The 54,755-nt window shown below is 74.7% G+C and carries 60 protein-coding genes and 1 pseudogene (1 of these 61 only partly in view); 33 read left to right on the forward strand and 28 right to left on the reverse strand.

Annotation, left to right across the window (positions count from 1 at the left end; genetic code table 11):
- Nucleotides 1-606, forward strand: the 3' portion of a protein-coding gene (locus tag ND486_RS20015; protein WP_251785736.1) for an ABC transporter permease. 324 nt of this gene lie to the left of the window's left edge; the window shows 606 of its 930 coding nt (coding positions 325-930); the start codon falls outside the window, past its left edge; its stop codon occupies nucleotides 604-606.
- Nucleotides 607-711: 105 nt separating this feature from the next.
- Nucleotides 712-1,011, forward strand: coding sequence for a 4a-hydroxytetrahydrobiopterin dehydratase (locus ND486_RS20020; protein ID WP_062400425.1), 300 nt, complete (start codon nucleotides 712-714; stop codon nucleotides 1,009-1,011).
- A 67-nt stretch (nucleotides 1,012-1,078) separates the two neighbouring features.
- Here ND486_RS20020 and ND486_RS20025 read toward each other — a convergent pair whose 3' ends face one another.
- Complete coding sequence (locus tag ND486_RS20025; protein ID WP_251785737.1) at nucleotides 1,079-1,876, reverse strand: carbon-nitrogen hydrolase family protein; 798 nt, start codon at nucleotides 1,874-1,876, stop codon at nucleotides 1,079-1,081.
- Between the two features lie 200 nt (nucleotides 1,877-2,076).
- Between ND486_RS20025 and ND486_RS20030 the strand changes: the two genes are divergently transcribed.
- Nucleotides 2,077-3,147: a 3-deoxy-7-phosphoheptulonate synthase gene (locus ND486_RS20030; protein ID WP_251785739.1), complete on the forward strand. Its 1,071-nt coding sequence runs from the start codon at nucleotides 2,077-2,079 to the stop codon at nucleotides 3,145-3,147.
- Nucleotides 3,148-3,158: 11 nt separating this feature from the next.
- Here ND486_RS20030 and ND486_RS20035 read toward each other — a convergent pair whose 3' ends face one another.
- From ND486_RS20035 to ND486_RS20045, 3 genes are read right to left on the reverse strand one after another with little or no spacing between them, the layout of a single operon-like run.
- Nucleotides 3,159-3,578 carry a hypothetical protein gene (locus ND486_RS20035; protein WP_083474545.1) on the reverse strand — a complete coding sequence of 140 codons (420 nt, stop codon included), beginning with the start codon at nucleotides 3,576-3,578 and terminating at the stop codon, nucleotides 3,159-3,161.
- A gap of 47 nt (nucleotides 3,579-3,625) precedes the next feature.
- On the reverse strand, nucleotides 3,626-4,114 hold the full coding sequence (locus tag ND486_RS20040; RefSeq protein WP_251785740.1) for a GNAT family N-acetyltransferase: 489 nt from the start codon (nucleotides 4,112-4,114) through the stop codon (nucleotides 3,626-3,628).
- Nucleotides 4,108-4,599, reverse strand: a complete 492-nt coding sequence (locus ND486_RS20045; RefSeq protein WP_251785742.1) for a GNAT family N-acetyltransferase — start codon at nucleotides 4,597-4,599, stop codon at nucleotides 4,108-4,110. The genes ND486_RS20040 and ND486_RS20045 overlap by 7 nt, the downstream gene beginning before the upstream one ends.
- Before the next feature lie 140 nt (nucleotides 4,600-4,739).
- On the opposite strand from ND486_RS20045, the gene ND486_RS20050 reads away from it, so the two are divergent.
- The 3 genes from ND486_RS20050 (at nucleotide 4,740) to ND486_RS20060 (ending at nucleotide 6,165) form a co-directional block, all read left to right on the forward strand.
- Complete coding sequence (locus ND486_RS20050) at nucleotides 4,740-4,895, forward strand: hypothetical protein (protein WP_168172178.1); 156 nt, start codon at nucleotides 4,740-4,742, stop codon at nucleotides 4,893-4,895.
- 48 nt (nucleotides 4,896-4,943) lie between these two features.
- Nucleotides 4,944-5,546, forward strand: a complete 603-nt coding sequence (locus tag ND486_RS20055) for a thermonuclease family protein (protein ID WP_251785744.1) — start codon at nucleotides 4,944-4,946, stop codon at nucleotides 5,544-5,546.
- 61 nt (nucleotides 5,547-5,607) lie between these two features.
- The gene (locus ND486_RS20060; RefSeq protein WP_208819352.1) at nucleotides 5,608-6,165 is read left to right on the forward strand and encodes a TetR/AcrR family transcriptional regulator; all 558 of its coding nucleotides are present in this window, start codon (nucleotides 5,608-5,610) and stop codon (nucleotides 6,163-6,165) included.
- Nucleotides 6,166-6,253: 88 nt separating this feature from the next.
- Here the strand turns inward: ND486_RS20060 and ND486_RS20065 are convergent, their stop codons facing one another.
- The gene (locus tag ND486_RS20065; protein WP_251785745.1) at nucleotides 6,254-6,883 is read right to left on the reverse strand and encodes a hypothetical protein; all 630 of its coding nucleotides are present in this window, start codon (nucleotides 6,881-6,883) and stop codon (nucleotides 6,254-6,256) included.
- 743 nt (nucleotides 6,884-7,626) lie between these two features.
- Here ND486_RS20065 and ND486_RS30070 point away from each other — a divergent pair.
- From ND486_RS30070 to ND486_RS20075, 3 genes and pseudogenes are all read left to right on the forward strand, one after another.
- A pseudogene (locus ND486_RS30070) lies at nucleotides 7,627-7,827 on the forward strand (GNAT family N-acetyltransferase); the annotation flags it as partial.
- Nucleotides 7,828-8,021: 194 nt separating this feature from the next.
- On the forward strand, nucleotides 8,022-8,894 hold the full coding sequence (locus ND486_RS20070) for a chromosome condensation regulator (protein ID WP_251785747.1): 873 nt from the start codon (nucleotides 8,022-8,024) through the stop codon (nucleotides 8,892-8,894).
- Nucleotides 8,895-9,130: 236 nt separating this feature from the next.
- Entirely contained in the window at nucleotides 9,131-9,964 is an 834-nt protein-coding gene (locus ND486_RS20075) for a MarR family transcriptional regulator (RefSeq protein ID WP_251785749.1), read from the forward strand.
- A 7-nt stretch (nucleotides 9,965-9,971) separates the two neighbouring features.
- Here ND486_RS20075 and ND486_RS20080 read toward each other — a convergent pair whose 3' ends face one another.
- Nucleotides 9,972-10,532 carry a TetR/AcrR family transcriptional regulator gene (locus ND486_RS20080; protein WP_251785750.1) on the reverse strand — a complete coding sequence of 187 codons (561 nt, stop codon included), beginning with the start codon at nucleotides 10,530-10,532 and terminating at the stop codon, nucleotides 9,972-9,974.
- A 90-nt stretch (nucleotides 10,533-10,622) separates the two neighbouring features.
- On the opposite strand from ND486_RS20080, the gene ND486_RS20085 reads away from it, so the two are divergent.
- The gene (locus ND486_RS20085; RefSeq protein WP_251785752.1) at nucleotides 10,623-11,084 is read left to right on the forward strand and encodes a nuclear transport factor 2 family protein; all 462 of its coding nucleotides are present in this window, start codon (nucleotides 10,623-10,625) and stop codon (nucleotides 11,082-11,084) included.
- 6 nt (nucleotides 11,085-11,090) lie between these two features.
- Here ND486_RS20085 and ND486_RS20090 read toward each other — a convergent pair whose 3' ends face one another.
- The 5 genes from ND486_RS20090 to ND486_RS20110 form a co-directional block, all read right to left on the reverse strand.
- A complete protein-coding gene (locus ND486_RS20090) occupies nucleotides 11,091-11,528 on the reverse strand; it encodes a BLUF domain-containing protein (RefSeq protein WP_208819359.1) in 438 nt (145 codons plus the stop codon).
- A 302-nt stretch (nucleotides 11,529-11,830) separates the two neighbouring features.
- Nucleotides 11,831-12,280 carry a hypothetical protein gene (locus ND486_RS20095; protein WP_251785755.1) on the reverse strand — a complete coding sequence of 150 codons (450 nt, stop codon included), beginning with the start codon at nucleotides 12,278-12,280 and terminating at the stop codon, nucleotides 11,831-11,833.
- 143 nt (nucleotides 12,281-12,423) lie between these two features.
- Nucleotides 12,424-13,497: a redox-regulated ATPase YchF gene (ychF, locus tag ND486_RS20100; protein WP_251785763.1), complete on the reverse strand. Its 1,074-nt coding sequence runs from the start codon at nucleotides 13,495-13,497 to the stop codon at nucleotides 12,424-12,426.
- Between the two features lie 25 nt (nucleotides 13,498-13,522).
- The gene (locus tag ND486_RS20105; RefSeq protein ID WP_251785765.1) at nucleotides 13,523-14,194 is read right to left on the reverse strand and encodes a response regulator transcription factor; all 672 of its coding nucleotides are present in this window, start codon (nucleotides 14,192-14,194) and stop codon (nucleotides 13,523-13,525) included.
- Nucleotides 14,191-15,705 (reverse strand): ATP-binding protein, encoded by a 1,515-nt coding sequence (locus tag ND486_RS20110; RefSeq protein ID WP_251785767.1) that lies wholly within the window; start codon nucleotides 15,703-15,705, stop codon nucleotides 14,191-14,193. The genes ND486_RS20105 and ND486_RS20110 overlap by 4 nt, the downstream gene beginning before the upstream one ends.
- A gap of 180 nt (nucleotides 15,706-15,885) precedes the next feature.
- Between ND486_RS20110 and ND486_RS20115 the strand changes: the two genes are divergently transcribed.
- The 3 genes from ND486_RS20115 (at nucleotide 15,886) to ND486_RS20125 (ending at nucleotide 18,383) form a co-directional block, all read left to right on the forward strand.
- Nucleotides 15,886-16,323 carry a hypothetical protein gene (locus ND486_RS20115; RefSeq protein ID WP_251785769.1) on the forward strand — a complete coding sequence of 146 codons (438 nt, stop codon included), beginning with the start codon at nucleotides 15,886-15,888 and terminating at the stop codon, nucleotides 16,321-16,323.
- A 69-nt stretch (nucleotides 16,324-16,392) separates the two neighbouring features.
- Nucleotides 16,393-17,889, forward strand: coding sequence for an AlkA N-terminal domain-containing protein (locus ND486_RS20120; RefSeq protein WP_251785770.1), 1,497 nt, complete (start codon nucleotides 16,393-16,395; stop codon nucleotides 17,887-17,889).
- Nucleotides 17,886-18,383: a methylated-DNA--[protein]-cysteine S-methyltransferase gene (locus tag ND486_RS20125; RefSeq protein WP_251785772.1), complete on the forward strand. Its 498-nt coding sequence runs from the start codon at nucleotides 17,886-17,888 to the stop codon at nucleotides 18,381-18,383. Before ND486_RS20120 ends, ND486_RS20125 begins: the two co-directional genes overlap by 4 nt.
- A 71-nt stretch (nucleotides 18,384-18,454) precedes the next feature.
- Here the strand turns inward: ND486_RS20125 and ND486_RS20130 are convergent, their stop codons facing one another.
- Nucleotides 18,455-18,994 (reverse strand): hypothetical protein, encoded by a 540-nt coding sequence (locus ND486_RS20130; RefSeq protein WP_251785775.1) that lies wholly within the window; start codon nucleotides 18,992-18,994, stop codon nucleotides 18,455-18,457.
- Nucleotides 18,995-19,243: 249 nt separating this feature from the next.
- On the opposite strand from ND486_RS20130, the gene ND486_RS20135 reads away from it, so the two are divergent.
- The 3 genes from ND486_RS20135 to ND486_RS20145 all read left to right on the forward strand — a co-directional run bounded on the left by ND486_RS20135 (nucleotide 19,244) and on the right by ND486_RS20145 (nucleotide 22,436).
- Entirely contained in the window at nucleotides 19,244-20,839 is a 1,596-nt protein-coding gene (locus ND486_RS20135) for a DNA recombination protein RmuC (protein ID WP_251785776.1), read from the forward strand.
- A gap of 76 nt (nucleotides 20,840-20,915) precedes the next feature.
- On the forward strand, nucleotides 20,916-21,695 hold the full coding sequence (locus ND486_RS20140) for a DUF6542 domain-containing protein (RefSeq protein ID WP_251785779.1): 780 nt from the start codon (nucleotides 20,916-20,918) through the stop codon (nucleotides 21,693-21,695).
- Between the two features lie 192 nt (nucleotides 21,696-21,887).
- Nucleotides 21,888-22,436, forward strand: coding sequence for a L,D-transpeptidase (locus tag ND486_RS20145; protein ID WP_062400384.1), 549 nt, complete (start codon nucleotides 21,888-21,890; stop codon nucleotides 22,434-22,436).
- A 69-nt stretch (nucleotides 22,437-22,505) separates the two neighbouring features.
- Here the strand turns inward: ND486_RS20145 and ND486_RS20150 are convergent, their stop codons facing one another.
- Nucleotides 22,506-23,483 carry a 4-hydroxy-3-methylbut-2-enyl diphosphate reductase gene (locus ND486_RS20150; protein ID WP_208818834.1) on the reverse strand — a complete coding sequence of 326 codons (978 nt, stop codon included), beginning with the start codon at nucleotides 23,481-23,483 and terminating at the stop codon, nucleotides 22,506-22,508.
- A 113-nt stretch (nucleotides 23,484-23,596) separates the two neighbouring features.
- On the opposite strand from ND486_RS20150, the gene ND486_RS20155 reads away from it, so the two are divergent.
- From ND486_RS20155 to ND486_RS20170, 4 genes are all read left to right on the forward strand, one after another.
- Nucleotides 23,597-24,211: a lipid droplet-associated protein gene (locus ND486_RS20155; RefSeq protein WP_062400380.1), complete on the forward strand. Its 615-nt coding sequence runs from the start codon at nucleotides 23,597-23,599 to the stop codon at nucleotides 24,209-24,211.
- Entirely contained in the window at nucleotides 24,208-25,449 is a 1,242-nt protein-coding gene (gene xseA / locus ND486_RS20160; RefSeq protein ID WP_251785780.1) for an exodeoxyribonuclease VII large subunit, read from the forward strand. The genes ND486_RS20155 and xseA overlap by 4 nt, the downstream gene beginning before the upstream one ends.
- Entirely contained in the window at nucleotides 25,449-25,673 is a 225-nt protein-coding gene (locus tag ND486_RS20165) for an exodeoxyribonuclease VII small subunit (RefSeq protein WP_251785782.1), read from the forward strand. The genes xseA and ND486_RS20165 overlap by 1 nt, the downstream gene beginning before the upstream one ends.
- Nucleotides 25,674-25,896: 223 nt before the next feature.
- On the forward strand, nucleotides 25,897-27,066 hold the full coding sequence (locus ND486_RS20170) for a S9 family peptidase (RefSeq protein ID WP_251785784.1): 1,170 nt from the start codon (nucleotides 25,897-25,899) through the stop codon (nucleotides 27,064-27,066).
- A 103-nt stretch (nucleotides 27,067-27,169) separates the two neighbouring features.
- Here the strand turns inward: ND486_RS20170 and ND486_RS20175 are convergent, their stop codons facing one another.
- Nucleotides 27,170-28,015, reverse strand: a complete 846-nt coding sequence (locus ND486_RS20175) for a DUF4245 domain-containing protein (protein ID WP_251785786.1) — start codon at nucleotides 28,013-28,015, stop codon at nucleotides 27,170-27,172.
- Between the two features lie 217 nt (nucleotides 28,016-28,232).
- On the opposite strand from ND486_RS20175, the gene glpX reads away from it, so the two are divergent.
- From glpX to ND486_RS20195, 4 genes are all read left to right on the forward strand, one after another.
- Nucleotides 28,233-29,219: a class II fructose-bisphosphatase gene (glpX, locus tag ND486_RS20180; RefSeq protein ID WP_251785949.1), complete on the forward strand. Its 987-nt coding sequence runs from the start codon at nucleotides 28,233-28,235 to the stop codon at nucleotides 29,217-29,219.
- 54 nt (nucleotides 29,220-29,273) lie between these two features.
- Nucleotides 29,274-30,674 carry a class II fumarate hydratase gene (locus tag ND486_RS20185; RefSeq protein ID WP_251785788.1) on the forward strand — a complete coding sequence of 467 codons (1,401 nt, stop codon included), beginning with the start codon at nucleotides 29,274-29,276 and terminating at the stop codon, nucleotides 30,672-30,674.
- Between the two features lie 138 nt (nucleotides 30,675-30,812).
- Entirely contained in the window at nucleotides 30,813-32,102 is a 1,290-nt protein-coding gene (locus ND486_RS20190) for an EAL domain-containing protein (RefSeq protein ID WP_251785789.1), read from the forward strand.
- Between the two features lie 45 nt (nucleotides 32,103-32,147).
- Complete coding sequence (locus ND486_RS20195; RefSeq protein WP_251785791.1) at nucleotides 32,148-33,677, forward strand: ATP-dependent DNA ligase; 1,530 nt, start codon at nucleotides 32,148-32,150, stop codon at nucleotides 33,675-33,677.
- Here ND486_RS20195 and ND486_RS20200 read toward each other — a convergent pair.
- Complete coding sequence (locus ND486_RS20200) at nucleotides 33,608-34,384, reverse strand: UTRA domain-containing protein (RefSeq protein ID WP_251785793.1); 777 nt, start codon at nucleotides 34,382-34,384, stop codon at nucleotides 33,608-33,610. The genes ND486_RS20195 and ND486_RS20200 overlap by 70 nt on opposite strands.
- Before the next feature lie 92 nt (nucleotides 34,385-34,476).
- On the opposite strand from ND486_RS20200, the gene ND486_RS20205 reads away from it, so the two are divergent.
- Nucleotides 34,477-35,922, forward strand: coding sequence for a GuaB1 family IMP dehydrogenase-related protein (locus tag ND486_RS20205; protein ID WP_208818826.1), 1,446 nt, complete (start codon nucleotides 34,477-34,479; stop codon nucleotides 35,920-35,922).
- Between the two features lie 43 nt (nucleotides 35,923-35,965).
- The gene (locus tag ND486_RS20210) at nucleotides 35,966-36,790 is read left to right on the forward strand and encodes a class II aldolase/adducin family protein (RefSeq protein ID WP_251785795.1); all 825 of its coding nucleotides are present in this window, start codon (nucleotides 35,966-35,968) and stop codon (nucleotides 36,788-36,790) included.
- 48 nt (nucleotides 36,791-36,838) lie between these two features.
- Here ND486_RS20210 and ND486_RS20215 read toward each other — a convergent pair whose 3' ends face one another.
- Nucleotides 36,839-38,119: a PhoH family protein gene (locus tag ND486_RS20215; protein WP_062400360.1), complete on the reverse strand. Its 1,281-nt coding sequence runs from the start codon at nucleotides 38,117-38,119 to the stop codon at nucleotides 36,839-36,841.
- Between the two features lie 454 nt (nucleotides 38,120-38,573).
- On the reverse strand, nucleotides 38,574-39,827 hold the full coding sequence (locus ND486_RS20220) for a DUF885 domain-containing protein (RefSeq protein WP_251785798.1): 1,254 nt from the start codon (nucleotides 39,825-39,827) through the stop codon (nucleotides 38,574-38,576).
- Between the two features lie 310 nt (nucleotides 39,828-40,137).
- Here ND486_RS20220 and ND486_RS20225 point away from each other — a divergent pair, with 310 nt between their 5' ends.
- Both ND486_RS20225 and ND486_RS20230 read left to right on the forward strand, forming a co-directional pair.
- Entirely contained in the window at nucleotides 40,138-40,527 is a 390-nt protein-coding gene (locus ND486_RS20225) for a hypothetical protein (RefSeq protein ID WP_083474542.1), read from the forward strand.
- 959 nt (nucleotides 40,528-41,486) lie between these two features.
- Nucleotides 41,487-41,918 (forward strand): hypothetical protein, encoded by a 432-nt coding sequence (locus tag ND486_RS20230; RefSeq protein ID WP_062400354.1) that lies wholly within the window; start codon nucleotides 41,487-41,489, stop codon nucleotides 41,916-41,918.
- Nucleotides 41,919-42,052: 134 nt separating this feature from the next.
- Here ND486_RS20230 and ND486_RS20235 read toward each other — a convergent pair whose 3' ends face one another.
- Nucleotides 42,053-42,823, reverse strand: a complete 771-nt coding sequence (locus ND486_RS20235) for an isoprenyl transferase (RefSeq protein ID WP_208818822.1) — start codon at nucleotides 42,821-42,823, stop codon at nucleotides 42,053-42,055.
- Between the two features lie 80 nt (nucleotides 42,824-42,903).
- On the opposite strand from ND486_RS20235, the gene ND486_RS20240 reads away from it, so the two are divergent.
- Nucleotides 42,904-43,566, forward strand: a complete 663-nt coding sequence (locus ND486_RS20240) for a hemolysin III family protein (protein ID WP_208818821.1) — start codon at nucleotides 42,904-42,906, stop codon at nucleotides 43,564-43,566.
- A gap of 25 nt (nucleotides 43,567-43,591) precedes the next feature.
- On the opposite strand, the gene ND486_RS20245 is transcribed toward ND486_RS20240, so the two are convergent.
- A complete protein-coding gene (locus ND486_RS20245) occupies nucleotides 43,592-43,903 on the reverse strand; it encodes a hypothetical protein (RefSeq protein WP_251785800.1) in 312 nt (103 codons plus the stop codon).
- A gap of 92 nt (nucleotides 43,904-43,995) precedes the next feature.
- Nucleotides 43,996-44,946: a mycothiol conjugate amidase Mca gene (gene mca / locus ND486_RS20250; protein ID WP_373324079.1), complete on the reverse strand. Its 951-nt coding sequence runs from the start codon at nucleotides 44,944-44,946 to the stop codon at nucleotides 43,996-43,998.
- A 473-nt stretch (nucleotides 44,947-45,419) separates the two neighbouring features.
- Here mca and greA point away from each other — a divergent pair, with 473 nt between their 5' ends.
- Nucleotides 45,420-45,908 carry a transcription elongation factor GreA gene (gene greA, locus ND486_RS20255; protein WP_174525543.1) on the forward strand — a complete coding sequence of 163 codons (489 nt, stop codon included), beginning with the start codon at nucleotides 45,420-45,422 and terminating at the stop codon, nucleotides 45,906-45,908.
- Nucleotides 45,909-45,991: 83 nt separating this feature from the next.
- Here greA and ilvA read toward each other — a convergent pair whose 3' ends face one another.
- A complete protein-coding gene (ilvA, locus tag ND486_RS20260; RefSeq protein WP_251785802.1) occupies nucleotides 45,992-47,215 on the reverse strand; it encodes a threonine ammonia-lyase in 1,224 nt (407 codons plus the stop codon).
- A gap of 91 nt (nucleotides 47,216-47,306) precedes the next feature.
- On the opposite strand from ilvA, the gene ND486_RS20265 reads away from it, so the two are divergent.
- The gene (locus ND486_RS20265; RefSeq protein WP_073577681.1) at nucleotides 47,307-47,534 is read left to right on the forward strand and encodes a hypothetical protein; all 228 of its coding nucleotides are present in this window, start codon (nucleotides 47,307-47,309) and stop codon (nucleotides 47,532-47,534) included.
- A 14-nt stretch (nucleotides 47,535-47,548) separates the two neighbouring features.
- Here ND486_RS20265 and ND486_RS20270 read toward each other — a convergent pair whose 3' ends face one another.
- Genes ND486_RS20270 through ND486_RS20280 form a run of 3 tightly spaced genes read right to left on the reverse strand, consistent with a single transcriptional unit; the run spans nucleotide 47,549 to nucleotide 50,584 of the window.
- Complete coding sequence (locus tag ND486_RS20270) at nucleotides 47,549-48,694, reverse strand: cystathionine gamma-synthase (protein ID WP_251785810.1); 1,146 nt, start codon at nucleotides 48,692-48,694, stop codon at nucleotides 47,549-47,551.
- A gap of 38 nt (nucleotides 48,695-48,732) precedes the next feature.
- Nucleotides 48,733-50,103, reverse strand: coding sequence for a cystathionine beta-synthase (locus ND486_RS20275; protein ID WP_251785811.1), 1,371 nt, complete (start codon nucleotides 50,101-50,103; stop codon nucleotides 48,733-48,735).
- A 19-nt stretch (nucleotides 50,104-50,122) separates the two neighbouring features.
- On the reverse strand, nucleotides 50,123-50,584 hold the full coding sequence (locus ND486_RS20280) for a pyridoxamine 5'-phosphate oxidase family protein (protein ID WP_208818818.1): 462 nt from the start codon (nucleotides 50,582-50,584) through the stop codon (nucleotides 50,123-50,125).
- A gap of 112 nt (nucleotides 50,585-50,696) precedes the next feature.
- Here ND486_RS20280 and ND486_RS20285 point away from each other — a divergent pair, with 112 nt between their 5' ends.
- Entirely contained in the window at nucleotides 50,697-51,917 is a 1,221-nt protein-coding gene (locus ND486_RS20285) for an acetyl-CoA C-acetyltransferase (RefSeq protein WP_208818817.1), read from the forward strand.
- A gap of 64 nt (nucleotides 51,918-51,981) precedes the next feature.
- Here ND486_RS20285 and ND486_RS20290 read toward each other — a convergent pair whose 3' ends face one another.
- From ND486_RS20290 to ND486_RS20300, 3 genes are all read right to left on the reverse strand, one after another.
- The gene (locus tag ND486_RS20290; RefSeq protein ID WP_251785813.1) at nucleotides 51,982-52,425 is read right to left on the reverse strand and encodes a hypothetical protein; all 444 of its coding nucleotides are present in this window, start codon (nucleotides 52,423-52,425) and stop codon (nucleotides 51,982-51,984) included.
- Between the two features lie 146 nt (nucleotides 52,426-52,571).
- A complete protein-coding gene (locus ND486_RS20295; protein WP_224403511.1) occupies nucleotides 52,572-53,387 on the reverse strand; it encodes a Bax inhibitor-1/YccA family protein in 816 nt (271 codons plus the stop codon).
- Between the two features lie 156 nt (nucleotides 53,388-53,543).
- Nucleotides 53,544-53,846 carry a hypothetical protein gene (locus ND486_RS20300; RefSeq protein ID WP_251785815.1) on the reverse strand — a complete coding sequence of 101 codons (303 nt, stop codon included), beginning with the start codon at nucleotides 53,844-53,846 and terminating at the stop codon, nucleotides 53,544-53,546.
- Between the two features lie 190 nt (nucleotides 53,847-54,036).
- Between ND486_RS20300 and ND486_RS20305 the strand changes: the two genes are divergently transcribed.
- Complete coding sequence (locus tag ND486_RS20305; RefSeq protein ID WP_062400338.1) at nucleotides 54,037-54,261, forward strand: hypothetical protein; 225 nt, start codon at nucleotides 54,037-54,039, stop codon at nucleotides 54,259-54,261.
- A gap of 26 nt (nucleotides 54,262-54,287) precedes the next feature.
- Here ND486_RS20305 and ND486_RS20310 read toward each other — a convergent pair whose 3' ends face one another.
- Nucleotides 54,288-54,503, reverse strand: a complete 216-nt coding sequence (locus ND486_RS20310; RefSeq protein ID WP_251785817.1) for a hypothetical protein — start codon at nucleotides 54,501-54,503, stop codon at nucleotides 54,288-54,290.
- Between the last annotated feature and the right edge of the window lie 252 nt (nucleotides 54,504-54,755).

Below are 54,755 nucleotides of genomic sequence, written 5' to 3' on the forward strand. Positions count from 1 at the left end.
GCACTCGGGACCCTGACGGTCGCCCTGTCCGAACCCGCGGCGTTCGCGCTCGGGATGCCCGTCGTGCTCGTGGCGGCCGACGCGTTCGCCGCGGAGCGGGCCCGCGGGACCCTCGACGCGTTGCGGCTGTCCCCCGTCGGCCCGGGACGACTGCTCGGGCTCAAGGCCGCCGCGGTCGCGGTGACCTCGCTGCTCGCCGCGGCGACGACGGTCGTCTCCGCCCTGGTCTGCGGCGGCCTCGCCCTGGGTTCCGGCCCGTTCGGGGCGGGCGCCACCGTGGCCCGGGCCCTGGTGCTCACCGGCTGGGCCGCGGTGCAGCTGTGCGGGCTGGGGATGCTGCTGCTGGCGATGTCGGCGCTGGTCCGGCGCCCCGCCGGGGTGGTCGCGACCGGTCTGGCCGCGCTGACCGGCGCGCCCCTGGCGACCGTGCTGTGGGAGCCGATCGCGCCGGTCCTGCCGTCCGGGCACTGGCACGAGGTCCTGGCCGGGATCCTCGCGGTGCCCGCCGACCCGTCGGCCCTGTGGGCGACCACGGCGCGGGCGGCCGGCTTCGCCGTCGCCGGGGCGGGTGCCGTGGTCTTCGCCCTGACCCGCCGCGACGGCTGAGCGCTCCCGGCCGGCCGCCGCTCCACCGGGAGCGGGCTGCTCCACCGGGAGGATTCGGACACCCTCCACCGCGACGGGGTGCGCCGTCTGCGCCACGATGGGGCGATGCCCACCCCGACGCTGACCGACGCCGAGATCGCCGACGCCCTGCAGAAGCTGCCCGGTTGGGACCGCGACGGCGACTCCATCGTCCGCACCGCCACCCTGCCCGACTTCGAGGCCGCGATCGCGGTGGTGGACCGGGTCGCCGAGGACGCCGAGGCCGCCGACCACCACCCGGACATCGACATCCGCTACGCCACGCTGACGTTCCGGCTGTCCACGCACTCCGAGGGCGGACTGACCGCGAAGGACGTCGACCTCGCCGCGCAGATCTCCGACCGCCTCAGCACCGCGGGCGGCTGAGCCGCCCCGGGCGGCCGCCGCACCGCCGAACGGCCGGACGCGGCTCAGACGAACGGCCGGACGCGGCTCAGAACCGCCGGTTGGCCAGCACCGGGATCTGCTCGCGCACGGCCGTGGCCGCCGCCGGGTCCACGTCGACCACGAGCAGCCCGGGCTCGGCGCCGAGTGCGTCGACGACCTCGCCGCGCGGGCCGGCGACCAGGCTGTACCCGATCCCGGTCGGCGCCTTGCCGTGCTCGCGGCCGACCGTCGTCGGGTCGGCCTGGTCGCACGCGACGACGAACGAACCGGTGTCCAGCGCACGGGCCCGCACCAGCAGCTCCCACTGCTCGCGCTTGCCCGGTCCCGTGCCCCAGGACGCGGGGACCAGCAGCACGGTGGCGCCGTCGTCGGCGAGGCGCTGGTACAGGCCGGGGAAGCGCACGTCGTAGCAGGTGGACAGGCCGACCGTGACCGGCTCGTCACCGCCCACCCCGACCACGACCGGCTCGGTGCCGGGCTCGACGGTGTCGGACTCGGCGAAGCCGAACGCGTCGAACATGTGGATCTTGTCGTAGTGGGTGTCGACGCCGCCGCCGGTGGCGAGCAGCGTGTTGCGGACCCGGCCGTCCCCGGACGGGGTGAACATCCCCGCGACGACGGTGGTCCCGGCCGCCGCGGCGACCTCGCGGACCCGCGTCGCCCACGGTCCGTCCAGCGGCTGCGCGACCGGGCCGAGCGCGACCCCGAAGCAGCACATGGTGGCCTCGGGGAACAGCACGAGCTGCGCGCCGGCGTCGGCGGCCGCGCGGGTGCGGCGCTCCACCTCGGCGAGGTTCTCCTCGGGATCCGGGGTGGACACGATCTGGGCGAGGGCGATCCGCATGTGCCGGTGGTACCACGCCTGCCGTCGGCGTGGGGTACGGTCGCCACGTGCTGAACGCGTACTACTGGTTTCGCCGGCCGGCCCGGGATGGGCTGGCAGGTGCCGTAGCGCGCTGACCTCCATCCCCTCGAGCCGGCATTCCAGACCGGCTCGGTCGAGGTGATCCGGGGCGGTCCGCCGGGTAAGGACCACCGTCTCCGATGAGTGCGAGCACCACCCCCCTGCAGGTCGCCCCGACCGACGACCGCCGCATCGAGCGGATCAGCCCGCTGATCTCGCCCGCACTGCTGCGGCACGACCTGCCCTGCGACCCCCGGGTCGCCGAGACCGTCACCCGCGGCCGCGCCGCGGTCACCGACGTCCTCGACGGCGACGACGACCGGCTGCTCGTCGTCGTCGGGCCGTGCTCGGTGCACGACCCGGACGCCGCCCTGGACTACGCCCACCGCCTCGCCGCCCGGGCCGGGGAGCTGTCCGGCGAGCTGTGCGTGGTCATGCGCACCTACTTCGAGAAGCCGCGCACGACCGTCGGCTGGAAGGGCCTGATCAACGACCCGGGCCTGGACGGCACCTTCGACGTGAACCGCGGGCTGCGCACCGCGCGCAAGCTGCTGCTCGACATCTCCGCGCTCGGGCTGCCGGTCGGCTGCGAGTTCCTCGACCCGATCACCCCGCAGTACATCGCCGACGTGGTCACCTGGGGCTCGATCGGCGCCCGCACCGCGGAGAGCCAGGTGCACCGCCAGCTGGTCAGCGGCCTGTCGATGCCGGTCGGGATCAAGAACGCCACCGACGGCGACATCCGCGCCGCGATCGACGGGATGCGCGCGGCCGCGGCGTCGCACGTGTTCATGGGGGTGAACGCCGACGGGCTCGCCGGCCTGGTCACCACCACCGGCAACCCGGACACCCACGTCATCCTGCGCGGCGGGGCCACCCCCAACCACTCGGCCGCCGACGTCGCCGCGACCGCCGACGGGCTGCGTGCGGCGGGTCTGCCGGAGCGGGTCGTCGTCGACGCCAGCCACGGCAACAGCGGCAAGGACCACGTGCGGCAGGCCGGCGTCGTCGCGGAGCTGGCCGAGCGGATCGCGGGCGGCGAGCGGGCCGTCACCGGGCTGATGATGGAGAGCTTCCTGGAGGCGGGACGCCAGGAGCTGGGGCCGGACATGGTCCGCGGCCGCTCGGTGACCGACGCCTGCATGTCCTGGGGCACCACCGACGAGCTGCTGGGCACGCTCGCCGACGCCGTGCGCCGCGGCCGCCGCTGAGCCCGGGCCGCTCACCCCGGGCCGTCCAGCCGGTCGAGGACCCGCCGGCGCAGCAGCTCGTACTGCGCGCGGCAGCGCCGCGGCGGGCCCTCCGGGCGCACGACCACCCGGGGCGGGTGGACCGTCTCCCCCGGGCCGAACTGGTCCCGGGTGAGGTCCACCTCGGCGCCGCCGGGCAGCCGGTTCCACCAGTGGTAGCCCTGCAGCCGGCCGTCGGCCTGCCACACCTCGGCCAGCAGCAGGTCACCGCCGAACAGGTCGTGCAGGACCAGTGCCGTCGCCCCGCACTGGCCCCGCGACGGACGGTCCGGGGTCCAGCCGGTGACGTCCGCGACATCGCAGGTGTCGCGGCCCCAGGAGGCGCGCAGCGCGGCGGCCACCCGGGCCGGGACGGGTGGCGAGGCCGGGGGCGACGGCAGGGCGCTGGTCATGGCTTCGACGCTACGACCGACCCCCGACAGTTCCGCGTCGCCGCAGGTCAGCCGACCGGCGGAGCGAGGTGCCTGGCCATCAGGACGTCGTCGACGGCGACCCCGTCGATCACGAACTCGGCGCGCAGCACGCCCTCCTCGACGAACCCGCAGCGGCGGTACAGCTCGCGGGCCCGGGTGTTCGGGCCGAGGACCCGCAGCCTGACCTTGCGGCCGCCGCTGTCGCGGGCGCGGGCCACCGCGGCGTCGACCAGCGCGCGGCCGACGCCGCGGCCGGTGTGCCCGGGGTGCACCGCCAGCCCGCCGATGCAGCGGACGTGGTCGTGCGCCGGGACCGCGGGCGGAGCGGCCCCGACGATCACGTAGCCGGCCACGGCGCCGTCGTCGTCGGCGACGAGCACGTCCCCGACCGGGGTCCGGTCGAGGAACGGCTCGGGCCGCGGCGGGGCCGGGCTGACCTCCGCGGTCCAGGTCAGGGCGTCGATCCGGGTCAGCCCGGGGTCGTCGGAGGGTGCCGCGGGCCGGACGGTCAGCACCGCGGGGCCGGACGGCCGACGGGCCGGTCCATCCGGGTCTCGCTGATGCCGTCGGGCCGCTCGACGACACCCCGGTCGACGAACCCGAGCCGCCGGTAGAACGCCGTGGCGCGGTCGTTGCCGATCACCACGTGCAGTGCCAGCGTCCGGGCGCCCCATGCGGCGGCGCGGTCGAGGACCGCGTCGACGAGCGCGGTCGCGGCGTCGCCTCCGCGCGCGTGCGGGGCGACCCACAGGGCGATGAGGTCGGCGACGCCGTCGCCGTCCGGCGGGACGGCCACGACCTGCCCGGCGGGGCGGCCGCCGACCTCGACCACCAGGTACCGGCCGGGCGCGGCCAGCCGGTCGCGCCACTCCCGCTCCCCCGCGCCGAGCCAGTCGGTGAGCCGGCTGTGGAACGCGTCGGGGGCCTCGGCCAGGGCGGCGAGGCGCAGGTCGCGCCAGGTCTCCCAGTCGTCGGGTCCCAGCTCCCGGACGGTGATCACGCATGGCCTCCCGGACGGACGGAGGCGCCGAACCTAGCAGCGCCCCGGAGCGGTCCCGCCGCGTGTCCGGCGATCGACAATCCTGATGAGGTTGGTCCGGACGGCGCAACATCGGCCCGCTGTCCGGCGAGAGGACCGGCATGACCGCGCCGCGCCGCCGCACCCGTCCCACCGGACCCCGCCTGCTGCTGGCCGGCGCCGTCCTCGCGCTCGCCCTGTTCGGGACCGGGGTCGCCGGGCCCGCCTCCGCGGGCACCGGTTGTTCCGCGGCCTGGACCGCGGCCGGATGTCCCTGATCCCGCCCGACAGGCAACCGGACGCCCGATTCGGTACGAACTCCAGTCATGCTGCCCGAACCGCGCCACCGCGCCCGGACACTCCAGTCCGCCTGGTCCACCGGCCCACGCCGCATGATCGCGATGCTGACCGTGCTGGCGCTGGTCGCCCTCGGAATCGTCGGGGGGCTGACGATCGGCCGGATGTCCGACGGCCCGGCCCTGGCCGGCGAACCGGCGGGGACGGCCGCGCTCGGCCCGCTCACCGGCCCGCCGACGTTGTACGGGCGGGTGCAGCGGGTCGTGGACCCGGCGACGGTCGTGGTGGACGTCGGGGGCCGTCCGGTGACGGTGTCGGTGATCGGTGTGGACACCGCGTCGACGCCGCCGTGCGCGCGGGCCGACGCGCAGCGGTTCGCCCAGGGCTTCCTCGACGGTCAGGAGGTCACGCTGGTGCCGGACCCGACGCTGCCCGCTCCGGCGGCGGACGCCCCGACCTGGCCCGCGTACCTCGTGGTCGGGACGCAGCAGTCCTACACCGACGCGGCGCTCGTCGCGGGCTGGGTGGGCCCGGGGCAGGGCCGCTACCGGCCGGGCTTCGAGGCCGGGCAGCGCATCGCGCAGGACCGGCGGGCCGGCATGTGGGGGCCGCCGTGCAACCGGACGTCCTGACCGGACGGCGACGCGGTGGGTCGTCGCAACCGGGTGTCACCCGTTCGGCAGAATGCTGAGCGTGGATCCCCGGGCGGTGCGCACACGACGACGTCTCCAGGACGCGCTGCTCGCGCTGGCCAGGGAGCGCACCCTCGAGTCGATCACGATCGCCGACGTCGCGGAGCACGCGTCGGTGAACCGCAGCAGCTTCTACCAGCACTACACCGACAAGGAGATGCTGCTGGCCGACGCGCTCGCCAACCGGGCGGCGGACGCCGGGGCGGACCTGTCGGACCTGTCGATGGACGACATCGGGCCCGAACCGCCCGCGGCGCTGCTGCGCTGGTTCATCCATCTGGCCGAGCACGCCCCGCTGTACCGGCAGGCGCTCGGCGGTGCCGCGGCGCCGGACGCGGCAGCCGGGATGCGCCGGCGGATGCAGTCGGTCGTCGCCGACACGACGGTGCGGCTGGGTGTCTCCGAGGACGCGTTCGGCATGCCGCTGGACGTGTTCGCCGCCGGCCTGACCTGGACACTGCTCGGGGTCGCGGCCAGCTGGCTGGAACGCGACCCGCTGCCCCCACCCGACGTCGCGGCCGGGTGGGCGTGGCGGATGCTGGTCCGCCGGGACTTCTGAGCTCCGCTCGGAGGGACCGGTCGGCCGTACCGCCCGGGCCGGGTCAAGCGGCCCGGGCGGTACGCGCCTCGCGGTTGTCCCGCGGAGTTCAGCCCTGGACGATGCCGGAGTTGCCCTGGTCGACCGTGGTGGTGGACTGCGACACCGGGCCGCCGGACAGCAGGCCGCCGATGTTGATCGACGGGTTGACGGTGGCCGCGACGTCGATCAGGCCGCCGCGCTGCGAGGCGTGCCCGCCGCCGCCGTGCGTGCCGCCGGACTGCAGGATCCCGCTGTTGGAGTCGTCGACGGTGGTGGTCGACTGCTGCACCGGGCCGGAGTTCAGGATGCCGCCGATGTTGGCCGACGGGCTGACGTCCAGTCCCAGCCCGACCAGGTCGTCGACCTGCACGGCGTCGCCCGCGCCGCAGCCGCTCTGCACGATGCCGGAGTTGGACCGGTCGAGCTTCGTTGTGTGCTGGGAGACCGCACCCTGGTTCAGGATGCCGCCGACGTTCAGCTGCGGGTCGACGGCCGCGTCGAGGCCGAGCAGGCCACCCTTCTGCGAGGCGGACGACGGCGCGCAGTCGCGGCCCTTGTCGTGGTGCTTGCCGCCGTCGCCGTAGTCACCGGCGAAGGCAATTCCGGCCGAGCCCAGGACCAGCGGGACGGACAGGACGCCGGCGGTGGCGATCCGCCGGGCGTTACGACGGGCGGGGGTCGTCTCGGGGGCGTTCATGGCACTCCTTCTGTGGCGATGTGATCCGGCCGTCGTACTGACACTCCGTCACTGGCCGGTGCCGCAGAACGTACGGACGCCGATCACCGAAGCGAGAGCACCCCCTCGTTCGGGCGGCGTTATGCCTGTTTCCGTTCCCCCGGACCGACCGTTCGCCGCTGATCAACTACACACAGTGCTATCCGTCAGGTGTCGTTTAGCTACTCTCCGTAGAAGATCGACAGCTCGCCGATCGTTACAGAAAGGCACTGAGAAGTGGGATGGATCACATCGGCGCAACGACGGGACGGAACGGGCGTCTCTAGCTCCCGGAGTCACCGCCGGACCCGCCCGGTAGCCCTCCGACACCCGCGACCACCTGCGGGAATGGGCCGTACGGCGCGACCGGACTCGACCGTTCGTCGCGCGGGGCGCGGCCGTCGGGTGTGTATCGATCGCCGAACGGCGGCACGGGACGGGGCTGGACAGCCTTTCGCACCAGACTGTCGCAGGTCGGCGCGGTCCCTCACGATGGTCAACGACGTGGTCCGTCCGGAGTAACGCTGTCGGTGCAGATCACTCCTCCGCCGGGTCATCCCGCCGCGCGCGGGCCGCGACGGCGCCCGCCGGCCGGAAACCCGGTGACGCACCGGACGGGTGACCGCGATCCTGGGCGGGTGCACATCGGGCTGAGGCGCCTCGACGAGTCCCTGCTGGCGGCGTTGTGCGACACGGCAGCGGCCGGGGCGGACCCGCTCGAGGTGATGCCCCCGGTGCCCGGCCCACCCGGCTGGACGACGCCGCGGCGCGCGGCGTTCGTCGCGTTCCACCGGGAGCGGTCGGTCGCGGCGCAGGTGCCGGTGGAGCGGACCTGGGCCGTCGTCGTCGACGGGGAGGTGGCCGGCGCGGCGCGGCTCGAACCGGTCGAGGGCGGCGAGGAGGCCGGGATCTGGCTGGCCCGGCCGTGGCGGGGCCGCGGGGTCGGCGGGGCGGTGCTCCGCATGCTCGTGGCACGCGCCGACGGCCCGGTCGTCGCGGAGACGACCCCCGGCGAACGCCGCGGCGGTCGCGGTGCTGCGCGGACTGGGCGCGGACGTGACCGTCGACGACGACGCCGTGCACGGCCGGCTGGGCTGAGCCGGCCGTGCATCCTGGCGACATGGGCGTCCTCGCCGCGGGCCGGCGGCACTCGGCCGGGCTGCGGGCGGACGGGACCGTCGTCGCGGTCGGGGACGGCCGCGCCGGGGAGTGCGCCGTCGACGGCTGGACCGGCGTCGTCGCCGTCGCGGTGGGGAACGTCCACACCGCCCGCAACACCGGCCGCACGCACACCGTCGGGCTGCGCGCCGACGGCACGGTCCTGGCCACCGGCCGCGACGACGACGGCGAGTGCGCCGTCGCCGGCTGGCGCGGGGTCGTCGCGGTCGCCGCGGGGTGGCGCCGCACGCTGGGGCTGCGCGCCGACGGCACCGTGCTCGCCGCGGGCCGCGCCGCCGAGGGCGCGTGCGCGGTCGGCGGATGGCGCGGGGTCCGGGGCCTGAGCTGCGGCGACTGGCACTCCGTCGGGCTGTGCGAGGACGGCACCGCGGTCGCCACCGGCAACGACCGGTACGGCCAGTGCGCGGTCGGCGGATGGCACGACCTGGTCGCGGTGTCCGCCGGGTACCTGCACACCGTGGGGCTGCGGGCCGACGGCACGGTCGTGACCACCGGGCGGGGTGGCGGCGACGTCGCGGGATGGCACGACGTCGTCGCCGTGTCCGCGGGCAGCGGACACACGGTGGGGCTGCGCGCGGACGGGACGGCCGTCGCCGCCGGGGACGACGACCTCGGGCAGTGCGCCGTCGGGACCTGGCGGGACGTGGTCGCGGTCGCCGCCGGGTCGGCGCACACGATCGGCCTGCGGGCCGACGGGACCGTCGTCGCTGCGGGCGAGGGCTCCGACGGCCGCTGCGACGTCGACGGCTGGACCCTCGCCGTCACCGCGCCGGGCGGATCCTCGGGTGCGCGATCGTCCCGTCGGGGCGGGTGAGGCCGCACGCGAGCCGGACCGGGCCGTCCGGGGGTCCCCGGCGACGTCGGCCGCCCGGGGCGCCCATCCGACCGGGCACGGGCCGCGCGTCGACGGACCGGTGCACGAGGCCTGCCTCGCCGAGCCCCGCCCTACCGGCGACGCCGCCACGGGGTGCACCGGGACCGGCCGGCCGGTGTCCACCGCCCGGCCCGGGTGGCCGATCAGTTCCGCACGCCCGCCCGGTCGTACCGGTCATGTCCTCCGCACACACCGCACGCCGTATGTTCGGGCTGACCGAGCCGATCTGCCTGGCCACCTATCTCGCCGACGAGCCGAACGAGGAGCTGGCCGCGCTCGGCCACCGCACCTACTGGGACGGCTACTTCGCGAGCCGGGCCGCGCCGCTCGGCCGGGTCCCGGCCGAGGTCGTGCACGCGGCGTTCTACAGCTTCGCCGACGGCGAGGCCGCCCGGCACATCCCGAGCGCCTGGGTGACGGTCCCGCCGGAGGAGTCCTTCGCCGCGTGGCGACGGGGCAGCGTCGCGGCACTGCGCCGGATCCTCGGCGCCGAGCTGTCCGGGTCGCCCGGCGTGACCCGGGCCGCCGACCTGCTCACCACCGCCGCGACGAGCGCCCCCACCGAGGGCCGGGTGATGTACGCGGGGATGCGCACCCTGGAGGTCCCCGGCGACCCGCTGACCCGGCTGTGGCAGTCCGCGACGACGCTGCGCGAGCACCGCGGCGACGGGCACGTCACCGCCCTGCTCGCCGCGCGGGTCGGCGGCACCGAGGCCCACCTGCTGTCCGCGCTGGACATGGGCATCCACCCGCCGGAGACGTTCGGGCGCGTGCACCACCTGCCGGCGGCCCGGCTGGCCGATGTCATGTCCGGGCTGCGGCGACGCGGCCTGGTCGAAGACGACGGACGGCTCACCGACGCGGGCCGGGACGTCAAGGCGCGCGTGGAGGCGCTGACCGACGAGCTCGCCGCGCCGCCGTACGCGGCCCTGTCCGACGCGGAGCTCGACGAGCTGGTCGCGGAGCTGGAGCCGCTGTCCGCGGTGATGTCGGCGGCCTGGTCGCAGTGACCGCCGGTCAGGGCAGCAGCGCCGCCACCGCCGCGCGCGCCTGCCGCGCCGGCTCCGGGCTCCCGCCGATCGCCGCGGTCACCATCGCCCCCTCCGCGAGCAGGCAGACCGGCTCGACGGGATCCACCCCGGCCGCCGACGCCCACTCCCCGAGCTGCCGGTGGAACAGCTCCTTGTGGCTGCGCACCTCGCGCAGCACCGGCTCCGAGGTGCTGCCGAGCTCGCCGTAGGCGTTGATCCACGCGCAGCCGCGGAACCCGGGCCGGGCGAACCACTCCCCCAGCCAGTCGAAGACGGCGAGCAGCCGCCGCTGCGGGTCCCCGACCCGGGTCACGTACGCCGCCAGGTCGCCCCGCCAGCGCTCGTCGCGCCGACGGAGCACCGCGACGACGAGGTCCTCCTTGGTCGCGAAGTCCCGGTAGATCCGCGTGAGCGGGAGCCCCGACGCCGACCTGACCCGGTCCATCCCGACGGCTCGGATGCCGCGCTCGTAGAACAGCAGCTCCGCTGCGTCCAGCAGGCCGTCCCGGTCGAGACGGGCCTGTTCCTCGGTGATGGCCGCGGGCACCGATGACCTCCTTGACATCGAGAACGATCGTTCCCTACGTTACCGGAGCAGATCGAGAACGCTCGTTCTCGACTGACCGAGGAGACAGTCGTGGCCGATGGCCGTCCGCCCTACCCGCCGTTCACCGCGGAGACCGCACGCCAGAAGGTGCAGGCCGCCGAGGACGCCTGGAACACCCGGGACCCCGAGCGCGTCGCGGGCGCGTACACACCGGACTCGGTGTGGCGCAACCGCGACACCTTCGCCACCGGCCGGCAGGAGATCGTCGAGCTGCTGACGGCGAAGTGGCAGCGCGAGCAGGACTACGCGCTGCGCAAGAGCCTGTGGGCGTTCGACGACAACCGCATCGCCGTCCGGTTCCAGTACGAGTCCCGCGACGCCGACGGCCGGTGGTGGCGCAGCTACGGCAACGAGCTGTGGGAGTTCGACGAGCTGGGACTCATGCGGCGGCGCGAGGCCAGCATCAACGACGTCCCGATCACCGAGGCGGAGCGGCGGATCCACGGTCCGCGCCCCGAGTCCGAGCGGGGTGTCGACATCCCGCTGCAGTGAGCCGGGTCAGACCGAGTCCGCCCCGATGGTGTTCCGCATCCGCGTGAGCAGCTCCTGCTGCTCACGCCCGGGCTGGTCCGGTGCGGCGGGCCGGATGCGGCCGTCGACGTCGTGCAGCGGGATGTCCGAGCGCCCGATCACCGAGATGCGGGCCATCGACCAGCGGGAGAACACCCGGGCCTGGGCCGTCGTCGACTCGACGACCGACACATCGGTGTGCCGGTCGTCCTCCCGGATCTTCTCGAACAGCCCGGTGACGACCGTCTCGTCGCCCTCCAGGGTCTGGACGAACCAGTTGTCGGAGATCAGCAGCGCACCGGTGACACCGGCCTTCTTGTTCTTCGACCGGGCCACGTCGAAGATCTCGGCGAGGACCTCGTCGCGGCGCTCGCGCGGCACGGTGCTGTGACTGCGGTAGATCAACCGGTGGACCTGCTCGGCCATGTGGCTTCCCCCGTGTCGGTCGGGCCGCGCCACCGGGTCGGGCGCGGAACCGTCACGAGCCCGGATCCCGGGTGATCGTCACGGATGATCCGACGGTAGTGGCGTGGGACACACTGCGGCGTCGCGATATGAGACAACCTGTCGGAAGACCGACCGTCAGCGGGTCCCGTCGAACCGGACGTCCACCCGGGCCCGCCGTCCGTCCCGCACCGCCACACCGTGGCCCGGCCGTTCCGCGCCGTCGACCCGGCCCCGCGGCGGCGCGCCCGCGCCGGTGTCGTCGCGCCGTGCGCCGCGACGGGTCAGCAGTCGCTCCGGGGCACCAGGCCCCGCGCGCACAGGTACCGCATCTGGGTCTCGCCGCTGGTCGGCGCCCGGCCCGCGGCCGTGCCCGGGTCGAGGTACCCCTGGTAGGCCGAGCACGACGGGTCGAACCGGCCGGCCGCCATCGCCCGTGCCGCGCAGTCGTCACCGGACGTCCTCGCCCGGCTCTCCTCCGCCGCCCGCGCCTCGGCGGCCGCGGCCCGGTCCATCACCCGGCGGGCCGCGACGATCGCGTCGTCCACCGCCGCACCCGGCACGGACGAGCCCACCCCGGCCCGGGGCAGCACCCCGGCGGCGGGTGCGGACGGCGCGGACACCGAGACGGCCGCGGGTGCCGGAGTGGTGGCCCGCTCGGCGCCCGACGCGGCGGCGCACGCGCTGGTGGCGAACACGGCGGCGACGACGGCCGCCACGGCGAAGCGGCCCATGCCCATCGTCGTTCCCCCAGCCGGTCACGCCGGCCCCGCCCCGGGGCCCGGCCCACAGTGTCGTGGGTGGCGCGACGACGGTCAGCGTGTACGCCGGATCGTCACCCCTTCTGATGAGGGACGACGGGCGGGACCGCCGCGGGTCAGACGTTGAAGCGGAACTCGACCACGTCGCCGTCGTGCATGACGTAGTCCTTCCCCTCCATCCGCACCTTGCCCGCGGCCTTCGCGGCGTTCATCGACCCCGCGGCGACCAGGTCGTCGAAGGAGACGATCTCGGCCTTGATGAAGCCCCGCTCGAAGTCGGTGTGGATGACCCCGGCCGCCTGCGGCGCGGTGGCGCCCTGCGGGATCGTCCAGGCGCGCGACTCCTTGGGCCCGGCGGTCAGGTAGGTCTGCAGCCCGAGGGTGGAGAACCCGGCCCGGGCGAGCTGGGCCAGGCCCGGCTCGTCCTGCCCGATGGACTCCAGCAGCTCGGCGGCGGAGGAGTCGTCGAGCTCCAGCAGCTCGGCCTCGACCTTGGCGTCGAGGAAGACCGCCTGGGCGGGGGCGACGAGCTCGGTGAGCTCCTTGCGCCGGGCGTCGTCGGTGAGGACGGCCTCGTCGGCGTTGAAGACGTAGAGGAACGGCTTCGTGGTGAGCAGGGTCAGCTCGCGCAGCAGCTCGGTGTCGGCGTCGGCCTGGAACAGCGTCCGGCCCTCGTTGAGGATCGCGACGGCGGCGTGCGCGGCGTCCAGGACCGGCTTGCGGTCCTTCTGGGTGCGGGCCTCCTTCTCCAGCCGCGGGATCGCCTTCTCCAGCGTCTGCAGGTCGGCCAGGACCAGCTCCGTCGCGATCGTCTCGATGTCGCTCGCGGCGTCGATGCGGCCGTCGACGTGCACCACGTCCGGGTCGTCGAAGACGCGCACGACCTGGCAGATCGCGTCGGACTCACGGATGTTCGCGAGGAACTTGTTGCCCAGGCCCGCGCCCTCGGACGCGCCCTTGACGATGCCGGCGATGTCGACGAAGGACACCGACGCCGGGATGATCTTCTCCGACGAGAAGATCTCGGCCAGCGTCCCCAGGCGCGCGTCGGGGAGCGGGACGACGCCGACGTTGGGCTCGATCGTCGCGAACGGGTAGTTCGCGGCGAGCACGTCGTTGCGGGTCAGCGCGTTGAACAGGGTCGACTTGCCGACGTTGGGCAGGCCGACGATGCCGAGGGTGAGGGACACGGACGACCAGGGTAGTCGGCCCTGCTCAGCCCGGTTCGAGCCGGTAGCCCGCGCCGCGCACGGTCGCGATCCACTGCGGCCCGAGCTTGCGGCGCAGGTAGCGGACGTAGACGTCCACGACGTTGGACGACGCCCCCGACTCGGCGGGCCCCCACACCAGCCGGAGCAGCTGGTCGCGGGACAGCACCTGGCCCGGGTGACGCAGGAACGTCTCGGCCAGCGCGCACTCGCGCGCCGACAGCTCGACGGTGCGGCCGTGCACGCTCACGTGCCGGGTACGGGGGTCGAGCTCGAGCCCGTGGAAGGTCAGCACGTCCGGGTCCGGGACGGGGCGGGCGCGCTCCAGCCGCAGCCGGATCCGGGCCACCAGCTCCTCGAACCGGAACGGCTTGGCCATGTAGTCGTCGGCGCCGCCGGTCAGCCCGGCGACGGTGTCGTGCACGCTGTCGCGCGCGGTCAGGATGATCACCGGGACGGCGCTGCCCGCCGCCCGCAGCCGGCGCAGGACCTCGAAGCCGTCCATCCCGGGCAGCCCGATGTCGAGCACCAGCAGGTCGAACCCACCGGTCACGGCGTGGTCGTGCACACCGGCCCCGTCGGCGACGACCGTGACCTCGAACCCGGCCCCGACCAGGCCCTTCTTCACGAACGACGCGATGCGCGGCTCGTCCTCGGCCACCAGGATCCGGCTGCTCACGTCTCGCTCCTCGGCAGGTCCAGCGTGAAGGTCGCCCCGTGCCCGGGTGTGCTCTCGAGCAGCACGCGGCCGCCGTGTGTCGTCGCGATGGCCTCGACGATGGACAGCCCGAGCCCGGCGCCGTCGGAGCGGGGCGCGTCGTCGCCGCGCGCGAAGCGCCGGAACACCCGCTGCCGGTCCTCCGGTGCGACGCCCGGTCCGGAGTCGGCCACCCAGATCCGCACCCGCCCGTCGACCGCCTCCGAGCCGAGCGCGATCCGGTCGCCGTCACCGGTGAACCGGGTCGCGTTGTCGGCCAGCGCGACGACGGCCTGGGTGATCCGCTGCGGGTCCATCCGGCACCGCACCGCGGCCACCGACTCCAGCCGCCAGTCCCGGTCGGCGAGGCCGGTCAGCTTCTCGAACAGCTCCCGGGTCAGCACGCCGACGTCGACGGTCTCGGTCCGCAGCAGCGACGGCTGCTCGGCCCGGGTCAGCGCGAGCATCTCCGACACCAGCCGGTTCATGCGCTCCAGCTCGTCGTCGACCAGGGCGACGGTCTCGGCGACGTCGTCGGGGTCGCGCGGGTCGAGCACCCCGAGGTGCCCCCGGACGATGGTGATCGGGGTGCGCAGCTCGTGCCCGGCGTCGTCGACGAACCGCCGCTGGGACACCATCCCGCTCTGCACCCGGTCGAGCATCGCGTTCAGCGTGGTGGCCAGCTCGGCGATCTCGTCGCGGGCCCGTGCGCGCTGCGGCACCCGGCGCGACAGGTCCCGCCCGGTGATGGTGCGGGCCGTCGCGGCGACGTCGCGCAGCGGCCGCAGGATGCGCCCGGCCACCAGCCACGCCCCGACCGCGGACAGCAGCGCCGTCCCGAACCCGACCAGCCCCATCAGCCGCGCGGCCTCGTGGGCGAAGTCGTGCTCGCGCTCGGTGAAGTAGCCGATCACGATGACGCCGCGCTGCGGGTCGCCGGCGAGCCCGACCGGCAGTGCCGACCACCGCACCTCGCCCGCCGAGCTGAGGTAGGAGCCGCGGGTGGGACGGCGGACGTCCGCGACCAGCGCGGCGAACGCCGGGTCCTCGCGCAGCAGCACCCGCGGACTGGTCCGCCGGGACTCCCAGCGGAAGCGCCCGTCGAGGTAGCCCAGGAACTTCTCGTTCGGCCGCGCGACGTTGGCGGCGATCACCGACCGCAGGATCTCGTCGACCGAGGAGTACGGCTGGCCGGTCGTCGGGTTGACGCCGGTCTCGGTGACGCGGGCGAACTCGGCGATCTCGGAGTTCAGCGCGCCGTCGATCCGGCGGTCGGTCTCGTCGATCAGCAGCATCCAGGTCAGCAGCGTGACGACGCCCAGCGAGGCCAGCACGAGCAGCAGGACCCACCCGACGATGCGGGTGCGGGCCGCGGTCGCCCGCCCGGCGCGACGGGGCCCGGGGCCGGTCTCGACGGCCTCGGTCGCGATGATCGCCTCCAGTTCGTCCGTGCCGACGACCATGATCCCGTACCCGCCCCGGGGCCAGGACACGACACCCACCGCGAAAGATCACCGTCAGTCGCCGACATTGCTCCGTTGGGCGTAAGGCATACTCCGTCGCACGACGCACAGGTGACGTAGAGCCATCGTCGACCCGCTCCCATCACCCGGACAGCCGCACACCACCTCCGTCCGGGCCGAGCTTCGACGACCGAGACCGAGGGGGACGTCGTGCGCCTGCCCGGAATGCACGCCCTGCTGACCGCGGGGGTCGCGGTCCTGACCACCGCCGGGACCGTGTCCGCGGTGTCGCTGACCGCGGCCGGCCGGGAGGAGCCCGCACTGCCCCCGGCACCGCCGGTCGCACCCGCCCCACCGGCACCCGCTCCCCCGCCGCTCGTCCCGGCCCCGGCACCGGCACCGTCGGGCGCGAGCGCACCCGTCGTGCGCGACGACACCGGCGGCGTCACCCGGGAGCGGGAGACGGCGGCCCCCGAACGGGTCGAGCCCGCCCCCGTCGCGACCCCGGCCCCGGCCGACCCGCCGCGCGCCACCCCGGAGCGGACCCGTGAGCGCCCGTCGGGGGTCCCCGACCGGGACGCCTCGCGCGAGGAGGAGGTCCGCTTCGCCTGCGAGCAGGGATGGGTGTCGGGCGCGCTCTGCCCGTAGACCGGACCCCGGACACCGGTGACCGATTCCCGCCAGTGACGACGGCCGCCCAGTGGCATCGTCGGTGCCGTGCTGCTCGACCACGACTCCTGTTACCGCGCCGTCGCCGCCAAGGACGCGCGGTTCGACGGCCAGTTCGTCACGGCCGTGCGCACCACCGGCATCTACTGCCGCCCGTCCTGCCCGGTGCCGCCTCCGCGCTCGCGCAACGTCGAGTTCCTGCGGACCGCGGCCGCCGCGCAGACCGCGGGCTACCGCGCCTGCCGGCGGTGCCTGCCCGACGCCGTCCCCGGCTCGCCGGAGTGGAACCTGCGCGCGGACGCCGCCGGGCGAGCCATGCGCCTGATCGCCGACGGCGTCGTCGAGCGCGACGGGGTCCCCGGGCTCGCGTCGCGGCTGGGCTACTCGCCCCGCCAGCTCGGCCGGATCCTCACCTCCGAGGTCGGCGCCGGGCCGCTGGCCCTGGCCCGCGCGCAGCGCGCGCACACCGCCCGCATCCTGGTCGAGACCACCCCGCTCGGGCTGGCCGACGTCGCGTTCGCCGCCGGGTTCGGCAGCGTCCGCCAGTTCAACGACACCGTCCGCACCGTCTACGGCGTCCCGCCCTCGCAGCTGCGCGCCGAGGCCGCCCGCCGGTCGCGGACCCGTGAGCCCGGCCCGCCGGGGGCGCTGGTCCTGCGCCTGCCCTACCGGTCCCCGTTCGACCCGCACGGCCTGCTCGACCACCTCGCGGCCCGCGCCGTCGACGGCGTCGAGGCCGTCACCGGCGGCACGTACCGGCGCACGCTGCGGCTGCCGCACGGACCGGCCGTCATCGCGCTGGACCTGACCGCGCGGGCCGGAGCCGTGGTGGCGACGCTGCGGGCGTCCGACCCGCGGGACGTCGGTCCCGCGGTGTCCCGGCTGCGCCGGCTGCTCGACCTCGACGCCGACCCGCTCGCCGTCGACGCCGTGCTGGGCGCCGACGACGCTCTCGCCCCGCTGGTCGCCGCGACGCCCGGGATCCGGCTGGCGGGCACCGTCGACCCGGCCGAGACGGCGGTGCGCACGGTGCTGGGCCAGCAGGTGTCGGTCGCCGCGGCCCGTACCGCCGCGGCTCGTCTCGCGGCGGTGCACGGGACGCCGCTGCCCGCCGAGCTGCGCGACGACGACGGGCCGCACCTGCTGTTCCCCGGGCCGGGGACCCTCGCCGACGCCGACATCGCGGGGCCGGCGCGGCGGGCGTCGTCGCTGCGGGGGCTGTGCGCCGCGCTCGCCGACGGCACCCTCGCCCTCGACCCCGGGCGCGACCCGGACGGGCTGCGCGCCGAGCTGTGCGCGCTGCCCGGGATCGGTCCGTGGAGCGCCGGCTACCTGGCCATGCGCGTCCTGGGCGATCCCGACGAGCTGCTCGCCTCCGACCTCGCGGTGCGCCGCGGGGCCGAGGCACTCGGACTGCCCGGCGACGAGGCGGCGCTCACCGCGCGCGCCCACGCCTGGGCCCCCTGGCGGTCCTACGCCGCCACCCATCTCTGGCGGGCCGCGACGTCCGCCGCCACCACCACCACTCCTCGGAGGAGCGCATGAGCACGGCAACCTGGTCCACACGGGACACCCCGGCCGGGCCGTTCACCGCCGTCGTCGACGACGACGGACACGTCCTCGCCTCCGGCTGGACCGCCTCGGTCGACGAGCTGCTCGCCCTGGTGCACCGCTCGCTGGCCCCGGCGACCGTGGTCGAGGGCGACCTCGGTGCGGTCGGCGAGGCGGTCGACCGCTACCACGGCGGCGACCTGTCGGTGATCGACGACGTGCCCGTCCGCCAGCGGTCCGGCCCCTACCGGGAGCTGGCGTGGGACGTGCTGCGGACCGTCCCCGCGGGGGCACCGGTCACCTACACCGGCTACGCCGAGAAGACCGGCCGCCCCGCGGCGGTGCGGGCCGCGGCGGGCGCCTGCGCGTTCAACGCGGCGGCGCTGTTCGTCCCGTGCCACCGGGTGCTGCGCACCGACGGGAGCCTGGGCGGGTTCCGCTACGGCCTAGCCGTGAAGCGGTGGCTGCTGGAGCACGAGGCGGTCTGAGACCGCCGCGGCGGCCGCGGATCGCGCACCGCGGCCGCCGCGTGGCCGGTGGTCCGGGGCGGCGCCCCGGGTCAGCGCTCGGTGACCGGGCCGACCTGGATGCCGGCGTCGACGCCGATCGGCCCCCGGGCCAGGAAGCCGCCCGGGACGTCACCGCCGGGACCGTGCAGCGAGAACTGCAGCTCGTTCGCCCGGGCGGGCCCGGCGGAGTCGCGGACCTGCACGTCGAACCGCACGGGCTCGCCCGGCCCGAACTCGACGGCGCGGGTCTGGTCGCCGTGGGGCACCGCGACCTCGGAGGCGCGCGGCGAGCCGTTCAGGCTGAACACCAGGTCCGACGGCGATCCGGACAGCAGGCACGGCGACGTGCCGGGGGCCGCGCTGAGCACGACCGTGTAGTGACGGTGTCCGGCGCTGCCCGGGGCCGGGTGGATGGTCGCCTGCTGGTTCGCCGGGCGGCAGGCACTGGGCGCCGGGTCCCCCGCCGGCGTCGCGGGTGCGGCCGAGGCGACCCCGGCCGGGACGAGCACGGCCGCGGCGGCGACCGCCAGGGCGGCGGTGGTCGTGGCGACCGTACGGCCGATGGTGCGGGCGAGTCGGGTGGTCTTCACAGGTACCTCTCTCACTCTCGCGGTGCGCCCGGGCCCCCCGGCCCGGACCGTCGGCCCCCCGAAGGTCCGACACCGGGGAAGACGTGTGCATCGCGAACCGGTTCGCCCGGCGTGGCATCCGCCTCGCCGGGGCAACCCGGCCGGCCGCCGGCCGTCCCCCGTGCGTGCCCGTGCGGGACACCCGGCTCCGGACACGCCGCTGAGCTGCGGCGGCGCGGAACTGTCGGGGGTGCGGTGCACGCTGCGGGGGTGGACGTCCTCAGCCTGCTCCTCGGATCGCTGCTCGGTGCGGCGGTCGCCGCCGCCGTGGTCTGGTCGGTGGCCGCCGCCCGGTTCCGGGCCGAGGCGGCCGAGGCGGCCCGGGCCGCCGCGAACACCGCCGCCACCACCCGGGCCGACGCGGCGGGTCTGCGCGCCGAGCGCGCCGCGCTGCTCGAACGGGTCGAGGAGCTGCACGAGTCCCTCGACGACGCGACGGTCCGCGCCCGGCGGGCCGAGTCCGACGCCGCGGGAGCCACCGCCGCGCTGCGCGCCGAGCGGGAGGCCCGGGCCGGGGCCGAGGCCGCGACGGTGCGCCGCGAGGCCGAGCTGAAGGACTCCTTCGCCGCGCTGTCGCAGGACGCGCTGGCCCGCAACAACGAGGCGTTCGTGGCGCTGGCGGAGAGCAGGCTCAAGGAGGCGACCGCCGCGCTCGCGGCGAAGGCCGACGGCGACCAGGCCGCCCGTGCGAAGGCCGTCGAGCAGCTGCTCGACCCGGTCTCGGCGGCGCTGGGCCGGGTCGAGGGGCAGCTGCGGACGGTGGAGAAGGAGCGCGAGTCCGCCTACGCCGGGCTCCGCGAGCAGGTCAGGGCGATGGCGGCGAGCTCGGACAAGCTCGGCACCGAGACGAAGGCACTGGTCAACGCGCTGCGGGCGCCGCAGGTGCGGGGCCGGTGGGGCGAGATGCAGCTGCAGCGGGTCGCGGAGATGGCCGGGATGCTCGAGCACTGCGACTTCTCCACCCAGGTGTCCGCCGCCGGGGAGGACGGCGGGGTCCGCCCGGACATGCTGGTCCGGCTCGCGGGCGGCAAGCAGGTCGTCGTCGACGCGAAGGTGCCGTTCGCGGCCTACCTGCAGGCGGTCGAGGCCTCGGACCCGGACGTGCACACCGAACGGCTCGCGGCGCACGCCCGGCAGCTGCGCACGCACGTGGACCAGCTCTCGGCCAAGGCCTACTGGGAGTCGTTCGAGCCGACACCGGAGTTCGTGGTGCTGTTCGTGCCGGGTGACCCGTTCCTGGAGGCGGCGCTGCGCTCGGACCCGGGGCTGCTGGAGTACGCCTTCGGCCGCAACGTCGTGCTCTCGACGCCGACCACCCTCGTCGCGCTGCTGCGCACCGTCGCCTACGGCTGGAAGCAGGAGGCCCTGGCCCGCAACGCCGCCCAGGTGCACCGGCTCGGGCGCGAGCTGCACGGGCGCCTCGCGACGATGGGCACGCACGTCGCGAAGCTCGGCCGCAGCCTGGACGCGGTGGTGGACAGCTACAACCGGACCGTCTCCTCGCTGGAGGCGCGGGTCCTGGTGAGCGCCCGGAAGTTCACCGAGCTGCAGGTGTCCGACACCGAGCTGGGGACGCCCGCGACGGTCGACCGGACCCCGCGCGGCGTCTCCGCGCCCGAGCTGGTCGCCTCCGCCGGGGACTCGCTGGTGTCCCTCGAGGACCTCGGGCGGCCCGACCACCACCGGCCGGACGGCACCCGATCCGGCGGTGGCCGACCCGACGGCGCACATCCGGGCACGTTCGGCGACGGCGACACGGCACGCGACGAGGCGACCGGGACACCGTGGCGGGAGGGGTTAGGCTGACCGGGTGACCACGGCCCGATCGAGCTCGGCCCGCCGGCCCGGCCGGGGCCCAGCCCCCGCGCGCGGTGGCTGGCCGGTGCGTGAGCGGTCCCTGCTCCCCCCGGTCCTCGGTGTCCCGCCGCTCGCGGCCACCGGTCTGGCCGTCGGCACCACCGCCCTCGGCGTCCTGGTGGACCTGCTGCGGATCGGCACGGTCGGCCGGGTGTTCGAGGTCTGCTACCTGCTCGGCTGCGTGCTCGCGGTGTCGTGGGTCCGCCGGCGCGGGCTGTTCCTGCCGGCCGTGCAGCCGCCGCTGCTGCTCGCCGTCGTCGTACCGCTGGTCGCGGTGCTGATCGGCGCCCCGTCCGGCGGCGGCACGGCGCAGAGCCTGCTCATGGCGGGCGCCCCGCTGATCAACGCGTTCCCGGCGATGGCGGTGACCACACTGGTCGTCCTGCTCGTCGCCGGTCTGCGCGTGCTGCGCCAGCGTCTCGGCCCGGACGACGCCGTCGGCCGGCTGCGGCAGCGACTGGGCCGCGACCCGGGCGGGTACGACCCCGACGGTCCCGGCGGACGGACCCGGGCACCGCGCGGCGCGGGCACCGCGACGACGACCGCGGCCCGCTCCCGCACCACCGGCACCGCCCGCACCGGCTCGGTCCGCACCGGGTCCACCGGTCGCACCGGGTCCACCGGGCGCACCGGGTCCACCGGGCGGACCGGGTCCACCGGCACCGGGGTCTCCCGCACCGGCTCCGCAGCGCGCTCCACCGGGACGGCGCGCTCCGGCTCCTCGCGCGCCGACTCCTCCCGCTCCGAACCCTCCCGTGGGTCGACACGCGGCGCGACCGGCCGGACACGCCGCGACACCCGCTGACCGCCACCCGGCGCAGCCACGGTCGTCCGGACGCATCCGCCCAGGTGGACGGCCGGAACGTACCCCGCAGACCGCTCGGGTGACGACGGATCGGACAATGGGAGCAACCCACTGCCCTCCCGAGCGTCTTCCCATCGGGGGCACGGCGTGACCCCGCCGCTCCCCGACGCACGCCGGATCCACTGGAGAGCCATGTCGACCACCCGCAGCCCCCGCAGGACGCGACCCGCGATCGTCGTCGCGCTGGTCGCCGCGGCCGTCGCGCTGATCGGCGTCGGCACCGCGATCGCAGGGACCCCGGCCGCGCAGGCCTTCCGTGACCAGCCGCTCGTCGCGGGCACCCCGTGCACCGTCACGGCCCGCGCCTGCGTCGACCTCGACACCCAGCGCTCCTGGCTGTTCACCGACGGGAAGATCACCCACGGGCCCGTCCCGGTCGCCATCGGCGGCCCGGGTAAGGAGACCCCGGTCGGCCACTCCCTGCGGGTCTACCGCAAGGAGCAGCTGCACAAGAGCGGCGAGTACACGATGACCAACGGCGAGCCCGCCCCGATGCCGTGGGCGGTGTTCTTCCAGGACGGCGGCATCGCCTTCCACGAGGGCCGCACCGACACCCCGTCGGCGGGCTGCGTCCGGCTCACCCCGGAGAACGCGAAGCTCTGGTTCGACACCCTGCAGATCGGCGACCAGGTGCAGGTCGTGTCGGCGAAGCAGGTCCAGGCGGACCGCGCCGCGGGCTGATCCCCGCCCCGTACACACGTGAGGCCCCGGACCGGTTCGGTCCGGGGCCTCCGTCGTGTGTGCCGCGGGTCAGTTCACCGGGGTCAGGCCCAGCGACCGGCCGCGCGGCGGGCGCAGCTCGCGGGGCAGCGAGAAGGTCAGCGTCTCCTCGGCGGTGTCGACCTCCTCGACCGAGCCGAAGCCGCGCTCGGCGAGGTACTCGACGACACCCTGCACCAGGATCTCCGGGACCGACGCACCGCTGGTGATCCCGACCGTCGTGACGCCGTCGAGCCAGGACTCGTCGATCTCGCGGGCGTAGTCGATCAGGTACGAGGCACCGGCCCCGGCGCCCAGCGCGACCTCGACCAGACGCACCGAGTTCGACGAGTTCCGCGACCCGACGACCAGCACCAGGTCGCAGCGCGGCGCCATCGTCTTCACCGCGACCTGGCGGTTCTGCGTGGCGTAGCAGATGTCGTCCGACGGCGGGTTCTGCAGCTTCGGGAACCGCTCGCGCAGCGCACGGACGGTGTCCATCGTCTCGTCGACGCTCAGCGTGGTCTGCGACAGCCACACGACCCGCTCCGGGTCGCGGACGGTCACGGAGTCGACGTCGGCGGCGGACTCCACGAGCTGGATGTGCTCGGGCGCCTCACCGGAGGTCCCCTCGACCTCCTCGTGTCCGGCGTGCCCGACGAGCAGGATGTCGTAGTCCTCGCGGGCGAACCGCTTCGCCTCCTGGTGGACCTTGGTCACCAGCGGGCAGGTCGCGTCGATGGTCTGCAGGTTCCGGCCCGCGGCCTCGTCGCGGACCGCGGGCGAGACGCCGTGCGCGGAGAACACCACGTGCGCGCCCTCCGGAACCTCCGACGCCTCGTCGACGAAGATCGCACCGCGCTCGCGCAGCGTCTCCACGACGTGCTTGTTGTGCACGATCTCCTTGCGGACGTACACGGGGGCGCCGTACTGGTCGAGCGCCTGCTCCACCGCCTCGACGGCACGGTCGACGCCCGCGCAGTAGCCGCGGGGCTTGGCGAGCAGGACCTGCTTGGCAGAACCGGACATGGCCCCCAGGGTACGGACCGGCCCGGGAGCGGGCAGCCGTACGTGACCGGCCCGACCGGCTCCCGGCGCGCCCGGCGCGACAGGCGGCCGCGGATGAGGGGACAATGGCGTGCATGTCTCCGCTGCCGTTCCCCGTGCGGATCGCCGCCGGCCTCGTCGTGACCGCCGTCGAGCAGGCCCGAGAGCTGCCGCGGCACGCCGTCGAGCTGCCGGTGACCGCGGTCAGCCAGGCGCTGCAGGTGTCCATGCGGCTCCAGCAGCGGATCACCGAGCTGGCCATCAAGGGCGACCGCGCGCTGGGCACCCTGCGTCCCGCCGACGACATCCCCAGCTGGGCGACCTTCGACGACGACCTGGCCGACGGCGCCGACCTCTCGCTGCCCGACCCGGAGCCGATCGCCCCGCCGTTGCCGCCCGCCGCTCCCCCGGCCGGGCGCAACGGCACCGTGTCGTCGCTGCGGCCCGCCCGCACCGGCATCCCGATCGACCGGTCGCCCGCGTCGCCGCGTCCGGCGTCGGCGTCGAACCGGGCCGAGGCGAGTGCCACCGCGCCCGCCGTGCTGCCCGAGTACCCGACGATGACCGTGCCCCAGCTGCGCGGCAAGCTCCGCACGCTGAGCCTCGACGACCTCGCGGACCTCCTCGCCTGGGAGACCGCGCACGAGAACCGGCCGCCGTACGTCACGATGCTGACGAACCGGATCGCGACGGTGTCCGAGAACCGTTGAGCGCCACGACCTCCGAGGAGGACCCGTGGCCGGTCCGCACGGTCGCCCGCAAGATCGCCGAGTGGGTCGACCGGCTCGGCGCGGTGTGGGTCGAGGGCCAGCTCGCCCAGGTCAACGTCCGCTCCGGGACCGCGTTCCTGACCCTGCGTGACCCGGCCGCCGACATCTCCCTGCAGCTGACGGCGCCGTCGTCGCTGGTGCGCGACGCCGGCGGCGCCGTGACCGAGGGCAGCCGGGTGATCGTGCACGGCAAGCCGTCGTTCTACCTGGGGCGCGGCACGCTGTCGCTGCGCGTCGACCGGATCCGCGCGGTCGGACTCGGCGAGCTGCTGGCCCGGATCGAGCGGCTGCGCAGGCTGCTCGCCGCCGAGGGGCTGTTCGACCCGGCCCTCAAGCGGCGCCCGCCGCTGCTCCCGCACACCATCGGCCTGGTCACCGGGCGCGACTCGGCGGCCGAGCACGACGTCGTCCGCAACGCGACCTCGCGCTGGCCCGCGGTGCGGTTCCGGATCGAGAACGTCGCGGTGCAGGGCGGGCTCGCCGTCGAGCAGGTCGTCGGCGCGCTGCGGGCCCTCGACCGGGACCCGGACGTCGAGGTCATCGTGCTCGCCCGCGGTGGCGGCAGCGTCGAGGACCTGCTGCCCTTCTCCGACGAGACGCTGTGCCGCGCCGTCGCCGCCTGCCGGACCCCGGTCGTGTCGGCCATCGGGCACGAGCCGGACACCCCGCTGGTCGACCACGTCGCCGACGTGCGCTGTTCCACCCCCACCGAGGCCGGACGCAGCCTGGTGCCCGACCTCGCCGAGGAGACCGCGCGGATCTCCGGGCTGCGCGACCGGGCCCGCCGCGCGCTGCACGGCTGGGTCGACCGCGAGCAGCACCGCCTCGACGACCTGCGGCGACGGCCGGTGCTGGCCGACCCGCTGCGCATGGTCACCTCCCGGGAGGGCGAGATCGCCGACGCCCGCGCCGCCGCCCACCGCGCGGTGCTGCGGCGGCTGGACCGGTCGTCGTCGGAGCTGGAGCACCTGGGTGCCCGGCTCGCCGCGCTCGGCCCGACCGCGACCCTGGCCCGCGGCTACGCGATCGTGCAGCTCGCCGACCGCACCGACGACGACGTGCCCCCGCTGCTGCGGTCGGTCGCCGACGCGCCCGCCGGCACCGGCCTGCGGATCCGGGTCGCCGACGGCGCCGTCGCCGCCACCGTGACCACCACCACCACCGACCCGGAGACCTGATGAGCGACCGACCGGCAGTGGAGACCCTGGGCTACGAGAAGGCCCGCGACGAGCTCGTGGAGGTCGTGCGCGCGCTGGAGGTCGGCGGCCTCGGCCTGGACGAGTCCGTCGCACTGTGGGAGCGCGGCGAGGCCCTGGCCAAGCGCTGCGACGCCCAGCTCGCCGGCGCCCGCACCCGCATCGAGGAGAAGCTGGCCGAGGCGGAACGCGACCCCGACGCCTGACGCCGTCCCGCCGGCACACGGTCGGGATACCGGCGCCGGCAGGCCACCCGCGGCGACGACCGCGACCCCGTCCGTCGAGCCGGGCGACGATCCGGGACCCGGCTCGCCGGGCCACGTCGTGTGCCCGGCGGCCGCGCACCCACCCCTGGACATCGTCCCCGGTCCTGTCTACCGTCAAAACGGAACGATACCGTTTCGTTCCATTGAGACACCGGAGTTGGCGATGAAGTTCCTCTTCGACGACGAGTCCTTCTCCTTCGAGGCGCTGCGCGCGGCCGGCTACGCGGCCTACGCCGGCGCCGACCTCGGCGAGGTCCTGGTGACCTGCCGGGACATCCCGGAGGGCGACCACGACGCCTGGTCGACGCGATGGGCCGCGACCGCGGCGCGTGTCGAGCTCATCGGTCGCGACGCGCAGGCGGCCGGTCACCGGGTCAGCGCCCGGGAGGCGCTGCTGCGTGCCTCGAACTACTACCGGACCGCTGACTTCTACCGGCGCGAGAACCCCGCGCAGGACACGGAGTCCGCCCGGCTCGCCACCGCGTCGCAGCAGACGTTCGCGGACGCGGTCACCCTCTTCGACACCCCCGTCCGGGCCGTCGAGATCCCCTACGAGGACGTGTCGCTGCCGGGCTACCTGTTCCTGGTCGACGACTCCGGGGTCCGCCGGCCCACCGTGCTCTTCCACGGCGGCTACGACTCAACCCTCGAGGAGGACTACTTCGCGCTCGCGGCCGGCGCGCTGCGGCGCGGCTACAACGTCCTGGCCTTCGACGGCCCGGGCCAGGGCCGGAGCCTCCGGGACCGGGGACTGCACTTCCGCCCGGACTGGGAGGCCGTCGTCACACCGGCCGTCGACCTCGCGCTCGCCCAGCCCGAGGTCGACCCGGAGCGCCTCACCCTGATCGGCATGAGCCTGGGCGGGTACCTGGCCGCCAGGGCCGCCGCCTTCGAGCCACGGCTGGCCGCCGCGGTGCTGTACGACGGCGTCCACGACTTCCGGCCGGTCGTCGCCGCGATCGGTGACCGCGCCGCGGCGACCCCCGGCGGGCTGGACGCCCTGATGGCCCGGGACACGGGTGCGCGCTGGGCCGTGCTCAACGGGCTGTGGACCTTCGGCGTACGCGACTTCGACGAGCTCCTCGACGCGGCCGGGCCCTACACGATGAACGGGGTCACCGGGCTCATCAGGTGCCCGACGCTGGTGCTGGAGGCGGAGAACGACCAGTTCTTCCGAGGACAGCCGCAACGCGTGTACGACGAGCTCACCTCGGTCAAGGAGCTGATCGTGTTCCGCGAGGACGAGGGAGGCGGGGAGCACTGCCACGAGGGGGCGCTCTTCCTGTTCCACCAGCGCACGTTCGACTGGCTCGACACCGTTCTCGGCCGCTGAGGCCGGCGACCACCGGTCACGGCCGGACCCGCTGCGCCGCGCCTCACCGGTGCCGCGGCGCAGCACCGGACCCGGGTCACCGGGCCCGGGTCACCGGCACGGATCAGGATCCTGCGGGCGCGACCGGGGGCGCCGCCACGAGGGCCTCGGCGAGGGTGCGGAACTGCGCGTCCGACGCGGAGCCCGTCACCAGGACGCGGACCTCCGGCCGTCCGGGCAGCGTCGCGATCCGGAAGGGCTCGCCGCCCTCGGCGCCGTAGACCTCCCAGGTCAGGCCGCCCGCCTGCACGGTGCCGCGCATCGTCGGCGGGCCGTCGCCGCGTCCCGCGGAACCGGACTCGGTGGCGAGGACACCCTCGACCGAGCCGTCGGTCTGGACCAGGCTCAGGAAGTCCGCGTCGGGGGTGACGAAGCCGATGCGCACGGCGGTGCCGCCGCCCTCCACCGGGCCGCGGTCGGTGGAGTTGACCCGGAACGGGACGTCCGGCAACCGCAGCGGGAAGGCCGAGCCACGGGCGTACTCGGCGATCCGGGCCGGGGCGTCGACGGTGGGGGCCGACGCGGCGTCCTCGGCCGGGGCGCCGGGCGAGAACGAGCAGGACCCGCCGACCGAGAAGATCAGCAGGGCGACCGGGACGAGGATCAGGCAGGCCCAGATCAGGTCGCGCACCGACGTGTCGCCACGGCCGGGCTTGTGCATCGCCTGCGGACCCGCCTCGGGGATCCGGCGGGTCACCGGCGGCGGCTGCGGCCTCCCGGACCGGGCCGCACCCTCGGGCGCGGCGGCCGGGTCCGCAGCCGGAACCGGGTCCGGGCCGGTGCCACCGGCCGTGGCCCGTTCGGCGGCCCCGGCGGTACCGGAGGTGTCGGCCGGGTCCGGGACAGCCGGGGGCCCGGCGGGCTCCGAGGAGTCCGGCGACGGCATTCCCGGGTCAGGTCGTGCGCTCACGTGTCCATCGTCCCAGGCATGGCGTCGGTCGCTCATCGCTGCTCCCCCGACGCCGGGCGTGCGAGGATCGCCGGGCGCCTCCCCGTACGCCCGTGGGAACCCGGACGAGGGGACGTCGCCGACGAGCACGCCGCCCGTGAATGGAGACGTATCCGTGAGCCAGCCCGCCAGTCCCGCCACCCCCCGCCGTCGTGAGGCGCCCGACCGCAACCTGGCGATGGAGCTGGTCCGGGTCACCGAGGCCGCCGCGATGGCCGCGGGCCGCTGGGTCGGCAAGGGCGACAAGAACGGCGGGGACGGTGCCGCCGTCGACGCCATGCGCCAGCTCATCTCCTCGGTGTCGATGCGCGGCGTCGTCGTCATCGGCGAGGGCGAGAAGGACGAGGCCCCGATGCTGTTCAACGGCGAGGAGGTCGGGAACGGCGAGGGCCCGTTCTGCGACGTCGCCGTCGACCCCATCGACGGCACCACGCTGATGGCCAAGGGCATGCCCAACGCCCTCGCGGTGCTCGCCGTCGCCGAGCGGGACGCCATGTTCGACCCGTCCGCCGTCTTCTACATGGAGAAGATCGCGGTCGGGCCGGAGGCCGCGGACGCCATCGACATCACCGCACCGGTCGCGGAGAACATCCGCCGGGTCGCGCGGGCCAAGGAGATCGACGTCGCCGACGTCACCGTCTGCGTGCTCGACCGCCCCCGCCACGAGCAGATCGTCACCGAGATCCGCGCGGCCGGTGCCCGCATCGCCTTCATCTCCGACGGCGACGTCGCCGGTGCCATCGCCGCCGCGCGTCCCAGCTCGGGCGTGGACATGCTCTACGGCGTCGGCGGCACCCCGGAGGGGATCATCACCGCGGCCGCGCTGAAGTGCATGGGCGGCGAGATCCAGGGCCGGCTGTGGCCCAAGGACGACGCCGAGCGCGAGAAGGCCCTCGCCGCGGGCCACGACCTCGACAAGGTCCTGACCACCGCCGAGCTCGTGCGCGGCGAGAACGTCTTCTTCTGCGCCACCGGCATCACCGACGGCCCCCTGCTGCGCGGCGTCCACTACCGGGGTGGCGGGGCGACCACCCAGTCGATCGTGATGCGGTCCAAGTCCGGCACCGTCCGGCTGATCGACGGCTACCACCGTCTCACCAAGCTGCGCGAGTTCTCCTCCGTCGACTTCGACGGCGTCGAGGGCGAGGCCCCGCCGCTGCCGTGAGGTTAGGCTCACTTAACACTGCGGGACGGGTCGCGGAGGAGTAGACCTCAGCCCATGAGCGAGGACTTCCGCATCGAGCACGACACCATGGGCGAGGTCCGGGTCCCCGCCGACGCGCTGTGGCGGGCCCAGACCCAGCGCGCGGTGGAGAACTTCCCGATCTCCGGCCGCGGCCTGGAGCGCGCCCAGATCCGCGCACTCGGCCTGGTCAAGGCGGCCGCGGCCCGGGTGAACGGCGAGCTGGGCGTCCTGGACGACGACCGGGCCCGCGCGATCGCCGCGGCCGCCGACGAGGTGGCCGCGGGCGGGCACGACGACCACTTCCCGGTCGACGTCTTCCAGACGGGCTCGGGCACGTCGTCGAACATGAACGCCAACGAGGTGATCGCTTCGCTGGCCGCCCGGGCCGGCACCGACGTGCACCCGAACGACCACGTCAACGCCTCGCAGTCGTCGAACGACGTCTTCCCGACGACCATCCACCTCGCCGCCACCGAGGCGCTGGCGACCGAGGTGGTCCCGGCGCTGCAGCACCTCGAGGCCGCGCTGCGCCGCCGTGCGGCGGACTGGTCGGAGGTCGTGAAGGCCGGCCGCACCCACCTCATGGACGCCGTCCCGATCACCCTCGGCCAGGAGGCCGGCGGCTGGGCCAGCCAGGCCGGCTACGGCGCCGACCGCGTCCGCGACGCGCTCCCCCGCCTCGCCGTCCTGCCGATCGGCGGGACCGCGGTCGGCACCGGGCTGAACGCCCCGGACGGGTTCGGCGCCGCCGTGGTCGCGAAGCTGCGCGAGGCGACCGGCCTGGAGCAGCTCACCGAGGCCACCGACCACATCGAGGCCCAGGGCTCCCGGGACGGCCTGGTCGAGGCCTCCGGCGCGCTGCGCACCGTCGCCGTGTCGCTCTACAAGATCGCCAACGATCTGCGCTGGCTGTCGTCCGGGCCGCGCACCGGGCTGGCCGAGATCCACCTGCCGGACCTGCAGCCGGGCAGCTCGATCATGCCGGGCAAGGTCAACCCGGTGATCTGCGAGGCCACGATGATGGTCTGCGCGCAGGTCATGGGCAACGACGCGACGGTGGGGTTCTCCGGCAGCCAGGGCAACCTGGAGCTGAACGTGATGATGCCGGTGATGGCGCGCAACGTCCTGGAGTCCGCCCGGCTGATCGCGAACGCCGCCCGGCTGCTCGCCGACAAGGTCGTCGACGGCATGGAGGCCGACCTCGAGCGCACCCGCGAGTACGCCGAGTCCTCGCCGTCGATCGTCACCCCGCTGAACTCGAGGATCGGCTACGAGGAGGCGGCGGCCGTCGCGAAGCAGGCACTGAAGGAGCGGAAGACGATCCGCGAGGTCGTGATCGAGCGCGGGCACGTGGCGAACGGGACGCTCACCGAGGACGAGCTGGACCGTGCCCTGGACGTGCTGGCGATGACCCGCGGCGAGAAGCGCTCCTGATCCCGGCTGCGCCCGGTCACCGGCCGGGCGCACCGGGTCAGTCCATCCGCTGTTCACCTCCGCGTCCCCGTTCGGTCCACATCGACGTGACACCGTGTGTGCGTCAGTCGATCACCGTCACCCGAACGGACCCCTCCGATGCCCGACCAGCGCTTCGCGTACGTCCCTGTGCACGATCTGCGCTCCGGTCGCTGCACCGGGGTCGAGGTCGTGCCGCGCCTGCACCACGACACGGTGGCCGTCGCGGCCCGCGACCGCGGCTGGGACGCCCGCCGGATCGCCGAGCTCGACGCGGGCACCGCGGTCTCCGCGGTCGCGTCCGCCCGGTCCTGGGGTGCCGCCGTCCCGGTGCAGGTCGACGTCGCCGCGGACACCGTCCTCCACGCCCGCGGCCGGCTGCGCGGCATGCTCGGCGACGCCACCGACCCGGTCGCCCCGCTGCTGGAGGTGGGACCGCCGATCGCCGCCGCGGCGCCGGCCGAGCACCTCGTCCCGGCGCTGGCCGAGCTGCGGCGGTGGGGCTTCCGGATCGGTCTCGACGGGGCCGGGCGCGCGTTCGGTCCCGAGGTGGTGGCCGCCGTCCGGCCGGACGTGGTGAAGCTCGAGCCGGACCTCTGCGACGGGGTGCTCGACACGGGGACCGGCGCCGCCGTCCGCGCCGTGGTCGAGGTGTCCCGCGCGGTCGGGGCGCCGGTCGCCGCGACCGGGGTCCGCGACGCGGCCCGGCTGACGGGGCTGTTCGCGACCGGGATCGCGTTCGCCCAGGGCCCGTTGCTGGGTGGGACGCGCGCCGCGCCCGAGGCCGACCCGGCGACCCGCGCGGAGCTGCTCGGCCTGCTGAGCGCGATGCCACAGCCCGCCGCCGGCCGGACCGCCGCCGTCCGTCCCGTCCCGGGGCGTCCCGGGCCCGGCCACCCGGCGCCGGAGCGCGGCGGGACGCCGGAGCCGGCCGCCACCCCGGTGCCCGTCCCGGCCGGTCCCCCGGTGCGCGGGCTCGCCGTGCCGGCCGTGACCCTGCCCGACGACGCCGTCGGCGACACCGCACGCGAGGCGTTGCGCGCCCGTCCCGACTCGGCCGGGATCGTCCTGGTCGACCGGGCGCACCGGCCGGTCGGCTACCTCGACCGCAGCCGCGTCCTGCTCCAGCTGGCCGGCCGGTTCGGGCACGCGCTGTGGGCCGAGAAGCCGGCGGCCGAGCTGGCGGACCCGCCGCGGACCGTCGACGAGCGGACCCCGCTGCACCGCGCGATGGAGATCGGCCTGTCCGGCGACCCGGCCCGCGGCTACGACGACCTGGTCGTCGTCGCCCCGGACGGCACCTGCCGCGGGGTCGTCCCGGTCGCCGAGCTGTGGCGCCGAGCGATCCTGCCGCCCGCCGCGTCCGGCCCGCGCCCCGTCCCGGTACCGCAGGCCGCACGGACCGCCTGATCCGACGACGCGCGGACTGTCGGGGGTCGCTGCTTCACTGACCCGGTGCTGTTCACCGACGTCGTCACCACCTCGGCCGCGGTCGGGGCGACCCGCGCGCGCAAGGAGAAGACCGCCGCGCTCGCCGGGCTGCTGCGCACCGCCGCGCCGGCCGAGGTCGTGCCGGTCGTCGCCTGGCTGTCCGGGGTGCCCCGGCAGGGCCGGATCGGGACCGGCTGGCGGACGCTGTCGGGCGTCGACGTGCCGGCCGCGGCGGAGCCGTCGCTGACGGTGGAGCAGGTCGACGCACTGCTCGACGAGCTCTCCGGCACCGCGGGGACCGGCTCGGCGGCCCGGCGCCGCGAGCTGCTCACCGAGCTGTACGGCGCCGCGACCACCGAGGAGCAGCGCTTCCTGCACCGTCTGCTCACCGGCCAGCTGCGCCAGGGCGCCCTGGAGGGGCTGATGGTGGACGCCGTCGCCGCCGCCTCCGAGGTGGCCGCGCCCGCGGTGCGCCGCGCGTTCATGCTGTCCGGCCGGCTGCCGGAGACCGCGGCCACCGCGCTGACCGGCGGACAGGACGCGCTCGCCGCGGTCGGGCTGGAGGTGGGCAGGCCGGTCCGGCCGATGCTCGCCTCCCCCGGCGACTCGCTCGACGCCGCGCTGGCCGGGCTCGGCACCGACGTCACCGTCGAGCACAAGCTCGACGGCGCCCGCATCCAGGTGCACCGCCGCGGCGACCGGGTGCGGGTGTGGACGCGCACGCTGCGCGAGATCACCGCTCGCGTGCCCGAGCTGGTGGAGCTGGTGCGGGGGATGCCGTGCGACACCGCGGTGCTCGACGGCGAGACCCTCGCCCTCGACGACGACGGCCGCCCCCGCCCGTTCCAGGACACGATGAGCCGGTTCGGCACCGAGGAGCGGGTACCGGACGTCCTGCTGTCGCCGTTCTTCTTCGACCTGCTCCACCTCGACGGCCGTGACCTGGTCGACGAGCCCGCCGAGGTCCGGCTCGACGCGCTCGCCGGGCTGCTCGCCGCGGACACCCACGCCGCGCTGCGGATGCCGGGGGTGCGGCGGCCGTCGCCGGAGCAGGCGGCCGCGGTCCTGTCCGAGGCGCTGTCGGCGGGGCACGAGGGCGTCGTCGTGAAGGACCTGGCCGCGCCGTACGCGGCCGGGCGGCGCGGCAGGGCCTGGCAGAAGGTGAAGCCGGTGCACACCCTGGACCTGGTGGTGCTGGGCGCCGAGTGGGGCTACGGGCGGCGGACCGGGTCGCTGTCGAACATCCACCTCGGCGCCCGCGACCCGGACGGCGGGGAGCCGGTGATGGTCGGCAAGACGTTCAAGGGGATGACCGACGAGCTGCTGGCCTGGCAGACCGCGACCTTCCCGGAGTACGAGACGGCGCGCGAGCCGGGCGTGGTGCACCTGCGGCCCGAGCTCGTCGTCGAGATCGCGCTCGACGGCGCGCAGCGCAGCACCCGCTACCCGGGCGGGGTCGCGCTGCGCTTCGCCCGGGTGCTGCGCTACCGCCCGGACAAGACCCCGGCCGAGGCCGACTCGCTCGACGCGGTGCGGGCGCTGCTGTCGGGCTGAGCGGCCGCGGCGCCGTCGCGGGCCGCGGGCACCGACCCGGCCGGGTCGGCACGCAGCACGCTGACCGCGAGGACGCGGCCGTCGTCACCGGTCAGGGTCCGTTCGGCGCCCAGCAGCGGCGTGCCGGCGGCGACACCGAGCAGCGCCGCGGAGTCCGGGTCGGCCGGCACCGGCCCGGAGCGGGTGCCCGCCGACGCCGGGCGCAGCCCGGCCTCGCACAGCTGCCGGTCGAAGGGGCCGGTCCCGGGCACCGCGAGCAGCCGCGCCGCGGCCGTGGTCGTCACGTAGTGGGTCTCCAGCACCGCGCCGCCACCGGCCGTGGCCGAGACGCACTCGGTGCGCAGGCACGGTGCCCCGACCGGCACGCCGAGCCAGTCGGCGAGCACGTCGGGCGCGGCGATCCCGGTGCGTTCCAGCCAGCGCGGGAGCCGGGCACCCGTACCGGTGACCGCGGCCCGTCCGGGGTAGTGCGGCCGGGCGACGATCCGGTGCGCGGTCGGCCCGGGTCGCAGCAACCCCTCCTCGCGGAGCAGCCCCAGCGCTGCCCGGACGGCGGCGCGCGGCGCGCCGTGGCGCACCATCAGCTCGTCCTCACCGGGCAGCAGGTCCCCGGGGCGCCCGCGCCCGGCCACGGCGATGCGCAGCAGGTCCCGGAGCCGGCGTACGTCGGCAGCACGCACACGGGGGTTCGGCGACGGCACCGGCATGTACCCGACGGTAGGCATCCGTGGTTGCCCGACGGTTGTCGACACGTGACGGGCACGTGACGAGGCGGCCGGGGGCGTACAGTCCCGATACCGTGCGCTTCCTCGACGACCGCCGGCCCGAGCACGACCTCACCTACGACGACGTCTTCCTCGTCCCGCGCCGTTCCACGGTGACCTCCCGGTTCGACGTGGACCTCACCGCCCCGGACCGCTCCGGGGCCACGGTGCCGGTCGTCGCGGCAAACATGACCGCCGTCGCCGGCCGCCGGATGGCCGAGACCCTCGCCCGCCGCGGCGCGCTGACGGTGCTGCCGCAGGACGTGGCGACCGACGCCGTCGCCGGGATCGTGTCCTGGATCAAGTCCCGGCACCCGGTGTGGGACACCCCGCTGGTGCTGCGTACCTCCGACGCGGTGGCCGACGCGCTGAACCTGCTGCCCAAGCGGGCCCACGACGCCGTCGTGGTCGTCGACGACGGCGGCCGTCCGGTCGGGACCGTGTCCGAGGCGCACTGCGCGGGGGTGGACCGCTTCACCCGGCTCGCCGAAGTCCTCGATCCGGACCCGCTGGCGCTGCCGCTGGGCACCGAGCCGCGCGAGGTGTTCGAGCAGCTCGACGCCGGTCGGAAGGCGGTGGCGCTCGGCCTCGACGGCGACGGCCGCCTCGCGGGCCTGCTCACCCCGCTCGGCGCGATCCGGGCCGGGATCTACTCCCCCGCCCTCGACGGCGCGGGCCGGCTGCGCACCGCGGCCGCGATCGGTATCAACGGCGACGTCGCGGTGAAGGCGAAGGCCCTGCTCGACGCCGGTGTGGACGTGCTCGTCGTCGACACCGCGCACGGCCACCAGGAGAAGATGCTCGACGCGCTCGGCGCGGTCCGCCGTGTGGTCGACCAGGCCGGGGCCGCGGTCCCGGTCGCCGCCGGCAACGTGGTCACCGCCGAGGGCGTCGCCGACCTGGTCGACGCGGGCGCCGACATCGTCAAGGTCGGCGTCGGCCCCGGCGCCATGTGCACGACCCGGATGATGACCGGCGTCGGGCGCCCGCAGTTCTCCGCGGTCGCCGAGTGCGCCGCCGCGGCCCGCGAGCGCGGCGCCGTCGTCTGGGCCGACGGCGGGGTGCGCCACCCGCGCGACGTGGCCCTCGCCCTCGCCGCGGGCGCGGCCTCGGTGATGATCGGTTCCTGGCTGGCGGGCACCTACGAGTCCCCCGGCGACCTGCTGCGCGACGAGCACGGCCGCGCGTACAAGGAGTCGTTCGGGATGGCGTCCAAGCGCGCGGTCGGCGCCCGTACCCGCGGGGACAACGCGTTCGACCGGGCCCGCAAGTCGCTGTTCGAGGAGGGCATCTCGTCCTCGCGCCAGCGGCTGGACCCGGACCGGCCGGGCGTCGAGGACGTGCTCGACGAGATCTGCTCGGGCGTCCGCTCCGCGTGCACCTACGCCGGCGCGCGCTCGGTCGACGAGCTGCACGAGCGGTCCGTCGTCGGGGTGCAGACCACCGCGGGGTTCACCGAGGGCACCCCGCACGGCCTCTGACCCACCGCTTGACCCGGGGCGTGATCCGGCGCACGGTCGGGTCATGGCCGCCCCCACGCAGGACACCACCACCAGCAGCTCCGGTACCGCCGCTCTCGGCGGCGGTGGTACCGGCGGTCTGCCCACGCCACCGACGTTCGCCACCTCGGCCGAGGAGCGGCTGCACCGCAAGCAGCAGCTCGCCGGCGCGTTCCGGATCTTCGGCCGGTTCGGCTTCGGGGAGGGCGTCGCCGGGCACATCACCGTGCGCGACCCGGAGGACCCGGAGATGTTCTGGGTCAACCCGTTCGGCATGAGCTTCCGGCACATCCGGGTCTCGGACCTGATCATGGTCGACCACCACGGCACGGTCCGGCACGGGAACCGCCCGGTGAACCAGGCCGGGTTCGTCATCCACTCGGCCGTGCACGCCGAGCACCCGCACGTCGTCGCGGCCGCCCACGCCCACTCGGTGTACGGCAAAGCGTGGTCGTCGCTGGGCCGCCCGCTGGACCCCATCACCCAGGACGCCTGCGCCCTCTACGAGAACCACGGCGTCGTCCACGAGGGGGCGGGCGCGGTCGTGCTCGACCCGGAGGCGGGCCGGGCGCTGGCCCGCGGCCTGACCGGCCGGAAGATGGTGTTCCACCAGAACCACGGGATCTTCTCCGTCGGCGAGACCGTCGCCGAGGCCGCCTGGTGGTTCATCTCGACAGAGCGCAACTGCCAGGCGCAGCTGCTCGCCGAGGCCGCGGGGACGCCGACGCTCGTCGACCACGTCAACGCGCGGTTCACCGCCGAGCAGACCGGTACCCCCTACGCCGGCTGGTTCTCCTACCAGCCGCTGTGGGACGAGGTCGTCCGTACCGACCCGGACCTGTTCGACTGAGCACACGGCCCCCGTCCGCGGCTGCGGACGGGGGCCGGGCCCGGCACCTCAGGAGTTCGGTCCCTCCAGCATCTCCGTGACCAGCGCGGCGATCGGCGAACGCTCGCTGCGGGTCAGCGTGACGTGCGCGAACAGCGGGTGGCCCTTGAGCTTCTCGATGACGGCGTTGACACCGTCGTGCCGCCCGACGCGCAGGTTGTCCCGCTGCGCGACATCGTGGGTGAGCACGACGCGCGACGCCGTCCCGAGCCGGGACAGCACGGTGAGGAGCACGTTGCGCTCCAGCGACTGCGCCTCGTCGACGATCACGAAGGTGTCGTGCAGCGACCGGCCGCGGATGTGGGTCAGCGGCAGGACCTCCAGCAGCCCGCGGGCGATGACCTCGTCGATGACGTCCTGGCTGACCATCGCGCCCAGGGTGTCGAAGACGGCCTGCGCCCAGGGCTGCATCTTCTCGACCTCGCTGCCGGGCAGGTAGCCGAGGTCCTGCCCGCCGACGGCGTAGAGCGGCCGGAAGACGACGATCTTGCGGTGCTGGCGTCGTTCCAGCACCGCCTCCAGGCCGGCGCACAGCGCGAGCGCCGACTTGCCCGTCCCGGCGCGGCCGCCGAGGGAGACGATCCCGACCTCGTTGTCCAGCAGGAGGTCCAGTGCGATCCGCTGCTCGGCGGAACGGCCGTGCAGCCCGAACGCCTCCCGGTCCCCGCGCACCAGCTTGACCCGCTTGTCCGCGGTGACCCGCCCGAGCGCGTTCGACGCCCCCACGAGCCGCAACCCCGTGTTGCAGGGCAGGTCGCGGGCCTCGTCGTGGTCGATGACGCCGTCGCGGAACAACGCGTCGACGTCCTCGGGGGTCACCTCCAGGTCGGTCATGCCGGTCCAGCCCGAGAACAGCACGTCCTGGCCGTGGTACTCGTCGGCGTCCAGACCGACCGCGGCGGCCTTGACCCGCAACGGCATGTCCTTGGTGACCAGCGTGACGTCCGCCGGCGCTGCCGGGTCCGCCTTGAGGTTCAGCGCACAGGCCAGGATCCGCGAGTCGTTCGAGTCGGTGCGGAACCCGGCCGGCAGGACCGTGGGGTCGGAGTGGTTCAGCTCGACGTGCAACGTGCCGCCGGACTCGCCGATCGGCACGGGGGCGTCGAGACGGCCGTGCTTGACGCGCAGCTCGTCGAGCTGGCGCAGCGCGGTCCGGGCGAACCAGCCCAGCTCGGGGTGGTGACGCTTGGCCTCCAGCTCACTGATGACGACGAGCGGCAGGACGACCTGGTGCTCGTCGAAGCGCTGCAGCGACCAGGGGTCGGACAGCAGCACGGACGTGTCGAGCACATAGCAGCGGGTGGTACCTGCCGGTGCGTCCCCGACGGACCCCTGGGGTGCGGAGGTCGGGTCGGTGAGGGCGGGACGACGATCGGTCACGGGTGCTCCCTCGCAGGCGCGGCACCGCGCCTGCTCTGCGTCGGGCCGGCCGGCCCCGGTGCGGGCCGCGACGACGCGGAGGGACCATGGCGGTCCTCCGGCCGGCACGCCCGCAAGGGCCGGGTGCCGGCCCTCTCGGGTGCGTGTGACACCACTCCAGGGCCTCCCGAACGGGCCGCATCGGGTACAGCCCGTCGTCGTGGACGCTACTAGTGGTCACCCTCGTGCGGTCAATAGCAACTCTCCGTCGGATCCCTACGTTGACCCCTGATGGAACAGTCGTAACGTGCCGTTCATCGTGTGATCGGTACCGTCCGACGTCGGATCGGGTAGCGACACCTCGTTCGGTGGCGAGCCGTTCGGCTCAGCCGAGGTGCGGCGGACGGAGTACTCCGACCGCGGCGGCGGCCGGTCCACCGCGTTCCGGACCGTGCGCGGCGCCACCGTCGGTGACCAGATCCGACGGCAGGACCGGGGTGTCGAGCAGCGTCGCCAGCGCGGCGGCGGGGCCCTCCGGGGCGCTGGCGAGCCGGGCGCGCACGAGCGGGCCGCCCTCGGCGTAGGTGACCGGGTAGGTGCGCCACTGGGGATGGTCGAGGAACTCGAGCATGCGCCGCGCCCGGTCGTCGTCGACCAGCAGCCAGCGTGCGAGGTGGGCGAGCACCGCGTCGGGGCCGGCGCCGTCGACGTGACGCATGAGGGCGGCGTCGAGCCGGACCCGGCCCAGCAGGTCCAGCTCCTGTTCGATCCGCTCGGCCGCCGGGCCGTCGAGGCGCACGCCCGCGCCCGCGAGGACGCGTTCGGCGACCGCGCCCCAGCCGGGGCCGGGCACCACGGCGACGGCGGCCTCCGCCGCCCCCTCCGCGACCAGCCCCTGCGGGCTGTGGACCAGCCGCAGTGCCAGCTCCGGGTACCGCGCCGACGCGACCTCGGCCCGGCAGTACTGCAGGTGGTGACCGGGATAGACCTCGTGGGCGAGCAGCGGCAGCAGCGAGCCGGCCCGCACCCGACCGGCCGTCGCGACCGAGATCCGGCTGCGCAGGCCGCCGCGGTAGCGGGTGAACGCCGTCCAGGGCCGGGCGCCGACGAGGTCGACGTCGGCGTGCTCGCCGTCCGGGAGCCCCAGCGTGTCGTGGGTGCGGCGGCGCAGCTCCGCGACGACGGCGGTGACCGCAGCGGCCAGCCGTTCCGCCGGGACGACGTCGGCGGCCCGGTGGTCCCGCATCCGGGCCGCCAGCGGACCGCGGCCGGGCAGCACCGCCGCCAGCCTGCGGTGCGCCTCGTGCAGCTCGTCCGGCTCGCTGCGGCGCGGGAGCACTCCGAACAGGTCGCGGACCTGCTCGACGTAACCGACGTCCTCACCGGCGAGCAGCCGGGCCCGGCAGCGCAGCGCGACCAGGAGCGCGTCCAGGTACCGGCGACGACCGTCCGGGAGTCCCGCCGCCGCGACCTGCGCACGCAGCCGCCCGGCGGTGACTGCCAGCGCCGCCGGGTCCCCGACCGGCTCCGCGGCCACCCGCCGGGCGATCGACGGGTACGGCGGCGGCCCGTCCAGCACACCCGGCCGCAGCCGGTCCACCCGCGACGCGAGCTCCGCCGTCGCGTGCAGCAGGTCCATCCCCGGAGCGTAGGCGGGCCCGGAGCGGAACGACGGCGAGGGCCGCCGGTGACGCGTCCGTTCGGACGTACCCGGCCACGCAGAGTGCACGATTCGGGTCGGCGACGGCTCGGTCGCACGGGACCGGAACAACCTATTTGGGGAGTATCGGAACCGTCAGTGAAAGTGTACCTCGATAGGGTCACGAGATTTGTTTCGCAGGAATAACAGCGGTAGCTTTTCTCGCAGTCGGTACGGGCTCCCCCTCGTCAGCGTGCCGGCACGCGTGAGACCGGCTTCGGGCGGACTCGAGACTCAACAGGAGAAAACTGTGCTGAAGAAGGCTGGAATCGTGGTTGCGGCCTCCGCCGCGTCCCTGCTCGCCCTGTCCCCGCTCGCCTTCGCCGGCGACAAGGACGGCGACCACGGCCACAAGGGCGGCCACCACCACGGTGCCGAGAACGTCATCGACAAGGACGCCAAGGGCCTCATCGCCGGCCTGAACGGCAACAACGTCAACGTGCCGATCCAGGCCTGCAACAACAACGTCCCGGTCAACGTGCTGGGCGTGCAGGTCCCGGTCGAGGACGCCTCCGCCCTCAACGGCGTCACCGGCGCCCTGGGCATCCTGGGCAAGGCCCAGGCCAAGTCGGGCGACTCGGTCACCGACCAGTCGGACAACTGCGGCCAGGAGGCCGGCGCCGGCGACTCGATCGGCTGATCTCCTCGCAGATCTGAGAATGCCCCGGAGCTTCTGCTCCGGGGCATTCTTGCGTTCCGGTCCGTGCCCACTCCCGGGTGACCGGGATTCCGCCGGGTCACCCTTTTCCGGACCTCCGGGGACGTGTTCACCCCGTCGGGTCGACGCCGCCCGGCACTGCTCCGATCCCTCCACTGCGTGACCACGCTCCGTATACGGAGCCCGTCGCCCCGCACATCCGGACGCCCTCGCTCCCCGGCCGCCCTGCTACCCGGCGACACCCCGCGCCCGGTGGCCCTCGCGGCCGACCACCCTCGTGCTGACCGCCGCGGCCCCGGCCCGTCCGCGACACGTCCGGCGCACTCGGCCTCGAGCGAGACGCCGGCCCCCGGACGCCGTCATGATCACCGGTTGTGGAGCGGAACGTCCGCGTCGCGGACACCCGACCCCGCCACCGGTGATCGTCCGAGCCCCCACCGCCCGGGCCGGGAGCCGAACCGGGTCGCCCGCACCGGTTCGGCACCTGCGGCGCCCCGGGCCCGTCCGCCGACCGTCGCCCCGCCCCGGCGCGGCCCCCTCCGGGGCCCACCCGGCTCGACCGTCCCGGCCGGCGCGGACCCCGCCGGGGCCCCGGCCGCCGGGTGGTGTCCACCCGCGCGGCCCGCACGCCCGGATCCCGGGTGCCGTCGGCACCGGCCGCACTCCTCCCCCGGACGGCTCCCACCGCACTGCCCCGTCCGCCGCAGTGCCGACACGCCCGCACGCCACGCCGACCGCGCTGCGATTGCGGCGACGAATCCCCAGGTACACGAATGATTCGCCGACTCCGCCGAAGAATTACGCAGGGTCAGATTGTCGAGCGCGAAAGCGTCCGTTAGATTGACACGCAGTCGATGCGGGCTCCCCGGTTCGAGCGTCGACAGGTACTGAGAGTCGCGCACCTTGGTCGGGCGCGCTCTCCGACTAACAGGAGACGGACTGTGCTGAAGAAGGCTGGAATCGTTGCCGCGGCCGGCGCCGCGTCGCTCGTCGCGCTGAGCCCGCTCGCGTTCGCGGGTGAGCACGGTGGCGACACCCACATCAAGGACAGCGGTAACACCAAGTCCCACGAGAGCTACTTCAGCGGCAACAAGGCCAAGGCCTCGACCGTCGAGGACTCCGAGGGCGTCGCGCAGAAGAACAGCGCCGGCCTGGTGAACCTGTCCAACAACAACATCAACGTCTCGCCGCAGGCCTGCGGGACCGCCCTCAACGGCAACAGCCTGGTCCAGGGTGCCCTGGGCGGCCTGTTCAGCGAGGCGTACAACAAGTCGGGCGTCAAGTCGGACAACAGCGTCGACTGCACCAACGCCGCCGACAACGGCGACAAGGTCGACATCGACGGTGGCAAGCACCACGGCGGTGGCAAGTAAGACCTCGCGTCACCGACGCGCGGAAGGCCCCGGGAGTCCGCTCCCGGGGTCTTTCCCGTTTCCGGGGATCGTGATCCCCGTTTCCGGGACATCCATAACGAGCAAGTCGACCGGAGGTTACGGTCGATCTGAATTCATCCGCCGAAACGTCGGTGCCGTGCGCCGAAGTCGCGCAGTGCCCGCAGGAAATCGACGCGGCGGAACTCGGGCCAGTAGGCCTCACAGAACCAGAACTCCGAATGGGCCGACTGCCACAGCAGGAACCCCGACAGTCGTTGCTCACCGCTGGTCCGGATGACGAGGTCCGGGTCAGGCTGTCCGGAGGTGTAGAGGTGCTCCGCGATGTGGTCGACGTCGAGCGACTCCGCGAGCTCCTCGATCGTCCGTCCCGCCTCCGCCTGGGTCAGCAGCATCTTGCGGACGGCGTCGGCGATCTCCTGGCGGCCGCCGTAGCCGACGGCGACGTTCAGCTGGATGCCCCCGCGGTCGCTGGTACGGGCGACCGCCGCGGTCAGCCGGTCGGCCAGGCTGCTCGGCAGCAACTCCATCGCGCCGACGACCCGCAGCCGCCACGGGGTGTCCGGGCCGGAGAGGTCGTCGACGACCCCGGCGATGATCTCCAGGAGGTCCTTGAGCTCCTCCGGGGACCGGGTGTCCAGGTTGTCGGTGGACAGCAGGAACACCGTGACGACCTCGACGCCGGCCTCGGAGCACCAGCCGAGCATCTCGGCGATCTTCGCCGCGCCGGCACGGTGCCCCTCCGCGGGGTCGGCCAGACCCGCCTCCCGCGCCCAGCGGCGGTTGCCGTCGAGGATGAGCGCCACGTGCCTGGGCTGCTCGGCCCCCGCGATCTGACGCAGGATCCTGCGCTCGTACACCGTGTAGAGCAGGTCTCGGAGGGCCACGTACAGGGAGCCTAGTCCCGGGTGTGGCGTTCGTCCGCCGGACGGGACCCCCGCCGTCGCGACCCGTAACGTCGGGGTGCGTGAGCATCGCCCCGTCCGCCCCGCTCAAGCCCCGTCTGCGGGGCTGGCTGCACCTGTGGAGCCTCGTCGGTTCCGTCTTCGCGTGCGCCGCGCTCATCAGTGTCGCGGGGGCGCTCGTCGGGGCCTCCGCGGCCGCGGCCACGGCCGTCTACACGCTGACCACGTTCGGCCTGTTCGGGATCAGCGCGCTGTACCACCGGCACACCTGGGTCGACCCGGCCCGGCGACGGCTGATGAAGCGCCTCGACCACTCGATGATCTTCCTGTTCATCGCGGGCACCTACACGCCGGTCTCGGTGCTGGCGCTCCCCGCGGCGACCGCCACCTGGGTGCTCGCCGTCGTCTGGGGCGGGGCGCTCGCCGGGGTCGCGCTCAAGCTCGCCTGGCCGACCGCGCCGGCCTGGGTCGGGGTGCCGATCTACGTCGCGCTCGGCTGGGTCGCGGTGTTCGTGCTGCCCGGGCTGCTGGCCGGCGGTGGCGTGGCCGCGCTCGTGCTGCTGCTCGCGGGCGGGGCCCTCTACACCGTCGGCGCGGTCATGTACGCGCTACGACGGCCCGACCCGTGGCCCGCGACATTCGGCTACCACGAGTTCTTCCACGCCGCGACGGTGCTGGCCTGGGCCTGCCACCACGTCGCGATCTGGCTGGTCCTGCTGCGCTGACCCGGCGCCTGCGCGGGTCGGCGGCTCAGGAGCGGGCCGGTCCCGGCTCACCGCGGTCGGTCGCGGTCCCGGATGCGGTGCCGGCCGGGTCGGATCCGCCCGCCGCGGTGTCCTCGCCGTCGAAGGTCTCCGGGAGGCGGGTGATCCGCTTGCTCATGTTGCGGATGAGGAAGACCGTCGCGAGGAGCAGGAGCAGCACGATCGCCAGGCCGGCGGGGGCCGCGTTGCCGAACTCGGGCAGCTGCCCGGGGGGCGGGGGCCGGTCCTGCATCGGGACGAGCAGCCCCGTCACGACCTGGTTCACCACAGCCGTCACGTTCTCGACCTGCACCGCCACGCGCCTCCGTACTCCGGTTCCCGGATCACCGGCACCACCCCGCAGCTGCGGGAGGGGCCGGTGACCAGGCTACCCGCGGAGCCCGCGCGCCCTCATCCGGCGCGACGGCGCTCCCCGCCGACCTCGACGGGGATGCCGGCGAACAGGTCGTCCTCCGGGACCTCGGTGTCGACCAGGGACTGGACCAGCTCGTAGTCCTCGGTGGGCCACACCCGGGCCTGCACCTCGAGCGGGGTGAAGAAGAACCTGCTGTCCGGGTCGATCTGGGTGGCGTGTGCGCGCAGCGCGTCGTCGCGCCGGCCGAACCAGTCCGAGCACGGGACCTTGGTGGTCACCCGGGTGCCGGGGTCGGGCCGGTCGCTCTTCCAGTTCTCCAGCCACTCCGCGTACGGCGACTCCTGGCCGGACTCGACGATCGCGTTGTGGAAGGCCTCCAGCCGGGCCTTGGAGAAGCCGTGGCCGTAGTAGAGCTTCATCGGCTGCCACGGAGCCCCCGCCTCCGGGAAGCGTGCCGGGTCGCCCGCGGCCTCCCAGGCCGCCATCGAGATGACGTGGGTGCGGATGTGGTCCGGGTGCGGGTAACCGCCGTTCTCGTCGTAGGTGACGATCACGTGCGGGCGGAACTCGCGGATGACCTTCACCAGGGCCGCGGTCTGCTCCTCGACGTCACCCAGGGCGAAGCAGCCCTCGGGCAGCGGGGGCTTCGGGTCGCCCTCGGGCAGGCCGGAGTCGACGAAGCCCAGCCAGACGTGCTGCACGCCGAGGATCTCGGCGGCGCGCGCCATCTCGGCGTTGCGGACCGCGGTCATGTTCTCCAGGACGTCCGGCCGGTCCATCGCGGGGTTCAGGATGCTGCCCCGCTCACCGCCGGTGCAGGTCACGACCATGACCTCGTGACCCTCGTCGACGTACCGGGCGGTGGTCGCCGCGCCCTTCGACGACTCGTCGTCGGGGTGGGCGTGCACCGTCATCAACCGGGGACGCTCGCCGGGCGCCGGCGGCTGGACCGGGCGCGGGGCGGACGGGGTGTACTGCGTAGCCATCGGGGCGGGTTCCTCCACGGTCACCGGACTCGGGTCCCGCGCCGGTGGTCTGCCGGCGGCGGGCGGCGAGGTCGTGCTCAGGGACGATCCTGGCAGAGGGGACCGACAGGAACCGCGCCGAGCACGGGCTCCGGCATCGGCAACGCCGTCACCCGCACCATCTGTTCCCGCCGGGGCGCCCGTCTGCGACGGACGGTTGACGCCGACGCGGCCGGGGCGGCTGTGCGGCCGTCGACAACCCCGTTACCTGCGAATATTCCTCGGCAGGGAACTATCCGGTACACGCGCCCGTTCACCGAAAGGCTGCGATGAGCGGCACGCTCCGTGGTAAGGTGAGCCCCACACGACCCGCAGGCGGGTCGTGTTTTTCCTTACTCGGGGCGTGCCGCTCGGAGCCGCCACCCCCGTGTGCCCGCCGGGCGCCAGGCGTCCCGGCGGCGACACGTCCTGTTTTCCTGGAGGAGTTGATGACGGTGACGGACACCCAGGCCACCTGGCTGACCCAGGACGCCTACGACCGGCTGAAGGCCGAGCTGGACGGGTTGATCGAGAACCGGCCCGTCATCGCCGCGGAGATCAACGCCCGCCGCGAGGAGGGCGACCTGAAGGAGAACGGCGGCTACCACGCGGCGCGCGAGGAGCAGGGCCAGCAGGAGGCCCGGATCCGTCAGCTGCAGGAGCTGCTGCGCACCGCCCAGGTCGGCACCGCGCCGTCCAGCTCCGACGAGGCCTCCCCCGGTACCGTCCTCGAGATCCGCTACGAGGACGACGACGAGACCGAGAAGGTCCTGCTCGGCTCCCGCGAGGAGGGCAGCCACGGCGACCTGCAGGTCATCTCCCCGAACTCCCCGCTCGGCGCGGCCCTGCTCGGCGCGAAGCCGGGTGACACCCGCGAGTACCAGCTGCCCGACGGCGGAACCATGAAGGTGACGCTGGTGTCGGTGGAGGCCTTCACCGGCTGACCCACGACCACCCGCGGAACGGGCCCGGCCGGTCGGCCGGGCCCGTTCGCGTGTCGGGGCCGGTCGGGCCGGGCCGGGGCGGGTCAGGGCGTGGCGACGGCGTGCCCGGCCTCGCGCAGGTCGGCGACGATGGCGTCGCGGTGCTCGGGCCCCCGCGTCTCCACGCTGAGCTCGACGTCGACCTCCCCCACCGCGAGCGCGCCGCTGATCCGCGAGTGCGCGACGTCGGTGACGTTGGCCCCGAGCCGACCGACCCGGGCCAGGAGCTCGGCGAGCGCGCCGGGGCGGTCGGGCATCCTCAGGTGCAGCGTGAGGTAGCGGGACGAGGCGACCAGCCCGTGCCGGATGACCTGCAGCAGCACGAGCGGGTCGACGTTGCCGCCGGACAGCACGCACACGACCGGCCCCGGCCAGCGGTCGGGCTGCTCCATCAGTGCGGCGACGGACGCGGCGCCGGCCGGCTCGACGAGCATCTTCGCCCGCTCCAGGCAGTGCAGCAGCGCCGCGGACAATGCGTCCTCCGACACCGTGACCATCTCGTCGATCAGACTGCTGACCTGGGCGAACGTGACGTCGCCCGGGCGTCCGACGGCGATCCCGTCGGCCATCGTGCGCATCCCGCCGACCGGCATCGGCTCGCCGGCCGCCAGCGACGACGGCCAGGCCGCGGCACCCGCGGCCTGCACCCCGACGATCCGGACGTCCGGGCGGGCGGCGCGCAGGACCGCGGCGGTCCCGCCGAGCAGCCCACCGCCGCCCGCGGAGATCAGCACGGTGCCGGCGTCGGGGACCTGGTCGAGGATCTCGCAGCCGACGGTGCCCTGGCCGGCGATGATGTCGGGGTGGTCGAAGGGGTGCACGAACACCGCACCCGACCGTTCGGCGGCCGCGGTGGCGGCCGTGACGGCCTCGTCGACGGTGCGGCCGGTGAGCACGACCTCGGCGCCGTAGCCGCGGGTCGCGTCGACCTTGGGCAGGGCCGCCCGCTCGGGCATGTACACGGTGGCGCGCACGCCCAGCAGCCGTGCGGCGAGCGCGACGCCCTGGGCGTGGTTGCCCGCCGACGCCGCGACGACGCCGCCTGCACGTTCGTCGTCGGAGAGGCGGGCGATGCGGGTGTAGGCACCGCGGATCTTGAACGAGCCCGTGCGCTGCAGGTTCTCGCACTTCAGAACGACCCGGGAGCCGGTCAGGTCGGACAGGGCGCGGGCCCCGGCGACGGGCGTGGTGCGCACGACGCCGGCGAGCAGTTCGCGGGCGGAGAGCACGTCGTCGGCGGTGACCGGGGGGATGACGGGGGCGGCCATCCCGGCAGTCTCGCACCGCCCCGGGTAACCTCGCCGGTGTCTCACCGGGCGTGACGTCTCCTGCGCGCCCGGTGTCGGGAGGGACTCGCGAATGACGCGTCTGCGCACGACGGCACCGCTGCTGCTGGCCGCCGGACTGGCCGCGCTCGCGGTGGCGACCGTGCACGACGCGGGCTGCGCCGACCCGGGCCGCTACGAGGCCCGCGGCGACGGCACGTGGTCGCTGGTCGGCGGCTGCGTGGACCCGGGTGACCTGGTCATCCCGCCGCCGCCGGTGGTCCAGCCCCCCGCGCCGTCGCCGGAGCAGTCGCGCAGCTGAGCCCGCCGGCGGCGCTACCGGACCGCGTCGAGCGCGGCCCGCAGGTCGTCGAGCAGGTCGTCGGCGTCCTCGATGCCGACCGACAGCCGGACCAGCGAGTCCGGCACCTCGAGCATCGACCCCGCGGTCGAGGCGTGGGTCATCTCGCCCGGGTGCTCGATCAGCGACTCGACCCCGCCGAGGGACTCGGCGAGGGTGAACAGCCGGGTGCCCGCACAGATCCGCAGCGCCGCGTCGCGCCCGCCCGCGGCGAGGAACGACACCATCCCGCCGAACCGGCGCATCTGCTTGGCCGCGACCTCGTGGCCGGGGTGCCCGGGCAGGCCCGGGTAGAGCACCGAGGCCACCGCGGGGTGCGCGGAGAGCATCTCGGCGACGCGCTCGGCGTTGTCGCAGTGGCGCTCCATGCGCACCGCGAGGGTCTTCGCGCCGCGCAGGGTCAGCCACGCGTCGAACGGGCCGGGCACCGAACCGGTGGAGTTCTGGACGAAGGCGATCTGCTCGGACAGGGCGTCGTCGTCGGTGACCAGTGCACCGCCGACGACGTCGGAGTGGCCGCCGACGTACTTGGTCGTGGAGTGCACGACGACGTCGGCGCCCAGCGCCAGCGGCGTCTGCAGGTAGGGCGAGGCGAAGGTGTTGTCGACGACGAGCCGCGCGCCCGCGGAGTGCGCCACCCCGGCCAGCGCCGCGATGTCGGCGATGCCGAGCAGCGGGTTGGTCGGGGTCTCGCACCACACGACCCTGGTCGTGGGCCGCAGCGCCGCGCGCAGGGCGTCGTGGTCGGCGAGGTCGACCGGGGTGTGCTCGACACCGAACCCGGACAGCACCTTGTCCACCAGCCGGAACGTGCCGCCGTAGGCGTCGTGCGGGATGACCAGGTGGTCGCCGGGCTTGAGCAGGATCCGCAGCAGCGTGTCCGTCGCCCCCATCCCGGAGCCGAACGCGTGCGCGTGCCGGCCGCCCTCCAGGGCGGCGAGCTGGTCCTGCAGCACGGTCCGGGTCGGGTTGGCGCTGCGGGAGTACTCGTACCCCCCGCGGGTCCCGCCGACGCCGTCCTGGGCGTAGGTCGAGCTGGTGTGGATCGACGTCGTGACCGCGCCGGTCGTCGGGTCCGGGACCTGGCCGGCGTGGATCGCGCGTGTGGAGAAGCCCTGCATGGACGCCGAGGCTACTCCCGGCGTCCGTGCGGGCCGGGTCAGGCGTTGCCGCCGAGGAAGGCGATCACGTCGGACCGGGTGACGACGCCCGCGGGCTTGCCGTCCTCCAGCACCAGCGCGGCGTCGGCCTTGGCGAAGGCCTCCATCGCGTCCTGCACCGACTCGCCGGCGCCGAGGGTCGGCAGCGGCTCGGACATGTGGTCCTCGAGCCGGTCCGAGAGCTTGGCCCGCCCGGTGAACAGCGCGTCGAGCAGGTCGCGCTCGCTGACCGACCCGGCGACCTCGGCCGCCATGACCGGCGGCTCCGCCTTGACCACCGGCATCTGGGAGACACCGAACTCGCGCAGGTAGAGCGCGGCGTCGGCGACGGTCTCGTTGGGATGGGCGTGCACCAGCGCGGGCAGCGCGCCGTCCTTGCGCCGCAGCACGTCGCCGATGGTCGCGCCCTGCGACGGCGGGAGGAAGCCGTAGCTGGCCATCCAGCGGTCGTTGAAGACCTTGCCGAGGTAGCCGCGGCCACCGTCGGGCAGCAGCACGACGACGACCGCGTCCGCGGGCAGCGTCGCGGCCACCCGCAGGGCGGCGACGGTCGCCATCCCGCAGGAACCGCCGACGAGCAGCGCCTCCTCGCGGGCGAGACGGCGGGTCATCTCGAAGGAGTCGGCGTCGGAGACGGCGACGATCTCGTCGCAGATGTCGCGGTCGTAGGTGGTCGGCCAGAAGTCCTCGCCGACGCCCTCGACCAGGTAGGGGCGCCCGGTGCCGCCGGAGTAGACCGAGCCCTCCGGGTCCGCGCCGATGATCCGCACGGCGCCGTTCGACTGCTCCTTGAGGTACCGCCCGATGCCCGAGATGGTGCCGCCGGTGCCGATCCCCGCCACGAAGTGGGTGATCCGGCCCTCGGTCTGCTCCCAGATCTCCGGGCCGGTCGAGTGGTAGTGCGACTCGGGGTTGGCCGGGTTCGCGTACTGGTTGGGCTTCCAGGCGCCCTCGATCTCGCGGACCAGCCGGTCGGAGGTCTGGTAGTAGGAGTCGGGGTGCTCGGGGTCGACCGCCGTCGGGCACACCACGACCTCGGCGCCGTAGGCCTTGAGGACGTTGCGCTTGTCCTCCCCGACCTTGTCCGGGCACACGAAGACGCAGTGGTAGCCCTTGCGCTGGGCGACCATCGCCAGCCCGACCCCGGTGTTGCCCGAGGTCGGCTCGACGATCGTGCCGCCCGGGCGCAGCTCACCGGAGGCCTCGGCGGCCTCGACCATCCGCAGGGCGATGCGGTCCTTCACCGATCCACCGGGGTTCAGGTACTCGACCTTGGCCAGGACCGGCGGGGCGATGCCCTGGGCCGTCGCTCCCAGCCGGACGAGGGGCGTGTTCCCGACCAGGTCGACGACGTGCTCGACGTAGCGCATGCACGCATCCTCGCACCGCTCACTCGCGCGCGACCTCCTGCATCCCGCCACCGGGGGTCCACCAGCGGACCACGAGACGGTTCCGCTCGTCGTTGAGCCCGGTCCAGACGACCTCGGTGAGATCGACGCGGAACGCGTCCCCGGTGACCGGCCCGGACAGCGGGCCCTGCAGCACCGCCCGGCCCGACACCTTCAGGTCGCCGTCCCCGAGGTCCCCGCCGGACTGGTCGGCCGGCGCGGCGTGCAGCGCGAACCGCGGGTCCCGCCGCAGGTCGGAACCCTTCCGGGCGCCCGGCATCGATCCGAAGGAGAGCTCGGTGTCACCACCGGCGTCGTCCAGCACCACCTCGATCCCGGAGACGCGCGGTGCCCCGTCGGCGCGCAGCGTCGCGATCACGAGCGCGATCCCCCGCCGCAGGATCCGCTCGGACAGGTCGGCGAACGCGGGCTCGGCCCGCCGGAAGTCTCCCCACGACGTCATGGACCAGAGCATGCCGCGGGCCCCTGACGGTTTCGTCACGCCGTCTCCCGATCATCGGTTACCGACGAGTAGGGTCTGATCGAGAGGTACCTGCGATGGAGGAGGACGTCCCATGCCCGAAGCCGTGATCGTCGCCGCGGCCCGGTCCCCGATCGGCCGCGCCAACAAGGGCTCCCTGGCCGGGATGCGCCCGGACGACCTGACCGTGCAGATGGTCCGCGCCGCCCTGGGCCAGGTCCCGCAGCTGGACCCGGCCGAGATCGACGACCTGATGCTCGGCTGCGGCCTGCCCGGTGGGGAGCAGGGCAACAACCTGGCCCGGATCGTCGCGATCCAGCTCGGCCACGACTCGCTGCCCGGCACCACCATCACCCGGTACTGCTCGTCGTCGCTGCAGACGACCCGGATGGCGCTGCACGCGATCAAGGCCGGCGAGGGCGACGTGTTCGTCTCCGCCGGCGTCGAGACCGTCTCCCGCTTCTCCCGCGGCACGTCGGACTCCTGGCCGGACACGCACAACCCGCTGTTCGCCGACGCCGAGGCCCGCACCGCCGAGACCGCGGAGAAGGGCGCCGAGAGCTGGACCGACCCGCGCGACCAGAGCCTCCTGCCGGACGCCTACATCTCCATGGGGCAGACCGCGGAGAACCTGGCGCGGTACAAGGACGTGTCCCGCGAGGACATGGACCGCTTCGCGGTGCAGTCGCAGAACCGTGCGGAGAAGGCCATCGCCGACGGCTTCTTCGCGCGCGAGATCACCCCGGTGACGCTGCCCGACGGCACGGTCGTCGACACCGACGACGGCCCCCGCCCCGGCACCACCTACGACAAGATCTCGCAGCTCAAGCCGGTCTTCCGCCCGGACGGCCGGATCACCGCCGGCAACGCGTGCCCGCTCAACGACGGCGCCGCCGCCCTGGTGATCATGTCCGACACGAAGGCCGAGCAGCTCGGCGTCACGCCGCTGGCCCGGGTCGTCTCGACCGGTGTCACCGGGCTGTCGCCGGAGATCATGGGCTACGGCCCGGTCGAGGCCTCCCAGCAGGCGCTGCGCCGCGCCGGGCTCACCATCGACGACATCGACCTGGTCGAGATCAACGAGGCCTTCGCCGCGCAGGTGCTGCCCAGCGCCCGCGACCTGGGTATCGACGAGGCCAAGCTGAACGTGCACGGCGGCGCGATCGCGCTGGGCCACCCGTTCGGCATGACCGGCGCCCGCATCACGACGACCCTGATGAACGGCCTGCGCAGCACCGGCGGCCGCTACGGGCTCGAGACGATGTGCGTCGGCGGCGGCCAGGGCATGGCGCTGGTGATCGAGAACCTCGCCTGACCCCACGGCGTCCCACGAACGGGCCGGTCCGCCTCGCGCGGGCCGGCCCGTCGGCGTCACGGGGTCAGGCGGCGTGGCCGGGCGGGTCGATGCGCACGCCGGTCGCCTCGACCTCGGCCTCGGTCCGCAGCCGGGCGAGCTCCCGGTCGGCGTCGAGCGCGCCCTGGGTCCCGCCCGCCTCGACGTGGGCGCGCAGCGGCGGGTCCTCGACGCCGACGGCCCGGCAGACGTCGAGCAGGACGTCGTCGTAGGCGGCCAGCAGCGCCAGGCGCCGGACCCGGGTGGCCGGCTGCGGCCCGCGGCGCAGCCGGTCGAGGCGGCGCAGGTCGGCGACGAGCCGTTCCAGCGGCGGCCCGATCGGACGCGGCGGAGCCGGGCGGCGGTGCCGCGCGGCGACCCAGCGCACCAGGCGGGGCAGGCGCACCAGCAGCCCCACCAGCACCGCGGGCCCGAACGCGATCCCCAGGAGGATGGCGATCCCGGTGACGACCGGGTCGTTCCCGGGCACGACACCGACGCTACGACTCCCGGTCCCACCGGGCCACCCCCGGACACGACGACGCCGCGGACACCTGGGGTGTCCGCGGCGCGCGCGACCGGAGGGGGCGATTCCGGCCGCACCCGGCCCTCACGGGCCGGGTCGTGGGTGACCGGTCAGTCCTGGCGCAGGTAGCTCAGCAGGCGCAGGATCTCGATGTAGAGCCAGACCAGCGTGGTCATCAGACCGAACGCGATGTACCAGGAGTACTTCGCCGGGACGCCGGCCTTGACCGCGTTGTCCGCGGCGTCGAAGTCGAGCAGCAGGCTGAACGCCGCCACACCGATCACGACGACCGAGAACAGGATGGCCAGCGGGCCGCCGTCACGGAGGCCGAAGCCACCCTCCATGAAGAAGCTCGCGACCAGGTTCGCCAGCATGAGGACGACGACGCCGATCAGCGCGCCCATCATCCACTTGGTGAACCGCGGGGTGACCCGGACGGCACCGGTCTTGTAGACGACCAGCATCCCGAAGAACACACCGGCGGTGCCGATGAGCGCCTGGAAGGCGATGCCCGGGTAGAGCTGGTTGATCGGCCCGGTGATGCCGCCGAGCGCGACACCCATCGCGATCGAGTAGGTCAGCGTCAGCGGGGCGCTGGGCTTCTGCTTGAAGATGACGATCAGGGAGACGACGAGCCCGACGACGAACGCGGGCAGCGCCAGGATGTAGAGCCCCGACATGGCGGTCAGGAAGCCCGCGACGAGCGCGAGTCCGCCGCTGATGGCGGTCTTCTGGACGACGTCGTCGACCGTGATCGGCCGGCCCGTGTCCTGGGTGGCCTGGGTCGGGTCGACGTAGGACGACTGGGAGCCGGCCATCGCGGCGCCCCCGCCCATCATGCCGCCACCCGAGCGGTCGAACGTGGCGTAGCCGCCCTGCTGCTGTGTGGGCAGGTTGCGGAACGCCGGGTTGCTCGTGGAGCGCACCTGGATCCTCCTCGACGGACGTGTGCGGGGCCCACCTCTGGCAGGCCCTCACACGTGTGCAACGCCGAGGGAGCGCCGGGGGTTCCCGCTGGTAAAAGAAAATTTACCGCGTCCGGGGCCTCCGGCGTCAGCCCCGTCTCCCACAACGGGCGATGATCACCGCCCCGGGTGTCTCACCTGCGGGAACGTCGACGTCGGCGGCAGCGGTTCGGCACGCACCGCCGGCATCTCGGGCGTGGTGTCGAAGCGACGGTCGTCGGCGGTGTCGGCGGTGTCGGCACGCCCGTCGGACAGCGGCGCGTCACCGCGCATCTCCGCGCGGATCAGCGCGGGCCAGCGTCCGACCGAGCCGAGCGCGGCCACCGCGGCACGGCGACCCGCGGGACTGACCAGGGCGGCGACGACGACGAGCAGCGCGACGGCGACGACCACCACGCTGCCGGAACCCGGAACGAACACGGGCGTACCTCCTCGCAGAAGCGGGCGCCCGGCCGGGGGCAGCCGGACCCACCCTCGCGTCGTACAACGATCCCGTGGCGGGTCGGTCACGGGCCGTCACCTCGCAGCGGGCGCACCCGGGCGGGCCGCACTACTGTCGGCGCCTCCGGCGACGACACCTCCGTCGCCCCAGTGAAAGGACGGTCCGGACATGTGGGCCCTGCTCTCCCGGCACCTGCGCGTATGGCTGCTCCTGGCGGTCGGTGCACCGCTGCTGGCCTGGCTCCTGGGCAAGATCGGCGACGCCGTCGAGCGCCGCCGCGGCCCCAACACCCTCAGCAAGCTGACCCGCTCGGGCCGCCGCTACCTGGAGCGGCGCACCCGGGGACCGCTGCGCCGCCACGAGCAGACCGACCCGGAGCGGCTCGCCCGCTGACGGGTCCCGCTCCGGTACCGGACGACTCAGGCCGGCAGGACCCGGCGCAGGCCCCAGCCGCGCCGGCGGGCGGGGCGCCGCGACGTCTCCTCCGCCGGTGGCGTCGGGTCCAGCTGCACGCAGCGACCGCACGGGGTCCCGGCGACGTCGATCAGCGGGGCCGGGGACACCAGGTGGCCGCACAGGGCCGCGTACCGGCCGGTCCGCATCGAGTGCGGTGCGCAGAGTTCCGCGTCGGTCACCTTGTGTGCACGACCGTCGAGAACGGACGTCACCGTGAGGACATCGGGTCCGCCGGCCTCGTTCGTCCGTCCGGCGGTCACGACGACATCCACCCGACGGCAGATCCGTGCGTCGACCGGCGCATTCACGGGCCCCCTCAGCGTGTCGGTGGTTCCATCGTCACGGATGACACGTGCGGATGCAAGATCGCTTGCACAGTCTTTCGACACTCTCCGCAGTCAAACGGACGCAGCGGACACATCCGGAGGTCC

The sequence above is a fragment of the Pseudonocardia sp. DR1-2 genome, assembly GCF_023717215.1.
GTDB classification, from domain to species: domain Bacteria; phylum Actinomycetota; class Actinomycetes; order Mycobacteriales; family Pseudonocardiaceae; genus Pseudonocardia; species Pseudonocardia alni.

Bases quoted from the DNA above. Each gene is read 5' to 3' on its own strand.
- ND486_RS20285 (WP_208818817.1), top strand. From the start codon at position 50,697: ATGCCCGAAGCCGTGATCGTCGCCGCGGCCCGGTCCCCGATCGGCCGC.
- ND486_RS20170 (WP_251785784.1), top strand. From the start codon at position 25,897: ATGAAGTTCCTCTTCGACGACGAGTCCTTCTCCTTCGAGGCGCTGCGC.
- ND486_RS20155 (WP_062400380.1), top strand. From the start codon at position 23,597: ATGTCTCCGCTGCCGTTCCCCGTGCGGATCGCCGCCGGCCTCGTCGTG.
- ND486_RS20150 (WP_208818834.1), bottom strand. From the start codon at position 23,483: ATGTCCGGTTCTGCCAAGCAGGTCCTGCTCGCCAAGCCCCGCGGCTAC.
- ND486_RS20210 (WP_251785795.1), top strand. From the start codon at position 35,966: ATGGCCGCCCCCACGCAGGACACCACCACCAGCAGCTCCGGTACCGCC.
- ND486_RS20055 (WP_251785744.1), top strand. From the start codon at position 4,944: ATGCTGCCCGAACCGCGCCACCGCGCCCGGACACTCCAGTCCGCCTGG.
- ND486_RS20090 (WP_208819359.1), bottom strand. From the start codon at position 11,528: ATGGCCGAGCAGGTCCACCGGTTGATCTACCGCAGTCACAGCACCGTG.
- ND486_RS20280 (WP_208818818.1), bottom strand. From the start codon at position 50,584: ATGACGTCGTGGGGAGACTTCCGGCGGGCCGAGCCCGCGTTCGCCGAC.
- ND486_RS20275 (WP_251785811.1), bottom strand. From the start codon at position 50,103: ATGCGCTACGTCGAGCACGTCGTCGACCTGGTCGGGAACACGCCCCTC.
- ND486_RS20190 (WP_251785789.1), top strand. From the start codon at position 30,813: ATGCCCGACCAGCGCTTCGCGTACGTCCCTGTGCACGATCTGCGCTCC.
- glpX (WP_251785949.1), top strand. From the start codon at position 28,233: ATGGAGCTGGTCCGGGTCACCGAGGCCGCCGCGATGGCCGCGGGCCGC.
- ND486_RS20095 (WP_251785755.1), bottom strand. From the start codon at position 12,280: ATGGGCCGCTTCGCCGTGGCGGCCGTCGTCGCCGCCGTGTTCGCCACC.
- ND486_RS20075 (WP_251785749.1), top strand. From the start codon at position 9,131: ATGTCCTCCGCACACACCGCACGCCGTATGTTCGGGCTGACCGAGCCG.
- ND486_RS20145 (WP_062400384.1), top strand. From the start codon at position 21,888: ATGTCGACCACCCGCAGCCCCCGCAGGACGCGACCCGCGATCGTCGTC.
- ND486_RS20050 (WP_168172178.1), top strand. From the start codon at position 4,740: ATGACCGCGCCGCGCCGCCGCACCCGTCCCACCGGACCCCGCCTGCTG.
- ND486_RS20125 (WP_251785772.1), top strand. From the start codon at position 17,886: ATGAGCACGGCAACCTGGTCCACACGGGACACCCCGGCCGGGCCGTTC.
- ND486_RS20030 (WP_251785739.1), top strand. From the start codon at position 2,077: ATGAGTGCGAGCACCACCCCCCTGCAGGTCGCCCCGACCGACGACCGC.
- ND486_RS20220 (WP_251785798.1), bottom strand. From the start codon at position 39,827: ATGGACCTGCTGCACGCGACGGCGGAGCTCGCGTCGCGGGTGGACCGG.
- ND486_RS20165 (WP_251785782.1), top strand. From the start codon at position 25,449: ATGAGCGACCGACCGGCAGTGGAGACCCTGGGCTACGAGAAGGCCCGC.
- ND486_RS20200 (WP_251785793.1), bottom strand. From the start codon at position 34,384: ATGCCGGTGCCGTCGCCGAACCCCCGTGTGCGTGCTGCCGACGTACGC.
- ND486_RS20185 (WP_251785788.1), top strand. From the start codon at position 29,274: ATGAGCGAGGACTTCCGCATCGAGCACGACACCATGGGCGAGGTCCGG.
- ND486_RS20035 (WP_083474545.1), bottom strand. From the start codon at position 3,578: ATGACCAGCGCCCTGCCGTCGCCCCCGGCCTCGCCACCCGTCCCGGCC.
- ND486_RS20265 (WP_073577681.1), top strand. From the start codon at position 47,307: ATGACGCGTCTGCGCACGACGGCACCGCTGCTGCTGGCCGCCGGACTG.
- mca (WP_373324079.1), bottom strand. From the start codon at position 44,946: ATGGCTACGCAGTACACCCCGTCCGCCCCGCGCCCGGTCCAGCCGCCG.
- ND486_RS20025 (WP_251785737.1), bottom strand. From the start codon at position 1,876: ATGCGGATCGCCCTCGCCCAGATCGTGTCCACCCCGGATCCCGAGGAG.
- ilvA (WP_251785802.1), bottom strand. From the start codon at position 47,215: ATGGCCGCCCCCGTCATCCCCCCGGTCACCGCCGACGACGTGCTCTCC.
- ND486_RS20020 (WP_062400425.1), top strand. From the start codon at position 712: ATGCCCACCCCGACGCTGACCGACGCCGAGATCGCCGACGCCCTGCAG.
- ND486_RS20270 (WP_251785810.1), bottom strand. From the start codon at position 48,694: ATGCAGGGCTTCTCCACACGCGCGATCCACGCCGGCCAGGTCCCGGAC.
- ND486_RS20305 (WP_062400338.1), top strand. From the start codon at position 54,037: ATGTGGGCCCTGCTCTCCCGGCACCTGCGCGTATGGCTGCTCCTGGCG.
- ND486_RS20070 (WP_251785747.1), top strand. From the start codon at position 8,022: ATGGGCGTCCTCGCCGCGGGCCGGCGGCACTCGGCCGGGCTGCGGGCG.
- ND486_RS20065 (WP_251785745.1), bottom strand. From the start codon at position 6,883: ATGAACGCCCCCGAGACGACCCCCGCCCGTCGTAACGCCCGGCGGATC.